General features: G+C 41.3%; 38 protein-coding genes and 1 other annotated feature (1 of these 39 only partly in view). Of the genes, 22 read left to right on the forward strand and 16 right to left on the reverse strand.

The window, feature by feature from the left end:
• Positions 1-14 precede the first annotated feature (14 nt).
• Positions 15-2018, forward strand: a complete 2004-nt coding sequence (locus FC85_RS03660; protein WP_057864208.1) for a right-handed parallel beta-helix repeat-containing protein — start codon at positions 15-17, stop codon at positions 2016-2018.
• Positions 2019-2176: 158 nt separating this feature from the next.
• On the opposite strand, the gene FC85_RS03665 is transcribed toward FC85_RS03660, so the two are convergent.
• From FC85_RS03665 to FC85_RS03690, 6 genes are all read right to left on the reverse strand, one after another.
• Entirely contained in the window at positions 2177-3802 is a 1626-nt protein-coding gene (locus FC85_RS03665; protein ID WP_057864209.1) for a glycoside hydrolase family 43 protein, read from the reverse strand.
• A gap of 58 nt (positions 3803-3860) precedes the next feature.
• Positions 3861-5339 carry an MFS transporter gene (locus tag FC85_RS03670; RefSeq protein WP_057864210.1) on the reverse strand — a complete coding sequence of 493 codons (1479 nt, stop codon included), beginning with the start codon at positions 5337-5339 and terminating at the stop codon, positions 3861-3863.
• Positions 5340-5625: 286 nt separating this feature from the next.
• On the reverse strand, positions 5626-6531 hold the full coding sequence (locus tag FC85_RS03675; RefSeq protein ID WP_057864211.1) for an AraC family transcriptional regulator: 906 nt from the start codon (positions 6529-6531) through the stop codon (positions 5626-5628).
• Positions 6532-7150: 619 nt separating this feature from the next.
• Positions 7151-9370, reverse strand: a complete 2220-nt coding sequence (locus FC85_RS03680) for a glycoside hydrolase family 3 C-terminal domain-containing protein (protein WP_057864212.1) — start codon at positions 9368-9370, stop codon at positions 7151-7153.
• 23 nt (positions 9371-9393) lie between these two features.
• On the reverse strand, positions 9394-10572 hold the full coding sequence (locus FC85_RS03685) for an ROK family protein (RefSeq protein ID WP_225427545.1): 1179 nt from the start codon (positions 10570-10572) through the stop codon (positions 9394-9396).
• Positions 10573-10577: 5 nt separating this feature from the next.
• Positions 10578-11990 carry an MFS transporter gene (locus tag FC85_RS03690; protein ID WP_057864213.1) on the reverse strand — a complete coding sequence of 471 codons (1413 nt, stop codon included), beginning with the start codon at positions 11988-11990 and terminating at the stop codon, positions 10578-10580.
• A 259-nt stretch (positions 11991-12249) separates the two neighbouring features.
• Between FC85_RS03690 and yicI the strand changes: the two genes are divergently transcribed.
• The 3 genes from yicI to FC85_RS03705 all read left to right on the forward strand — a co-directional run bounded on the left by yicI (position 12250) and on the right by FC85_RS03705 (position 16612).
• Positions 12250-14532 carry an alpha-xylosidase gene (gene yicI / locus FC85_RS03695; RefSeq protein ID WP_057864214.1) on the forward strand — a complete coding sequence of 761 codons (2283 nt, stop codon included), beginning with the start codon at positions 12250-12252 and terminating at the stop codon, positions 14530-14532.
• 136 nt (positions 14533-14668) lie between these two features.
• Positions 14669-15400 (forward strand): gamma-glutamyl-gamma-aminobutyrate hydrolase family protein, encoded by a 732-nt coding sequence (locus tag FC85_RS03700; protein ID WP_057864215.1) that lies wholly within the window; start codon positions 14669-14671, stop codon positions 15398-15400.
• Positions 15401-15520: 120 nt separating this feature from the next.
• A complete protein-coding gene (locus FC85_RS03705) occupies positions 15521-16612 on the forward strand; it encodes a M42 family metallopeptidase (RefSeq protein WP_057864216.1) in 1092 nt (363 codons plus the stop codon).
• Between the two features lie 248 nt (positions 16613-16860).
• Here FC85_RS03705 and FC85_RS03710 read toward each other — a convergent pair whose 3' ends face one another.
• Together FC85_RS03710 and FC85_RS03715 are read right to left on the reverse strand one after the other, a co-directional pair.
• Complete coding sequence (locus tag FC85_RS03710; protein ID WP_057864217.1) at positions 16861-18654, reverse strand: adenine deaminase C-terminal domain-containing protein; 1794 nt, start codon at positions 18652-18654, stop codon at positions 16861-16863.
• A gap of 19 nt (positions 18655-18673) precedes the next feature.
• Positions 18674-20008 carry an NCS2 family permease gene (locus FC85_RS03715; RefSeq protein ID WP_057864218.1) on the reverse strand — a complete coding sequence of 445 codons (1335 nt, stop codon included), beginning with the start codon at positions 20006-20008 and terminating at the stop codon, positions 18674-18676.
• Between the two features lie 200 nt (positions 20009-20208).
• On the opposite strand from FC85_RS03715, the gene add reads away from it, so the two are divergent.
• Positions 20209-21252 (forward strand): adenosine deaminase, encoded by a 1044-nt coding sequence (add, locus tag FC85_RS03720; RefSeq protein ID WP_057864219.1) that lies wholly within the window; start codon positions 20209-20211, stop codon positions 21250-21252.
• 100 nt (positions 21253-21352) lie between these two features.
• Here the strand turns inward: add and FC85_RS03725 are convergent, their stop codons facing one another.
• Positions 21353-22000 (reverse strand): DUF6198 family protein, encoded by a 648-nt coding sequence (locus FC85_RS03725; RefSeq protein WP_057864251.1) that lies wholly within the window; start codon positions 21998-22000, stop codon positions 21353-21355.
• 59 nt (positions 22001-22059) lie between these two features.
• Positions 22060-24363, reverse strand: a complete 2304-nt coding sequence (locus tag FC85_RS03730; protein ID WP_057864220.1) for a glycoside hydrolase family 31 protein — start codon at positions 24361-24363, stop codon at positions 22060-22062.
• Between the two features lie 333 nt (positions 24364-24696).
• Here FC85_RS03730 and FC85_RS03735 point away from each other — a divergent pair, with 333 nt between their 5' ends.
• Together FC85_RS03735 and FC85_RS03740 are read left to right on the forward strand one after the other, a co-directional pair.
• Entirely contained in the window at positions 24697-26439 is a 1743-nt protein-coding gene (locus tag FC85_RS03735; RefSeq protein WP_057864221.1) for a bifunctional metallophosphatase/5'-nucleotidase, read from the forward strand.
• A gap of 16 nt (positions 26440-26455) precedes the next feature.
• The gene (locus tag FC85_RS03740) at positions 26456-27322 is read left to right on the forward strand and encodes a histidine phosphatase family protein (protein ID WP_057864222.1); all 867 of its coding nucleotides are present in this window, start codon (positions 26456-26458) and stop codon (positions 27320-27322) included.
• 106 nt (positions 27323-27428) lie between these two features.
• Here the strand turns inward: FC85_RS03740 and FC85_RS03745 are convergent, their stop codons facing one another.
• Positions 27429-28580 (reverse strand): glycerate kinase family protein, encoded by a 1152-nt coding sequence (locus FC85_RS03745; RefSeq protein ID WP_057864223.1) that lies wholly within the window; start codon positions 28578-28580, stop codon positions 27429-27431.
• Positions 28581-29178: 598 nt separating this feature from the next.
• Between FC85_RS03745 and FC85_RS03750 the strand changes: the two genes are divergently transcribed.
• The 9 genes from FC85_RS03750 to FC85_RS03790 all read left to right on the forward strand — a co-directional run bounded on the left by FC85_RS03750 (position 29179) and on the right by FC85_RS03790 (position 44221).
• A complete protein-coding gene (locus FC85_RS03750) occupies positions 29179-30402 on the forward strand; it encodes an NAD(P) transhydrogenase subunit alpha (RefSeq protein ID WP_057864224.1) in 1224 nt (407 codons plus the stop codon).
• A gap of 1 nt (position 30403) precedes the next feature.
• Positions 30404-30727 carry an NAD(P) transhydrogenase subunit alpha part 2 gene (locus FC85_RS03755; protein WP_057864225.1) on the forward strand — a complete coding sequence of 108 codons (324 nt, stop codon included), beginning with the start codon at positions 30404-30406 and terminating at the stop codon, positions 30725-30727.
• Entirely contained in the window at positions 30727-32142 is a 1416-nt protein-coding gene (locus FC85_RS03760; protein WP_057864226.1) for an NAD(P)(+) transhydrogenase (Re/Si-specific) subunit beta, read from the forward strand. Before FC85_RS03755 ends, FC85_RS03760 begins: the two co-directional genes overlap by 1 nt.
• A 332-nt stretch (positions 32143-32474) precedes the next feature.
• Positions 32475-34373 (forward strand): bifunctional metallophosphatase/5'-nucleotidase, encoded by a 1899-nt coding sequence (locus tag FC85_RS03765; RefSeq protein WP_057864227.1) that lies wholly within the window; start codon positions 32475-32477, stop codon positions 34371-34373.
• A 253-nt stretch (positions 34374-34626) separates the two neighbouring features.
• The gene (locus FC85_RS03770) at positions 34627-38127 is read left to right on the forward strand and encodes a fibro-slime domain-containing protein (protein WP_057864228.1); all 3501 of its coding nucleotides are present in this window, start codon (positions 34627-34629) and stop codon (positions 38125-38127) included.
• A gap of 287 nt (positions 38128-38414) precedes the next feature.
• Positions 38415-38906 (forward strand): hypothetical protein, encoded by a 492-nt coding sequence (locus FC85_RS03775; RefSeq protein WP_057864229.1) that lies wholly within the window; start codon positions 38415-38417, stop codon positions 38904-38906.
• A gap of 434 nt (positions 38907-39340) precedes the next feature.
• Positions 39341-40993: a peptide ABC transporter substrate-binding protein gene (locus tag FC85_RS03780; protein WP_057864230.1), complete on the forward strand. Its 1653-nt coding sequence runs from the start codon at positions 39341-39343 to the stop codon at positions 40991-40993.
• Between the two features lie 322 nt (positions 40994-41315).
• Positions 41316-41570: a binding site (T-box leader), on the forward strand.
• Between the two features lie 70 nt (positions 41571-41640).
• A complete protein-coding gene (locus tag FC85_RS03785; protein ID WP_057864231.1) occupies positions 41641-42540 on the forward strand; it encodes a proline iminopeptidase-family hydrolase in 900 nt (299 codons plus the stop codon).
• A 52-nt stretch (positions 42541-42592) separates the two neighbouring features.
• Positions 42593-44221, forward strand: coding sequence for a peptide ABC transporter substrate-binding protein (locus FC85_RS03790; protein WP_057864232.1), 1629 nt, complete (start codon positions 42593-42595; stop codon positions 44219-44221).
• A gap of 107 nt (positions 44222-44328) precedes the next feature.
• Here FC85_RS03790 and FC85_RS03795 read toward each other — a convergent pair whose 3' ends face one another.
• Together FC85_RS03795 and FC85_RS03800 are read right to left on the reverse strand one after the other, a co-directional pair.
• Positions 44329-46125, reverse strand: a complete 1797-nt coding sequence (locus tag FC85_RS03795) for an ABC transporter substrate-binding protein (RefSeq protein WP_057864233.1) — start codon at positions 46123-46125, stop codon at positions 44329-44331.
• Between the two features lie 192 nt (positions 46126-46317).
• On the reverse strand, positions 46318-46812 hold the full coding sequence (locus FC85_RS03800) for a hypothetical protein (protein ID WP_057864234.1): 495 nt from the start codon (positions 46810-46812) through the stop codon (positions 46318-46320).
• Between the two features lie 229 nt (positions 46813-47041).
• Between FC85_RS03800 and FC85_RS03805 the strand changes: the two genes are divergently transcribed.
• Positions 47042-47674 (forward strand): carbonic anhydrase family protein, encoded by a 633-nt coding sequence (locus tag FC85_RS03805; protein ID WP_057864235.1) that lies wholly within the window; start codon positions 47042-47044, stop codon positions 47672-47674.
• A gap of 342 nt (positions 47675-48016) precedes the next feature.
• On the forward strand, positions 48017-48484 hold the full coding sequence (locus FC85_RS03810; RefSeq protein ID WP_057864236.1) for a YbaK/EbsC family protein: 468 nt from the start codon (positions 48017-48019) through the stop codon (positions 48482-48484).
• Between the two features lie 338 nt (positions 48485-48822).
• Here the strand turns inward: FC85_RS03810 and FC85_RS03815 are convergent, their stop codons facing one another.
• The 3 genes from FC85_RS03815 to FC85_RS15435 form a co-directional block, all read right to left on the reverse strand.
• Positions 48823-49266, reverse strand: a complete 444-nt coding sequence (locus FC85_RS03815; RefSeq protein WP_057864237.1) for a Panacea domain-containing protein — start codon at positions 49264-49266, stop codon at positions 48823-48825.
• Between the two features lie 156 nt (positions 49267-49422).
• Positions 49423-50265 (reverse strand): DNA/RNA non-specific endonuclease, encoded by an 843-nt coding sequence (locus FC85_RS03820; protein WP_147008459.1) that lies wholly within the window; start codon positions 50263-50265, stop codon positions 49423-49425.
• 97 nt (positions 50266-50362) lie between these two features.
• A complete protein-coding gene (locus FC85_RS15435; RefSeq protein ID WP_186825058.1) occupies positions 50363-50608 on the reverse strand; it encodes a hypothetical protein in 246 nt (81 codons plus the stop codon).
• Between the two features lie 262 nt (positions 50609-50870).
• Here FC85_RS15435 and FC85_RS15955 point away from each other — a divergent pair, with 262 nt between their 5' ends.
• The 4 genes from FC85_RS15955 to FC85_RS15960 form a co-directional block, all read left to right on the forward strand.
• Positions 50871-53048, forward strand: coding sequence for a hypothetical protein (locus FC85_RS15955; protein ID WP_186825057.1), 2178 nt, complete (start codon positions 50871-50873; stop codon positions 53046-53048).
• Positions 53049-53247: 199 nt separating this feature from the next.
• Entirely contained in the window at positions 53248-54669 is a 1422-nt protein-coding gene (locus FC85_RS03830) for an amino acid permease (RefSeq protein WP_057864239.1), read from the forward strand.
• A gap of 1 nt (position 54670) precedes the next feature.
• Positions 54671-55099: a universal stress protein gene (locus tag FC85_RS03835; protein ID WP_057864240.1), complete on the forward strand. Its 429-nt coding sequence runs from the start codon at positions 54671-54673 to the stop codon at positions 55097-55099.
• Positions 55100-55736: 637 nt separating this feature from the next.
• A protein-coding gene (locus FC85_RS15960; RefSeq protein ID WP_186825056.1) for a hypothetical protein crosses the window boundary here: on the forward strand, positions 55737-57671 show its 5' portion. 180 nt of this gene lie beyond the right edge of the window; only the first 1935 of its 2115 coding nucleotides appear in the window; the start codon lies at positions 55737-55739; the stop codon falls past the right edge of the window.

A 57671-nucleotide genomic window follows, 5' to 3' on the forward strand; every position in this document is an offset into this window, starting at 1 on the left:
GAGGAGATGTTATTGTGAAAATTTACGTTGATGGAAATGCAAAATTTGATGGTAATGGCACGAAAGATCGACCCTATAAATTAATTAATGAAGCGGCAAAGGTTGCAATGCCGGGGGATGAAGTCCTCGTTTTTCCAGGTACTTATCATGAGAACGTTAATCCGGTTCATGCTGGGACAAAAGATGCACGAATTGTCTATCGAAGTGTTGAACCACTAAAAGCAGTTATTACTGGAGCTGAGCAAGTTAAAGCATGGGAAAAATATCAAGGCAATGTATGGGTTGCCAGGATTAAAAATGGCGTTTTTGGTTCATATAATCCGTATACAACGTATGTCGTTGGCGATTGGTATTTTGGCCCAGTCAATAAGCATACAGGTGCTGTTTACATGAATGATCTTCAATTCTACGAAACAGTGTCTATCGATGAGTGTCTTAAAGGTGATGTTTATCCAAGATCATGGGATCAGGCAAACTCAGTATATAAATGGTACACCGAACAGGACAAGGACAACAACGAGACCGTTATTTATGCTAACTTCCAAGGCAAAGATCCTAATGAGCAAGACGTTGATATCAATGTTCGCCGCGAAGTGTTCTGGCCACAGGAAACGGGAATTAACTATATTACCGTTAGTGGCTTTAATTTAAATAAAGCCGCAACGACTTGGGCACCACCGGCTGCCTATCAGGATGGCCTTATTGGACCGCATTGGTCGAAAGGGTGGATTATCGAAGATTGTGATATTAGCCATAGTCGTTGCGCGGGAATCTCATTAGGTAAGTATAAAGATCCTGATAATGATCATTACTTTACTTATAAACATGTTAAAAGTCCGACTCAAATGGAACGTGACGCGGTCTGTCGGGGTCAGTATCATGGCTGGTTAAAAGAGAAAATTGGTCATCATATTGTCCGTCGTTGCAACATCCACAACTGTGAACAGGATGGCATTGTTGGTCGCCAAGGCTGTGTGTTTAGTTTAATTGAAGATAATCACATCCATCATATTAATAATATGCAAGAATTAGCTGGTGCAGAAATTGCAGGAATTAAACTGCATGCCCCAATTGATGTGATTATTCGTCGGAACCATTTTGATCACACGACCATGGGGCTTTGGTGTGATTGGGAAGCCCAGGGAACGCGGATTACCCAAAATTTATTTGATCATAATTATGCGCCAGAGGGCACAGCACCACGGTTAGATGGTGCAATGCCGAGCCAAGATATTTGGGTTGAGGTTAGTCATGGCCCAACAACAATTGATAATAATTTATTATTATCTAAATCATCGTTGAAGATTCCAACCGAGGGTCTTGCTGTCATTCACAATTTAATTTTGGGATCATTTACGTACGTAGGAACCGGTACTGATTATCCTGGAAATGGCGCGCCACAACCTCGATTCACGCCATATCATATCCCCCACCGTACTGAAGTAGCCGGATTCATGACTATTTTGCATGGAGACGATCGCTTCTATAACAACATTTTTCTCCAGAACTGGCCGGCTAAAGATCCAGAACCTGAGGATAATGAAGAAGTTGGGACAGCTGTTTTTGATGACTATCCGACTTATGATGAGTGGTATCAGCCGTTTAAACCATTAGAGGGCAAGGCTGCCAAGGAAAATGACATGGAGAATTTGATGGCCGCGCAATTTAGTCATTTACCGGTCTGGTCCAGCGGTAACGTCTACCTTAATGGTGCGAAAGCTTGGAAAAAAGAGACCCATGACTTAGTTAACGATCGCGATCAAATCGATTTTAAATTGGTAAATGAAAATGGAAAATTGTCAATTAAAACCAACTTATATGATTTTATTGGTGACTTTAGCGACAGCATTATCAACACGGATGTTTTAGGCAAAGCCTTTGAGCCAGAGCAGCGCTTTGAAACCCCAGATGGTGATGACATTGAATTCAGTGAAGATTATTTTGGTAACCATCGCGGCGTTTCAACAATTCCCGGACCTTTCGTATCTGGGGAAGATGCGATGACGACCTTGTGGTAAAAGTTGCTTTTAAAACATATTATTTAGTGATTTGCACTGTTCACTTTTCTAGTGAATAATTATCTTAACTTTATAAAAGTATATTCAAAAAGGAGCATCTCACGGTCTATCCGGTGAGATGCTCCTTTTTGAATAACCTATCTTGTTATCTTAAATCATCATTTGTCATTCAATTCCTTATAATCAAAATAATCAAACGTTGCTATTTCATCGTAACCTGAATAATCAACTGCTGCTAGTCCCACAAATGCGCCGGTGAAGAAACCGCCATAAGTTTGGAGAACGTAATCGTCCGAGAGAACGGCTGCATCCAGCGTAACCGGAACTTCAAGCCAAGTTTCACCGTCAAATGAGTATTCATAGCTGTAGGTTTGTTTACGAACCTTGGTCTTAAACCAAACATATTCAACCCCATCAGGAATTTTGATTGCATCATCCTTTAGATACGACGTGTAGTTGCCACGGTTATTTTCAGCGACCTCGATGACCCGGCCTTTATTTTCATCAAGCGTAATGAAGATCCATGACCAATGTTTATCATTGTAGAAGTTCGTTAACCCGGCCATCTGCTGATAACTGAATGGGTCAAATTTGACTTTTGTTTCGGCATCAAAGTTAAAGGCTTGCCAACGACTGGCAATCATTGAAACATCGAAGTTGCTTGCGAGTGAGTAATGACCCACTAATTTTAGTTCGCCGTTACCAAATGATCCCATATGGTCGGTAAATGGCACGCGCAGTGTATTCCAATCGTAGTCAAGGGATGGGTTATCAAATTCATCGTGACGGGAATGGCTTAGTGGCGCATCCGTTTCAATCGCATCTTTTGGTGCCTCAACGGCAACCTGTCCGCCATGACCACCAACGACTCTTGGCCAACCCTGATCGTCCCATTCAACTTTTTGAATGGATGTTTCACGACCAAGCGTACTCCAACCACGGGGATCGTAAGCAGATTCGTTTTTATGATTCCAAGGTCGGGCACTTAATGATGCATAGTACCATTCGCCACCTGGTGTATTGACTAAAGCACCATGACCCTGTTTCTGGATGTAGAAATCCGGGGTGTCAAAATTAGTAATAAATGGATCGCCCGGTTCAGTTTCAAACGAATTAGCATCCAGTGTCTTGGAACGTGCGACCACTTCTTGGTGGGTAAAGACAGTACCACCTTGAGCTGCAAACAAGTAGTAATAACCATTAATTTGATAAAGATGTGGGCCTTCAACCAGCTTAACATCAGTTCCCTGGTAAAGCGTCTTGGCTGTTTTAGGCATTAATTTCATGGTATCGGTATTTAATTCAGTACATGTAATGCCGTCAAATGGGTGATGGTATTCTCGATGATCCCAAGTTTGCTGAACCAGATATTTACGACCGTTGTTATCATGGAAAAGAGAAGCGTCAAAGCCGACGCCATTTAATTTGATTGGGTCACTCCATGGACCAGTGATATCCGTGGCGGTTGTTAAATAATTAGTCATGTCCTTAAAGGCACCTTCTGTTACTTTAACATCAGTGAAGACTAACCAGAATTTGCCGTCAGCGTATGATAAGTCCGGCGCCCAAATCCCACCGGAAGCGGGATTGCCCTTCATATTCAGTAAGGTAGTCGTTGAAAGTGGGGATGGTAATAGTTTCCAATGAACCATGTCTTTTGATTCGTGGAGTCTGACGCCTGGGAACCATTCAAAAGTTGAATTAGCGATATAGTAAGTGTCATCAACTCTGATAATGCTTGGATCAGCGTTAAAACCAGGTAGTGCGGGATTTTGAATTTTCATGAGATTATGTTCCTCCTATATTTAAATGGATTTAGAATCAAAGCACAATGTTACGTATTTATAGTTTGCCTTCAGATTTTCGTTCATCGATTTCAAGGTTAATTCGATCAACATCTTTATCACTCAATGGGTAACGACTCATAATCCACATTGCGACGAATGCCAAAACAATTGGGATCCAGATCATTGACCATTGAATTCCCAGTAAGGCGGATGGGCTTTGTGTGGCTTTGGAACCATCAAACTTGAAGAATGCGTTGACGTATCCAGGAATGATTCCACCAAGTGCTAATCCAATCTTGAAGAATAAGCCCATGATTGCGTTAATAATTCCGGCAACCCGTTTTTTAGACTGATGTTCACCATAAGAAACAACTTCTGGAACCAATGACCACATGTAGCCAGTTGCTGAGGTAATTCCCCATTGCATTAGGAAACGGCCAACGTAACCGAGCAATGGTGAGTCTTTAAATGCTGGCATTTGCCAAACAAATAGCACCAGTTGACCAATCACGAAGAGAATCAAGAAGACATAGAAGAATTGTTTCTTACCAATTTTCTTTCGAATGATTGGCCACAGAAATACCAAGAAAATTCCTGGAATTGAACCAATCAGGTTAATGGAAGCCATCCATTCCGGGTGACCAACGTTGTATTGCATGTAGAACGGCCAAACGGTATTGCCAAAGAACATAAACGTGAACCCGATCAGGAAGAACATGCCAAGGACTTGAAGCGGCTTGTTACGTTTGATTTCGGCAAATAAATCTGAATATTTAACGGAAGCCGTTTCTTCTTTAGTGGGTAAAACCCGTTCTTTAACACCAAAGTAGGTAACCATCAATAAAATAAAGCCGATAATCATGTAAATCGACATGACTAAGAAGTAGGCACCACCGGCATGAGGAGATGTATAGTCACCTAAATTTAGTTTTAGACCAAACAACCCAACGTCCTTCATTTGTTTATCAGGAGAAGCAAGTTGAACAAATAAGGGTAGGAATGTATAAACCATTAAGTTACCAATATTTGCTTCAGTCATTCGAACCGTTGTTAAAGTAGAAACCTCATCGTTATCGCGGGTTAAGGAAGCGTTCAAGGCCCCATATGGAATGTTCACAAATGAGTAAATTAACGCAGTTGCCAAGTATGAAATAAACGCATAGATGACATTTCCCCGAACGGCTTCCATTGGGAAGAAGAGTAAGGCCGCACAGACGGTTAACGGAATTCCGAAGTAAAGTAAGAATGGTCGGTATTTTCCTCGTTTTAAATTACTTTTATCAACGACCGCACCAACCCATGGATCCCAAAAAACATTCACCCAACGAACAACTAAGAAGATTGTTGCTCCAACTGCTGCTGAAATACCAAATACAGTTGTTAAATAAAATAATAGCATTGAGCCAACTGTACCAAAAATCAGGTTTTGAGCCAGATCACCGGCGCCATAGCTGATTCGTTCGCCCCAAGAGAGTTTTGCGAACTCTTTTTCGGCAACGTGTTTGGTACCGGCGTCTTTCACATTATCTGCCATTTTCTGTACCCCTTTTTTATTAGTTTTGCTAACGCTGATTCATCCCCAACGCTAACTACAACTCGTATTGTATCCGCTTACAATACGGCGGATTAACTTCGTTGTTAACTAGTTTTTGTCAAATCGTGATCTTGAACTGACAGAGGATCCAGATAATTTTATTGGTGAACTAACTTTTTAGAACAATCTTTCCCGTTCTTTTGCATAAAAAAAGAGACAAATTCAATTCCACCTGTTTCAACAGATTAAATTGGATTTGTCTCTTTCTGACGTATAGTTTAATTGTTTATTCAAAGTAGCCGCTTTGAGAAACTGATCGGACGGTTCGTTTGTGGCTAATTTGTTTCCGATAAGCACTTGGCGTGGTCCCAGACCATTTCTTGAACTGCTTACTAAAATTGGAAATGGTACTTGAGCCTAGCATGAAGGCAACATCCTCAACGGAATATTCAGCGTATCCGAGTAATAATTTTGCCTTTCTAAACTTTTTTTCCTCGATAAAGTGGAGTGGGGTAACGCCATACACTTTACGAAAAGTGCGATGCCCGTAACCGTTACTGATCGCCATTTGTTTGCAGATTGTATTAAACGAAAGGGGTGTATTTTCAATATTTTCGACGCCCTCTTCGATTAAAGTGGCCATTTTTCGGGCAGCCTTTGCTTCTCGTTCAGTGAAATGCGGATGTTTCGTATTATCAAAATCGACAACTTGCTCAGTTAAGTCATACAAATAGGTGAGGAGGGCAATTTGAATCTTTAAATTAGTTTGTTCCGTGCTCAAACTAACATTCTTACTAAATTTAATAATATCAAGGGCAACCTGCTTCGACAATTTTGCGATCGGTTGTTCTGAAGGAATGACAGTATTGGCAAGATTAGTAATGATCGCTGACTTTAGCTTCAAACTTTCAAAATTAAAATGGAAACAAATGTAAGTGAGCTCTTTATCTTTATTAGCATTGCGATTGGTATGCAAAGACCCGGGTGAGATAATAATGACACTGCCAGGGCCATAGGTCATTGGTGCCAACCCTCTAATTTCTGTGGTTTGCTGTCCTTTTAAGATGCACATTAATTCAAAGGCTTGATGCTTTTGCTCAAAGAAACTCCAACCGCCGGGAACAGTGTGCATGTGACCGCCAAAAACATATAGTCCAGATTCAATAACCGGAATTGAGACAAATTTTTTCATGATATCATGACTTCACTTTCGGATAAATTAGGAATGACAGTTTACTCCTGTATCATATTAGATTAGGATTAGGTAGTCAATGGAAAGGGTTACAAACTTTGTCAAAATGGACATTGAATTTGTCATTTTGTGACCTGTGATGCCGAAAAATGAATTGTTATTTATCAACTTACTTTCCGAATTATAAAAATCATTGCTTGGGGGATTGATTCTTAAAACAATAGACGTAACAAATCACAGTTTGAAATCAAGATATGATTGGTCGATTTTTAGATTGAGATAAATTGAATGGAATTGGGTAAGGTTACGGGCTTTTATGGTAAAGGTAATCATCCAGATATGAAGTGGAAATAACTTTCGGTCATATAGGCAACATAGTCCCACATTTTAGACTTTAGGTATTTTTGTGGATTACCGAACCGAAATGTGGTTTAAAGGACTGATTCCAAAACATAGGACAAGTATCCCGATATTTTAAGGTTAGGAATGTTTGCCGAGCCAAAACGTGCGAAAACCCGCAGCTTCCGGCCATATAAACCCTCCAAGCCAGCATCCCCGAAACAGGGATGCTGGCTTGGAGGGTTTATATTCTGGAGGCTAAACGCGGGTTTTCACACTCTCACGAATTGCTCAACTCCAAAAATCTTTGAATCTGCTCCGGGGTCACGCCCACCGTCGTTGCTGCCCGCAACGGCATGTTTAGAAACATCTTGGCGGTTGCCGGATCACTTGTCATCACCTTATCGAATATTTCGCCGATTCCTGATTCATCCAAAGCGGATTTTAATTCAGGGTGATCAACCAAGACATTAATATAAGTGTTCATATTAACAATCAGTGGTTGGACAGGGGTCCAATCCAGCGAAATATCTTGATGGAGTCGGATATTCTGACTACTGGAGCCAATCAAAATTTCATATGAACCATTATCAACCTGCCAATTTTCGGTTGCTGGATTAAACCAACTAAATGCCCGCAATCCAAGTGTGAATGACAGTTGGGCTTCTTCGCCTGGATTAAGCCCAACCTTGCCGAAATCAACCAATTGTTTAGCTGCCATTTCAACGTGACTGGCATGATTGCCAACATAGATCTGGACGGTTTCTTCGCCCTGACGCTGCCCGGTGTTCCTGACCTTTAGGGAAACTAAGACTTGTTTGTCTTCAACACTAACCGTTAAGTTATGATAATCAAAATTAGTATAACTAAGCCCGAAACCAAACGGAAATTGAACCGGCAATTGTTTTTTATCGTAGTAGCGATAGCCCACAAAGCCGCCCTCACGATAATTTTCAATTTTGGGATCGGCATTGAAGGTGAGGTAACTTGGCGTATCTTCTAGTCGTTGTGGAAAACTTTCTGCTAGTTTGCCGGATGGCGTTACTTTGCCACTTAAGATATCCCAAGTCGCTTCGCCAACCGCCTCGCCAGCTAAGTACGTTTCCAGGATTCCAGCAACTTGATGGACCCATGGCATTAACAAAACAGAGCCGTTTTGAAGAATTACTACGGTATTGGGATTGACCTTTGCTACTGCCTCGATCAACTGGTTTTGAGATTGAGGCAGGTTAAGGTTATCTTTGTCAAAGCCTTCAGATTCTTGTTGTTCAGGGTACCCGGCAAATAACAGGACTTTATCAGCCCGCTTGGCAATGGTTACTGCCTGATCAATTAATTGATGATCGACTTCATCTTGGCTGAGTGAATATCCTGCTGCATAGGGTGTTTCGGGTCGGGCTTGGTCAATGGCTTGGAAAGGAGTGACAAGGTGATGTGCATTGACATGTGAGCTGCCACTTCCTTGATAGCGTGGCTTTTTGGCAAGTTCACCAATGACCGCGATTGAATCGACGGCACTAATTGGTAAAATATCATGATCGTTTTTCATAAGAACTATGCTCTTGGCCGCCAACTTTCTCGCAAATTGGTGTTGCGCATCCATATCGTATTTTTGCGGATCCCCTGATTGTTGTTGCCAATGGTCAATCATTGCCAGAACTCGGCTCACGGCTCGATCGAGAGTCGTTTCGGATAATTGTTTTTTCTTGACGGCAGTGACAATTTCGTCAGTTGACAGATCACCCTTGCCGGGCATTTCCAGATCCAGTCCAGCTTTGATTGCGGCCGTGTGATCGGCAACGGCGCCCCAGTCTGACATCACGAGCCCCTTAAATCCCCATTCGTTTCGAAGAATATCGGTGAGTAATCTGTGATTTTGTGAGTTTAGTGTGCCATTAATTTGATTGTAGGAACACATAATTGTTGCGGGATGAGCGTTTTTGACAACCTTTTCAAATGCAGATAAATAGAGTTCTCGTAATGTTCGTTCGTCGATATTGGAAGACATAGTGAACCGTTCGTTTTCCCGATTGTTGGCAGCGAAATGTTTAACACTAACGCCGACACCCTCATTTTGAACACCATTAACGTAGGCAGTGGCTAGTTCGCCCGTTAAATAGGGATCTTCTGAGAAATATTCGAAATTTCGACCAGCTAACGGACTGCGTTTTAAATTAATGCCGGGTCCAAGTAACACGCCGACGCGCTCTGCTTGAGCGGCTTTACCGAGATAATGACCAAGTTGGTTCATCTCCTGCCGGTCAAATGAACAGGCGGTTAACGCTGATGCCGGGAAGCAAACAGCTTCAATACTTTCTTTTAATCCCAAACCGCTCATAGAAGCATCCTGTTTCCGTAAACCTGAGGGACCGTCCGACATCATGAGTGGTGAAAGATTTAATCGGTCAATCGTTGCGGTATACCAAAAGTCTTTGCCAGAAACGAGAGCAGCTTTTTCTTCGAGCGTTAATTGGTTAATCAGTTGTGGATCAATTGCCATAATGAACGACACCTTTCTTGTGATTAGTGATGAAAAATTAAGCGGGTTCCTTCCATATCTAAAACCCGATGGATCGCCATTGAGGCGCCACCAAGTAATGTCGCATATTTAACGTCCTTTGACATGACCAGTGGTGGGACTAGTGGCATAAAGCCTAATTTCATTTGAACGTTTTTGAGAATTTCAGGGAGCTCTTCAATCAATGGTGAATTAAAAAAGATCATTTGTGGATCATAGGCGGCAATTAAGTCGGCAGTGACGATTGCAAGGTGGTAACAGAATTGCTCAATAATTTCAGTTACTTGAGGATCGTTTAAATTAAAATCACGAAGTAATTCATTCAACTGATAATGTTTCTTATTCTTTAATTTAGCGATTTTAGTCAGAATCTTGGTTTGTGACCACTCTGAATCAAAGTTAGGTAACTGAGCAAGCCGTCGTTTTTTCTGACCATTGTCTTGAATCATAATCCGGCCAATTTCACCGGCTTGGCCGTAATTTCCAGTGTATAGGTGGGTATTAATGATAATTCCGGCACCAATTCCTTCATGGATACTGATTGAAACAATATTTTCCAATTCTTGCTTACTAAAGTCCTGTTCAAAAATTGCGGAGAGGTTAGCTTCATTTTCAACTATTACGGGAACGTCGTATTTTTTCTTGAAATGACCAATAAGATCATATTCTTCAAAGTCAATAAACGGTGAAGTAACGACTTCACCGTTATAGACCACACCAAAGATTGCGATTGAGATGGCCCGCAAGCCATTAACCGTATCAAAATTTGGTAGTTGACTAATTTGATCTTCCATCATTGCAACAATGTTTGTGATTGATTGATTATCAATGTTTCGGGTGTTGTATTCCAACGTTCGGCCGTCGAGTTTGGCGGCTAACATTTCCAGTTCATGACCGGAAATACTAAAGTTGACCACGTAGCCATAAGCCGCGTTATACTCAACCAACTCAGGCTTACGACCACTCGTACCGGTTGATTTATCTTCCCCTAAACTTTTGACGAGTTTTCGATCAATGAATGTGCCAACGATGTCTGAGACCGTCATTTTATTTAGGCCTAATAATTTAGAAATATCATTTCTTGAAATCGGGCCGTTATTGATAATTGCCTGGAGGACAGACCGTTCATTGAAATCCCGCATCACGTCTTTATTAATAATCACTTTTTCTCTCTCACTTTTCATTGAAATTAGTCATCTGCATTCTCTTTTGCGTGTTTAGCAGCCAGATCACTTTGCATTTTCTTTTCGATACCATCAACATGATAGAACAATAAGGCGATGGCGGAAAGACCAAATCCAAGTAACGGCACCCAAATATAGTTTAATTCAATACCGTGCAGTGCAGCGGCTGACTGGTTTTGGTTGGCAACATAATGAGTGATTGAAAGAATCCATCCGGTAATGACACCGCCGATTCCCATTCCCAACTTAGCACTGAAGCTTGAGAATGAAGTCACGATTCCTTCAGCTCGAACACCATTTTTCCATTCACCATAATCAACAGCATCGGCTAGCATGACGGCGATCAAGCCAGATACATAACCAGTTCCAAGGTAACCAACAATTGTTGCAAAAATAATCATTGGGACACTTAAGTGGGTTGCACCAACGCTTAACAATAATTGGCCGGCGATTGCCATGACCATGCCCAAAAGCATTGTATTTCGTTTACCAATTAGTTTGGAAGTTAATGGGGTTAACACAACGGCAATCAATGAGACAAATTGTAGGCTTAGAACAAATGAAGCTAAACCAGCGTTATGCATATTGTATTTAAAGAAGTAAACGGTGACTTGAGAACGTGTTTGCATCCCCAACCAATAGATAAAGTTAATGAAGATAATAATTGCCCAAGGCCAGTTCCGTCGAAGCGCTTTTAGCGACTCTTTGATCGGAATTGATTGACGGGAACTCTTAGTCTGAACACGTTCCTTTGTATTTTTAAAGACAATTCCGAAAATAATCACAACGACGATTCCGACAATTAATGCCCAGATAAACCAGCCGTGGGCACTGGTCGTTGAGCCACCACCGAAGAACGCGACCATGCCTAATGTAATTCCGGTAATAATGGCTGCACCGGCAGTTCCCATAAACTGACGAATGGTTGAAAGTGTCACTCGTTCTTGGGGGTTGCTTGTTAATGATGGCAAAATCGAAGTAATTGGAATATTAACAGCTGAATACAAGACATCAACCCCAATATAGGTGACGTAAGCCCAAACCAACTTTCCGGTCAGGCTTAGATTGGGAGTGGTAAAGACCAAAACACAGAAGACTGCAAATGGAATTGAGAACCATAACCAATAAGGCCGGCTCTTTCCCCACTTCGTATGGGTATGATCGATCATAATTCCCCAGAAGGGACCATCAAAAGCGTCAACAATTCGGGCAACCAAGAATAAGGTTCCAACGGCGGCCGCACTGATACCAAATGTATCGGTATAAAAAATCATCAAGTAAGTTCCGACCATTTGAAATGACAGGTTGCACGCGAAGTCACTTAAACTATAGGCAAACCGTTCGTTCCAAGGGACCATATTCTTTAAGATTGTGGCCGGCTTGGCAATTGCTTTTTTCTCTGAAACAGGTTCATGCATAGTGAACACCTCTTAAATAGTTTTTGACGTTAATAAATTCAATTTACAAACAAATTGTATTGTAACCGGTTTCAAATGTCAACAAAAAATTAACGGTTACTTTTATATTATGAATACATTCTATATAAGCCAGCTAAACAGAGAGGACTAAGTTGATCATTAATTTATTGAAAGCGTTGACAATCTTTTGAATCATAGTTACACTATCGGTGACAATTAATAAATTCAACTTTCAAAAACAAAGTAGAGGTGTTTCTTAATGAAATTTACAGATGGATACTGGTTAACCCGGCCACAATATGAAATTGAATCACCAATGGAAGTGTTTGATTACCGAAAAACGGTTGATTCACTGACATTGTATGCACCCTTTAAGAAAATCAAGGATCGTAATGATGAACTAAACTTGGGAATGTCGACCATTAAGCTGACGTCACCGGTTGAAGGCGTCATCGGTGTTAAAATGACTCACTTTGACCAACCGACACACGGACCGTCATTTCAATTAACTGATGAGCATCCCAAGATTGAAATCGAAGCGGATGATCACCAAATTTCCTTTAAATCAGGTGAATTAACTGCTCAAATGCCTTATAAATCTGACTTTGAGATTGATTTCCAACATAATGGTAAAACGATTACAAAATCAATGGAAAAGGCTCAAGGCAGCATTACCGATAAAGTTGCTCACAAACACTACATGCGTGAGCAACTGTCAATGGGAATCGACGAGTTGATCTATGGTCTTGGCGAACGATTTACGTCATTTGTTAAAAATGGTCAATCCGTTGATATTTGGAACCAAGATGGTGGAACGGGTAGTGAACAAGCCTATAAGAATATTCCGTTTTATCTAAGTAGTGAAGGTTACGGTGTGTTTGTCAATCAGCCGGAAAAAGTCTCGTTTGAAATTGCTTCGGAAAATGTTGATCGAACTCAGTTCAGCGTTGAAGGCGAGTCACTTCAGTATTATGTGATTGATGGGCCAACACCCAAGGATGTCCTTAATAAATACACCCGGTTGACCGGCCAAGTTTCATTGCCGCCAGCTTGGTCATTCGGCTTGTGGTTGTCAACATCCTTTACGACGGATTACCGTGAAGAAACAGTCATGAAGTTTATTGATGGCATGCGTGATCGCCATATTCCACTTGATGTCTTTCATTTTGATTGTTTTTGGCAAAAGGGATTTGAGTGGTGTAATTTCCTATGGGATTCAGAACAGTTTCCTGATCCAGAGGGGTTAATTAAAAAAATCCATGACCGCGGCATTAAAGTTTGTGTTTGGCTGAATCCATACATTGCCCAGAAGTCACCTTTATTTGAAGAAGGGCGAGACAAAGGCTATTTTATTAAGCGTGAAGATGGGAATGTTTGGCAATGGGATCTCTGGCAGGCTGGTAATGGTTTCGTTGATTTTACAAATCCAGATGCTGTTAAGTGGTACCAAGGTAAGTTAAAGACGTTACTGGATATGGGTGTTGATTGTTTTAAAACAGATTTTGGTGAGCGGATTCCGGTTGAGGATGCCGTCTTCTTTGATGGATCTGATCCTAAACGTGAGCATAATTATTATACCTATCAATATAATGACGCTGTTTATGATCTTTTGAAGCAGGAAAAAGGAGAAGATCAGGCGGTTGTTTTTGCCAGATCGGCCACAGTCGGTTCCCAGAAGTTCCCCGTCCATTGGGGTGGTGATAACTTATCTCGCTATAAATCAATGGCGGATTCATTGCGGGGTGGTCTGTCGTTCCTACTTTCCGGCTTTGGCTTTTGGAGCCATGATATTAGTGGCTTTGAAGAGCATGCAACTCCGGATCTCTATAAACGTTGGACGCAATTTGGTTTACTATCTTCTCATTCCAGATATCATGGTAGTGTTCAATATAAGGTGCCATGGTTATTTGACGAAGAAGCGGTTGCCAACACCAAGAAGTTTGTGGACCTGAAATTATCGCTCATGCCGTACCTATTTAATGAAGCTGTTAATACTCATGAGACTGGCACACCATTAATGCGGCCAACCTTCTTGGAATATACCCATGATCGCAACACTTATTTCTTGGAACATGAATATATGTTTGGTAGTCGATTATTGGTTGCCCCAATTTTTAACGCGGAAGGAAACGTTAAATACTACTTACCAGCTGGGAAGTGGACGAATATTTTGACTGAGAAAGTCTACGATGTTTCTAAAGGCGGTCAATGGTTATCTGAACAGTATGACAACTTAACGTTGCCGCTGCTGGCTCGTGAAAACAGCATTATTTTGCGAAAACCAGGTGCTGAACATGCTGAATACGACTACACAGATCGTCCGGATATTCATTTGTATGAAATTGAGGGTGGCGCAGCAATTTCAACCCGAGTCGTTGATGAAAAAGGAAACGCGGCGGGTGCCGTGAAAGTGGTCCGCAATGGTAACCAGTTGACGGTTACGGCCACCGGCTTGAAAGGGACGCCCAAGATTCTGGTTCATGAGAATGGCGAGGTTAAGACTTTTGAGTTGCAAGGGGATCAGGTGACGATTCAAATTTAAAATTCAGTAATAAATAGAGGCTGCCAAAGTTACTCTTGAGAAATTCAAGATTAGCGTTGGCAGCCTTTTTACAATTGAATTTATCATTAAAAAGTTTATAATTAAATTCTAATCTAATGGGATGGAGAGTGAGAATATGATACCAACAATTGGAATGGTCGCGGATGTGACAATGCGAAAAAATTCATTTGCAGATTACATTACAGATGATGTTTCGGAGGCAATTAAGAAAGCTGGCGGACTGCCAATTATTTTTCCAACCTCGGATTCTAAGTATGCAGAAGATTTTTTAAGCAAATGCGATGGGATGGCGTTTCTGGGAGGACCTGATGTTGATCCAATTTTATATGATGAAGAACCAATTCCCGAACTGGGGTATACATATCGACAGAAAGATGAATTAGAGCTTGAACTGGTGCGCCAAGCATATGCAGCAGGCAAAGCGATCTTTGGAATTTGCCGCGGCATTCAAGTGATCAATGTCGGGCTCGGAGGAACCGTCTATCAAGATTTTCCAAGTCAAAGCGACCGGAAAGTTTTGAAACATTTTCAAGCAGCACCGCTTTCGGTAACGAGCCACCATGTCAATGTCATGGCAGGTAGTCATTTAGAGAAAATAATGGGTGATTACCCCATGGTCAATTCACATCATCACGAAGCCGTTAAGGATCTTGGCAATGATTTGAAAGTGACCGCAAGAGCTGCCGATGACTGTGTTGAAGCAATTGAGAGTATGAATTCGGATCAGTTGCTTGCCGTTCAGTGGCACCCGGAATGTTTATACACGAAGTATCCTGAACACGATGCGTTGTTTACTGACTTTGTTAACCGAGTAAAAAAACGGATGCAAAATGTCGATGCTGTTTAAAATGAAAACTATTACAAATAGATTTGAATATTTATTTAGCTGAAATAAAAGTTAATTGAGTTTTAACGTTGAGCGAATTTGTATCATTCTTTCAAATGAGCAAAAAGGAAGTGGTTTGTTGTGGATAAAACCCAACGATTGCAATTAATTGAGACGCTCTCAAATGCGAACGGTGCACCCGGGTATGAAGATGAAGTCACCAATCTGGCACTGAAATGGGGCGGCCATTTTGCCAATGCCAAACGTGATCCAATGGGAAACGTTTATTTGTCTCATCGTGGCAACGACGATAAAAAGCCAACACTGATGGTGGATGCCCATTTGGACGCGGTTGGATTTGTTGTCCAAGCAGTCGATGATAATGGGATGATCAAATTCGTTCCTAACGGTGGTTGGGTACCAAGTAATGTTGCTGCCCAAAAAATGCGGGTTCGGGATAAGAACGGTGATTATATTCCGGCGTTAGTCGTTTCTAAACCTCCTCACTTTATGATGGCCGCGGAGAAGAAGCAGCCGATTAGTATTGATCACATGCGGCTGGATGTAGGTTCAACGTCCAGAGAAGAAACGCTCAATGACTTTGGTATTCAGACCGGAGCGCCAATTGTTCCGGATACGACTTGGAGCTATAACCCCAAACATGATTTCATGATGGGCAAAGCGTTTGATAATCGAATGGGAACGGCAGCGGCCATTACCAGTTTAGCTGAACTAGCCGATACAGAATTGCCCGTTAATTTGGTGGTCGCATTGTCAACTCAAGAAGAAATTGGTTGTCGTGGTGCGCGGGTGACTTCAAGAAACGTTCATCCCGATATTGGAATTTGTTTAGAGGGTTGTCCAGCTGATGATACCTTCACACCGGCTTGGCTGAGTCAAACCAAATTTAGAGGTGGCCCAATGCTACGTGATCAAGATACCAGCTTTATTGCGAGTCATGATTTCCAGGCATTTGTTGCTCAAACAGCTGACGAATTGAAGATGCCATATACCAGAGCGGTTCGAACGGGTGGTGGCGTTGATGCGTCAGAAATGCTATTGGAAACAGGCGCCCCAACCGTTTGTATTGGGATTCCGGTTCGTTATGAGCATACCAATTATGCGCTGTGTGCTTATCCAGATTTTGAGAAGACGGTTCAATTAGTGACGAATCTGATTCCTAAATTAACCGTTGATCAGTTGAAAAAGTGGTATGTGGCAGTATCAAAATAAATGGTGTTGGAATAGCGGCTAGTTCTTGGAATTTACTTAAAAGGAAGGCCGTTCTAATCTTTAATTTGATAGCCTTTAAAAAAGCGATATGGTCATAAGCTAAATTGAAGTCTGATAAGCCTGATTAAAAAAAGATCCCGTGAAACCAGTATTTGTAGGTTATTCATTATCTACAAATACTGGTTTCACGGGATCTTTTTGATGGTTGATTATTTTGGTAGAGATCTTGGGATAAACGAGGGGTGTACCTAAACAGTTTGGCCGGCTTCACTTAATTTTAAAATCGGATCAAATAATTCCAGTTTAATACAATCAACGTTTCCCATATCGGTGATTGCTAAATCCGGAATTGCAGTGATTGGCAAAAATGACAGATAGAATAAAGGATCAGGTAATTTACTGCCGAGTTCACGAGTTGCTTGTTTCAGGTCACGTTCTCTTTGTGCTAATTTATCAGGTACAAGGTCAGTTGCAATTCCGCCAATTGGTAATTCAAGAAGATCAATGACTTTACCATCGACAACAACAATCTGACCACCACCATGTTCGATTAGCTGATTGGCTGCGATCGCCATATCATTAGTATTAGTGCCCAAAACAACCAGGTTATTGTCATCCGGAGAAGCTGATGTTGCGACAGCCCCTTGTTTGAGGGACCATCCCGAGACAAATCCTAATGATTGATTACCATTTTTGCCGTAGCGTTCAATCACGGATACGAGGGCAACATCTTTGTTGGGATCGGGTTGCACAATGCCATCCTTAACATCTAGGATAACGTCCCGTCGTTTTCGAACAAATGGGCCGACACTTTTAATTGTTTCAACATTGGCTTGCCCATTTTTTAAATCAACATGGTAGTCAAAATCTTGTGGTTGTAACCTCTGATGTTTTAGTCGGCCCTGTAGTTTGGAACTACGTTTTGGAGCGGCTAAATTAACCACCATTTGATTATCTTGGGCAACAAGCTGCCCTTTACTGATAACTGACTGAATATTAAAAGTGCCTGGCTGGTCAACTAATAAAATATCAGCATCTTTTCCTGGTGCAATCATCCCAATGTGATCATCAATTCGATAGGCTTCGGCGCTATTAATAGTTGCCATCTGAATTGCTGTCATGGGTGCGATACCAGCATTGATTGCCAAGCGAACCATATGATCAACGTGACCATGATCCAAAATATCGGTTGCGTTGACATCATCTGTACAGAAACTGGTATTTCGGGCAATTCCTGGGGCGACTTCCGTAATTGCCCGAATGTTTTCTTTCAAAAACTTTGTAACGGTTGATTCACGGATGATGACATGCAACCCTTTACGAGCCTTTTCGACGAATTCTTCGTGGCTATAGCTTTCATGATCCAATCGAACGCCGCTCATTAAGAACTGATTAAGTGCTTTGCCACGGGCCATTGGGGAACAACCAAAAATCGGTTGATGATATTTCTGAGCTAATGTGAGCGTTTTTAAAGTATCCTCATCACGAGTCTGAACGGCTTCACGAACGGTTTCCCAGACCCCAAAACAATTTTCCTGTTGTAAGAGTCCGGCTTGATCGTCCGAGTCAATGTCATAAGCAATGGTTGATTTAGGAAATGTATAAGGAGTTTTGTATGGGGCACCCCAAAATACTTTTAATGGCAGCTGATTGATTTCTGCAAAGATTTCTTCCAGGCCGTCTAAACCAATTGATGAAATATATTCATCAAGACCGGAGATGATACTGGTTGTTCCATGGGGAAGAACTGCTTGAGAAAAACTAGTCATACTCATTTTTGAGCATTCAACGTGAATGTGACCATCAATTAAGCCGGGAACCAAATACTGATTAGTTGCATCAATGTGTTTGGTGTTCGGACCAATGTAGTTTGTGATATCTTGGTCGACTGCAACAATTCGTCCCTGATAGATTGCGACATTGGTTGGATAATATTCACCTGTCATAACATTGACTAAGGTGCCGTGTTCGATAACGGTGTCAGCAGGAATCTCGGCTGCACCAGCTTTAATATAGTTACCTAATTCGTTTGTAGATAGCAAAATTTTTCCTCCATTACTTTTACAGAATGTTTAAAACATACAGCAACAGCACAAATACAAAGAACAGCGCGATCATAATCGGGTTGATTTCCTTGCGTCGGCCAGCAGCGATCATTGTGATCGGATAGATGAGAAAGCCAAATGCAATCCCGTATGAAATATTGTAGGTGAGTGGCATCCCGACAACTGTCAAAAAGACAGGTAGGGCAATTTCAAAGTGGCCCCAGTCAACCTGTTTTAACGATTGGGCCATTAACACGCCGACAATAATTAATGCTGGGGCAGTTACCTGCGAGGTGACCACTGTTAATAGTGGTGAGAAGAATAAGCTAAGTGTGAAGAAGCCGGCAGTGACCAAGGCGGTCAATCCAGTCCGGCCGCCAAGGGCAATTCCGGCTGAAGATTCAACGTAGGCGGCAGTTGGGGTGGTTCCCATGACTGAACCGGCGAGCATGGAAAAGGAGTCAGCCATCAGTGCCCGGCCGATTCGGGGCATCTTGTTATTCTTAATGAAACCAGCTTGTTGGGCCAGGCCAATTAACGTACCGGCCGTGTCAAAGAAGGCCACTAATAAGAAGATTAAAATAACAGCCCATAGCTTTGGTGAATTAAGCTGAGGTAAATGGGTAATGCCGACAGCAAAGGTTGGGCCAAGACTTGGCACTGACGAAATTAAATGGGTTGGTAAATGAATGAGACCTGTAAATAGGCCTAACAGCGTCGTTGCGATCATCCCAATAAAGATTGAACCCGGAATTTTTTTAGCCATTAGAATTGCGATGACAAAGAGGCCAAAGATACTTAGCCAAGTCGTCGGCACAGTTAGTGAACCGATTTGGACCAGTGATGGTTTACTACCAACGATTAAGCCGCTTTCCTGTAGGCCGACAAAGGCAATAAAAATGCCAATTCCCGCGGCCATTGCGAGCTTTAGATCATTAGGAATGGCATTAATTACAATCTCTCGGATTTTAAAAATTGAAATAATGGTAAAAATAACTGATGCAATCACAATTCCTGCCATTGCTGTTTGCCAAGAGATGCCCATTCCTAATACAACCGAATATGTAAAGAAGGCATTGTCTCCAAGCCCCGGTGCAATTGCAATGGGGTAGTTGGCTAAAAAGGCCATTAATAGGCAGCCGATAATAGCGGATAATGCAGTAGCCGTAAAAACAGCGCCTTTATCCATTCCAGCGGCCCCTAAGATACTTGGATTAACAAATAAAATATAAGCCATTGAAACAAAGGTGGTTGTTCCAGCCACTGTTTCGGTTCGGGCATTGGTATTTAGTTCACTTAAATGGAATCGTCGATCTAGCCATCCGTGACGTTCCTTTGTAGCAGTTTCCATACTTTAATCCACCATCCTAATATAAAGTTCGTGTTTATCTAGAATTATGGCATAGATAATTGATAAAAGCAACGCCTAATCGTTAAGCAATGAAATGATATATTTAAGGAAATAACTATTTACGAGGTTGAAATTACGTGTTATTCTAACAATATAATAAAATTAAAAGCGAATGTTCGTATTTTAGGAGGAAGATCACTTTGACAGATGTAACCCGAGAATTTCTTCAACAATTACCAAAAGCCGAACTACATATTCATCTTGAAGGAACTTTGGAACCAGATCTTAAATTAAAGCTGGCCCAAAAAAATCACATTAATATTGGTCAGAATACAATTGAGGAAGTCAAGAAAAGTTATCAGTTTGATGATTTGGCTTCGTTTTTGGCAGTTTATTATCCAGCACTGGCTGTGTTACAAACTGAACAGGATTTTTATGATTTGGCCTATGCCTACCTATTGAAAGCAAAAGATAATCATGTTCGTCACGTTGAATTATTCTTTGATCCACAGGCGCATACCAGTCGTGGGATCAGCTTTGAAACGGTTATTAATGGATTTTATCGGGCAACTCAGGATGCCAAGAGTTTCGGTGTTGATGCGCAATTAATTATGTGCTTTTTGCGGGACTTTTCTAAAGAATCTGCCCGGCAAACGTTGTTGGAAGCCAAGAAACATCGTGATAAGATTCTTGGAATCGGGTTGGATTCTGACGAGCATCATAATCCACAAATGAAATTTGCGACTCATTTTGAAAACGCCGTGTCTCAGGGATATCATATTACGATGCATTGTGATATTGACCAGGTTGACTCAATTGATCATATTAAGCAGGCCTTGGAAGTCATTGGGGTTGAGCGACTGGATCACGGGACTAATATTGTTGAAAATCCCGATCTGGTTGACTTTGTTAATCAAAAACAGATTGGTATGACCACTTGTCCGAAGTCGAACAGTTTCGTCAGTGCTGATATGAAGGGTAAAGAAATTACCGATTTGTTGGCCAAAGGAATTGAAGTTAGCGTCAATTCCGATGATCCGGCATACTTTGGTGGCTATATTTCCGAAAATTATTGGGCCCTTGCTGAAGCATATGATCTATCAGTCGACCAAGTTGTTCAAATTGCCAAAAATTCATTTAACAGCTCGTGGATCAGTGATCAACAAAAGCGGAATTATGTTCAAGAAATTGATGATTTTGTTGCTAACTATGATTTTGAGAAAACAACAGACTTAGTTCAATAGTCATTTGATTTATAAAAGGAGCTTCTAGTAGACATTTTTGTCTACTAGAAGCTCCTTTGTTAGATGTTGGATCATAATCACTGCTTGGGATGAGTTACGGTTAATGCGCCATCGAGCCTCGTTTTTTCGTTCGAAAATTATGTTTTAAGCGCGGCCACACGTACTTATCTGCTGTTTGAATAATTAATCCATTGCAGATAATTGAAAAGAAGGTGCCAATATTAACCGCAAATAAGTTTTGGGTGACTGCGAATGAAATCATCATCGCCACAATTGGTGGGATAAAATCAATTAACTGGGCAGCCACTGCACTTTTACGAAGGTAAAAGAATCGCAAAATGTTGGTTGTATCGTCATTGGGATGCATTAAAATGTTGGCTCGCTGATATAACGAAATGGCTGTGCAGAAGAAGATAATTCCTAAACAGGACAAAATGGCACGAACGATAATTGGTAGATTACCGATACCGGCTGAATCAAATAAATTTACGAAGAGATTGACGAAGTAACTAAAGAAACAAACATAACCGATTTCGCCAACAAATCGCGGCCAATCCCAACGTTTAATCAAAATTTGATTAGTGACCGTATTCAAAAAGCCGATGATGAATAAAATGGCACCAACGTTGATGTTAAACCAACGGCTATAATTGACGGCTGATGCAGTCCAAACGGCACTTCCCATGTTGGCCGAAATCGTTAGCGCGTTACCGAACGCATTTAGAATTAAACCGGAAATTAATCCAATCAAGCGTTGTTTAAATGTATTTTTGATGACCAAGTCCCTCTCTCTCCAAACTAATCGTGTTAAAGATACCGGCTGGTTCGTGGCTCGTAGGTCAAAGTCACGGTCTTTTCAGGTAGGACAACTTTAATTTTCCGATAGACGCTTTTGAAACCTTGGTGCAGAAGTTTAACACTGACCTGATTGCGATTAACAGAGATGGCGTAGCGATTGAACTCACCTTTTTGGTAGTTGAAGTCCATACCATTATCCTGGTAATGATCATAGTGCCCCTCATCACCCCAAACATGGAAGGTCATTTCGTCATCGGGGTCTTCTGAAATGTGGTCGACTTGTTGGCCCCATGGTAGGATTGCGTTTTTCTGGACGAACAAAGGCAACTTATCTAGTGGTGCGTTGACAACGATATCTTTGCCGCCGGTATATTCACGGTGATTCCAGAAGTCAATCCATTGACCAGCAGGTAAATAGACCAGTCGCTTGGTTTGTGACTTTTCAACAATTGGTGCTACTAACAGACTGTTGCCAACCATGAACTCATTATCAATATCTGTCACGCGTGGATCATCATCGTAATTGAGAACCAGTGGGCGCATGATCGGCAAGCCGGTTTTGGTTTCTTGGGCAAACAGATCGTACATATAAGGAATTAAGTGATAGCGCAGTTGTAAATAACGTCGATAAATGGAGAGGGTGGGTTCGCCAAAACTCCAAGGTTCTTGGTGACGGGTACCCATGGCACTATGATTCCGTAATAACGGACTAAAGATCGCTGCTTCAATCCAGCGAGTTAATAATTCAGGCGTTGTGTCGGAACCAAAGCCACCGATATCGGTTCCGGCAAAGGCAAACCCACTCAAACCAAGATTGCATAGTTGGGGAATCATCATTTGAATGTGAGCCCAAAGACTGCGGTTATCGCCTGTCCAGACCGTTGAATATTTCTGAGTGCCGGCGTAGGCAGCTCTTGTAATGATATATGGTCGTTTGCCTTGATGGGTTTTAAGTCCTTCATAAGTCGCTTTTGCCATATTATGACCATAAACATTATGCATTTTCTGGTGGGCTGATTTAAGCTCTTGATCACTAAAGACAATATTGTCAGGGATGTCACCATCAAATGAAGCCGGTTCATTCATATCGTTCCAAATGCCGGCAACCCCAATATCGGTTAAAAATTTGGTGTTTTGAGCCCACCAATTACGAACTTCGGGACGACCAAAGTCAGGGAAAGCGGAATCACCTGGCCAAACTTTGTTGATATAGACTTGACCATCGGGTGTCTTTACAAAATAGCCTTTTTTAACACCTTCTGAATAAACTGAATAGTCAGGGTCCTTTTTAACCCCGGGGTCAATAATGGTCACAATTTTTATCCCACGTTGTTTCAGATTTTGAAGAAAGGCCTTGGGATCATTTTGGTAAGCCTCATTATTCCAAGTAAAGACCCGGTAGCCACGCATGTAATCAATATCAAAATGAATGGCGTCGCAGGGGAGTTTGGATTTCTTTAGATGATCGGCAATGGTTTCAACTTCCTGTTGGCTGATGCTGTATCCCCAGCGTGATTGCTGATAACCCAGCGTCCATTTTTGTGGTAACGGCACCCGACCGGTCAAGTAGGTGTAATTAGTGACGACATCCTTGAAGGTTTGACCCCCAAGGATGTAGTAATCCAAGTTGCCGGCAACGGCAGAGTAAAAATAATAGTTGGAATTTTCCTTGCCCATGTCAAAGTGACTGCGATAAGGGTTATCAAAGAATAGCCCATACGGATAGCCATTTTTTAAACCGTACATGACCGGAATGGATTTATATAGTTTAGTGAAATTTTCCATTTGAGGTGCGGGATTATCGGTGTTCCAATTGTCATACTCATAGCCGCGTTTATCCAAGTAGCCGGTTTTATCACCCAAGCCGTAGAGATGTTCGTTAGCCGCTAATGATTTAACGACTTCGTAATAACCGTTGTCATCCCCGTTAACGGATTGTGAAACGGTGTGGCCCTCCGCTTCAACCAACTGTTTATGAGCTTCATCGATTCCTCGGTCTAGCGGTGATCGGCTGCCCCGATAGTCGGTGATTAGCTGATGGTCTGCCTGGTCGTAAACATCGATATGCTGATCGGCATCGATTTTTAGAAGCAATGAATCAGTTTTTAATTCATAGTGATTATCATTCTTATTTAAGGTGAAAGTTGTTGGTTGTTGTTTATTGCCCTCGACGGCGTAAGACTGACCCTTATCACCACGGAATTCGAAAACGCGGATAATTTCGGGGGTTAGAACTGAAATTTGAAGATGACGATTTGGATAATTAAATGTCATTGTTTGATTAGCTTGCGTGACTGACGGTAATGTTTCCATATCAAGACTTCCCTTTAAGTTTAATTCAATATTGATTTTCAAACGTAGGTATACATCTATCGTAACAGTTTCAGGGAGGTAATTGATTAATGAACTTTTAAGTTGTTCATAAAAATTGGTGGGTGAACGTTCAAAAACAAATCATTGCATTTTAACATCGCCGTTGATAACGGGACGTCTTCAAAAACAAGAAAATTTTCTTAGCCCATTTATCATACATGCCCTAACCGATTAAACGATTTACTTTCTGTTAAATTAGGCTTGTGGTTTGCATTTCTCAATGGTAAACTTTCTATGTAAGCGCTTTACTATATTGATAATGGGGGGCAATTTATGTTCAAGGGGCGGTTTTTCAAGGGAGCAGTTTTGCTGGGATTGTTTTTAGCATCGTTTTTGGCATTTAAGCAGGAAGTGCTTGCAAAGTCAAATTCAAATCAAGAAATACCCGTTCAACTATTAGGTGTCAATGATCTCCATGGTGGTTTGCAGACGAACGGTAAATTTGTGATGGATCAGGTAACTGTGAATAATGCTGGTGGCCTCGCCAGACTTGGTGGTTACCTGGATCAAGAGGAACAAAATTTTAAAATCCTTCATCCCGGTGGCGTGACGCTAAGGGTTCAAAGCGGTGATATGGTTGGTGCGAGTCCTGCCAATTCAGCATTACTAGATGATGGCCCAACGCTTGCAGCATTACACGCGATGCGGATTAAGGTGGGAGTTCTTGGTAATCATGAGTTTGACCATGGCATTGATCAATATTTGCGTGAAGTTGATGGCGTGACTCCGTCAACTGATTATTTGAATAATCCTTTACAGATTCAAGCTATTCAGCAATATCCATTTGTTAATACGGGAATGAAGATGCTAATTGCAAATGTTCTGGATAAACGAACTCATCAAATTCCTGTAGGCTATCGTCCTTATACCATTCAAAAAGTCACGGATCCCAAAACCAACCAATCTGTTCGAGTGGGATACATTGGTATATTAAATACGAATTTACCTGGAATTGCTAAAAAATATCAATTTTTAGACGAGGCTCAAACGATCGCCAAGTATGACAATTTGTTACGGGGGAAAGGAGTTAAAGCCATCGTTGTTTTGGGACATACAGGTGCAGTCACTCAAGATGGCCAAACAACCGGGGATGCTGTTAACGATTTAAAAAAGTTAAAACAGATTGATCCAAATAATAGTGTCGATATTTTCTTTGCCGGTCATAGTCATCAGTATGCGGATGGTTGGGTAGACGGGATTCCTGTTTTACAGGCAGGATTTCAAGGTAAGGGATTTTCTGAAGTAACGGGCAGCCTTAACTTTCAAACGCAAGATTTTGATCATCGGACGTTGAATGCAACCGTGAAGCCAGTTTACTCAGCTGCAAATGATCCGGCATCGTTTAAAAAGAGTCTGGCCTTTTATGAAATCACTAATATTATCAACGATGCTAATCAAAGAGTGGCACCAATTATTAATACAAAAGTTGGTTCAATTGCTGGTGGTCAAACAATCAGTAATGAACTTTCGAATAATAAGGAATCACAAGCAGCCTATGTTGTTGTCGATGCGCAGAGAAAGATTGCCAACCAACAGGGTCATTCAACCGATATTGCCATTACGAGCAACGACTCAATCAGAAGTGATATGACAGCTCAGGGGGATGGCAGTGTCACACTGGGGACGTTATATAATATGCAGCCGTATGGCAACAGTCAGCCAATTGTAGAATTGACCGGCCAAGATATCATTGAGTTGTTAAATGAACAGTATACAAAGTCGCAATTATATTTCTTGCAACTTTCTGGGCTGACCTATCATTTTAAAGCAGCAAGTGAAGGCGGGCAATTGGCAACCGTTTCAAATGTTCAGGTTGATGGTAAGCCAATTGATCAGAATGCGAAATATCACGTTCTGACAAATGATTATTTATCAACTGGCGGCGATGGCTACCTTGCATTTACAAAAGGAAAGATTGTTGATAACGCTGGCCAGGATATTGACTTATTAACTGCATATTTGCAAGCAAATAGTCCAATCCAAGTACCACAATTAAACCGAAAAATTCAGGATTAATAAGGGGAAGATAAAGATGAAGTTTTCAACAAAATTAATGACAGTATTATGCGCAATGGGATTAGTGGGTGCAATCAGTGTGGTGACACCGATGGCTAACTCAGAGGCTGCGTCAGTAAAAAAAGCGACAAAGAAGGTCACTAAAACAGTTAGGAAGACCGCACCAGTAACCATTTATTTAACTCGTCACGGGGAAACAACCGGAAATGTCATGGGGCGCGTCCAAGGATGGAGTGACTTTCCGTTAACTGAAAACGGCATTAAAGTTGCTGATCAGCTAGGTTATGGATTAAAGGGCATTAAATTTAAGTATGCGTATGCCGGCAATTTAACCCGTCAAGAAGTTACTGCTAAACATGCACTGAAGTATTCAGGAAATTCAAAAGTCAAAGTAAATATTTCCCAATTCTTGCGTGAAGGTGGTTACGGAAGCTTTGAGGGTGATAGTATTGCCGCCGATAACAATAAAATTGCGGCGGTTTATGGTTACCAAAGTGGTGATGACTTCATGAAGAGTACCGGCAAAGATTATTGGAACATGTTGCAGAACGCTTATTATCGACTTGATCAACAAAATTCACAACAAACAAAATTAGTTGCCGGCGACCGTGCAGAAAGTGCGACGATGGTTCAGGATCGGATGACTAAAGAGCTAAATACAATTGCCAAAAGAACGACGAACAATGGTGGGGGTAACGTATTGGTTGTGAGTTCAGGTATGTCAATCAATGAATACTTGTCGACCATGGCAGCTAATTATACAGGTGCTGCAATTCCCAACGCCGCCGTTACTAAGCTGGTCTATCAAAATGGGAAGCTATCGGTAACTGGTCCCATTGCCTCCTTGGATTATGTTAATAAAGGTGCATCTTTAATGAAATAAAATAGGAAGTTGATTGTTGTGTTTAGAAATGATCATCAATAGATACTAAAACAGCAGGAGTTGGGAAGGCATTTAATCCCCAACTTCTGCTGCTTTTGTTAGATCATTATTCTTTTTTGGTGGTTCTTTTAATCAACCGACCAATATTTTCGGCTGTTTGAGCAACATCATGAGTTGCAGAATGCAATGCTTCGGCCAATGTTTTGACGCCGGCAACACTGGTGAAGATGGCGTCAATTGTTTTCTTCGAATACAATTCTTCGATGCGGTCACCAATACTGCCAGCGATTGCAATCACCGGCGCGTCTGGGGCAACTTCTTTTGTTGCCAAGGCAACGCCATATGGGGTCTTGCCAAATTTGGTTTGGAAGTCAATGCCACCCTCACCGGTAAAGACAAAATCAGATCCCTTGGCTTTTCGTTTTAAATCGCTATATTCAACGACAATGTCGACACCCTTTTTCATGGTTGAATTAGTAAAGGCCAATAAACCGGCACCGAGCCCGCCGGCAGCTCCGGCGCCAGGATAGTCCGCTAATGATTTACCGGTTTGCTTTTGGATCACGTCAGCATAATGACGTAAATTTTGGTCCAGTGTTTGCACCATTTCTGGTGTTGCACCCTTTTGGGGACCAAAAACAGCTGACGCACCATTTTTTCCGACCAGTGGATTGGTGACGTCTGAGGCAATTAGGATGGTTAAATGGTTAATTCGTGGATCAACCTCACTTGTGTCAATTTCAGCGAGTCGATCCAAGGCACCACCGCCAAATTTAACTTCCTGATGGTTCTGGTTGCGCAGTCGAACACCAATTGCTTGTGCCATTCCAGCACCACCATCGTTAGTTGCACTGCCACCGATCCCCAAAATGAGTTTGGAAATGCCATGGTCCAGTGCTTTCAGGATTAATTCACCCGTTCCATAGGTGGTCGTAATGAGCCGATTGCGGGTTTTCCGATTAATAAATTGAATGCCACTGGCTTGGGCCATTTCAATTACGCCGGTCTTACCATCACCTAAAAGGCCAAATTGAGCCTGAACAGGGGTACCAAGTGGACCGGTAACCGTTTCGGTGATTAGTTTGCCAGCTGTTGCATCGACAAGTGATTGAACCGTCCCTTCGCCGCCATCAGCCATTGGAATCAATGCATAATCAGCCTGTGGATATACACGGCTGAGACCGACTTTGATTGCTTCGGCAGCTTCTTTTGCTGTTAAGCCGCCTTTGAAAGAATCAGGCGCAATGACAAATTTCATGATTTGAGTCTCCTTAGACACCCCTGTAGTGATTGCGCTTTAGTTAACGCGCTTTATTTACAGTGGGGTAATCATTATCGTGTGGGGATAAACAACAGTGAATAATCATCTTGCTACTAAATTTCATTTTTACATATTATTAATTATGACACGTAAATGGCCACGTTTATATAGTGAAGCTGTCAAAAAAATCTGATTTTTCCTCATTACTAAAGATGAAGAAGGTGACTACGGAGTAATATTATCATTTAAAAGTTTGCCTTTCGATGAAGTGAGCTAATCTATTTATGATTATTAAATCCTTTTGTGAAAAAACAATGTAATTGCTGGAAGAAAAATTTCAACAATGAGTGACGACTTTTCTGTAGAAGAGACGTTAAAAACGGCTAAAATTGTTAGATGTTGCTTAAAGTTAATTATTTTGTCACCAGTGAATCGCTTGATTTAGGCTGGTTTCACCCGTTAATGATTAAAATGATGCCATTTTTATCAAAAACCATAAATTCTTATTTATTTTTCGTTGCCCCACGACCAAATAAAGCATAGAATGGTATTGAGCAGGATTTCACAAATACGTTGACATAAGGGGGTAATTTGAATGTCAATTGTGCTATCAACGCTTAAAGAGGCTGATCACGAAAACCGGGTTGCACTTAGCCCAGCAGTTGTCAGTCGAATGGTTAAAGATGGTTATCAAGTATTGGTGGAGAAGTCTAGTGGGGAAGCTGCCTACTTTTCTGATCAAGCATATACTGATGCTGGTGCCAAAGTTGTTGACAGAGATACGGCCATTAGCGACGCAAATGTAATCGCTGTCATCGACCGACCGGATGATGCGACGCTTGCTAAGCTGAAGTCTGGCCAAGTTTTGATTGGATTGCTGAGTTCACTTATCGATCCGGATAAGATGGAGCAGTTAGCAAAACAAAAGGTAACGGCTTTATCATTTGAGTTGTTGCCACGAACAATTTCACGAGCTCAAAGCATGGATGTTTTGAGTTCACAAGCATCTGTTGCCGGATACAAAGCAGCCTTGGTTGCCGCTGATGATTTCACACGGTATATGCCGATGATGATCACCGCTGCCGGAACTGCCAAACCTGCAAAGGTATTAGTATTAGGTACTGGTGTTGCTGGGCTTCAAGCAATTGGAACGGCAAAACGTCTCGGTGCTGAAGTCTCCGGCTACGATGTCCGACCAGCTTCAAAAGGCGAGGTTGAATCATTAGGTGCCAAGTTCCTAACCAGCTCAGTTAGTGCTGCTGGCGCCGGTGGTTATGCACGTCAATTGTCAGCTGAAGAACAGCAAAAGCAACAAGAGGAACTTGCGGGATTCATTAAGCAAAACGATATTATTATTACAACTGCCCAAGTTCCTGGGAGAAAGCCACCATTGTTGGTTCCTGAAACATCTGTTAAGGAAGCCTCCGCGGGGACAATCTTCGTTGATTTGGCCGCAAGTGATCTTGGCGGTAACGTTGCCGGATCCAAGCCAAGTGAAATTATCACCACTGATAACGGTGCCCGAATTATCGGTGCTCAAGATATGGCGAGTCAATTACCAACCGCTGCTTCGGAAATGTATGCCAAAAACGTCCAAACAGTCATTAAGTCAATCGTTAAGGATGATGCATTAAACATTGATACTGACGATGATGTCCTTAGTGAATTAGTTGCGACCCATGATGGTGAAATCATTTCTGATCGACTGCGCAAAGCGCTCAATCTGCCAGTGAAACCTAAGGCAGATGAATCGACTGATACTAAGGAAGACTCTTCGGATGATACTAAAGATCAATCGGACAAAAAGGAGGGTGCTTAAAATGAATGAGGAACTATACGCTAACTTAGCAATTTTCGTGTTAAGTCTGTTAGTTGGTTTTGAAGTTATGAGTAAAATTCCAGCAACCTTGCAAACACCAATGATGTCTGGTGCCAATGCCATTCATGGGGTTGTTGTCGTTGGTGCATTTGTCATTGCCGCTGAAGCTGATAATATGTACTTCTATATTTTAGCGTTCTTGGCTGCTTTCTTTGCGGCAGTCAACGTTGCTGGTGGTTATACGGTTACCGACCGGATGTTGGGGATGTTTGATCGTCCGACTGGCGGATCCAAGAAAGATGATAAAAGTGGAGGCGAGAAATAATGAGTTTACTTGAAACTTGCGCTTCATTAATTTATTTAATTTCTGCTGTCTGCTACGTCATTGGTGTTCACATGATGCGTTCACCAAAGACCGCTAAAAATGGTAACTTGTTATCTGGTTTAGGTATGATTATGGCCGTTGTCATGATTTTGATTGAAATCATTGCTGACGGTAAAATCAGTTTCCCAGGCTGGATCGCGTTAGCAGCCGGATTGATTTTAGGAATTGGTTATGGGGTTATTAAAGCCCGTAAAGTTCCAATGACTGATGTCCCACAATTGGTTTCACTATTTAACGCCGTTGGTGGTGGTGCTGCTGCTACGATTGGTATCTTTGATTATACCCGGTTGGCTGCCGGTTCCGGATTGGCTTTAGCCTTTTCAATCCCAGTCTTCCTAGATGTTGTCATTGGTGGAACGACTTTCTCAGGGTCACTCATTGCGACTGGAAAATTGTCGGGTCACGTTCCCGGTAAACCAATTATTTTCCCTGGTAGTAAGCTGTTAAACGGTTTGGTTGTGATTGCTATTATTGTTGCTGCTGTGATGATGATTGGTTTTCCAACTAATATCTGGTACATTGTTTTAGGATTAGTTGCTAGTTTGATCTTTGGTTTATTGATGACATTGCCAATTGGTGGTGCTGATATGCCGGTTGTCGTTTCACTTTTGAACGCGTTTACTGGTTTGGCAGTTTCCTTCGCCGGCTTTGTTATTAATAACCAAATCTTGATTATCGCCGGTGCTTTAGTTGGTGCTGCTGGGACAATTTTGACCCTGCAAATGGCCGAAGCAATGAACCGTTCAGTTGCCAATATTATTGCTGGTGGTTTTGGTGGCGGCGACGAGGCTTCTTCTGGTGCCGCTACTGATGTCCCAGCTAATATTACCGAAACAAGCGCTGACGATGTGGGTCTGCAATTAGCATATGCCCATAATGTCATGATTGTTCCAGGTTATGGATTAGCTGCTGCTCAGGCGCAACACGAAGTTGCCGAGTTGGCTAAATTATTGACCGACCATGACATCAATGTTGATTATGCCATTCACCCGGTTGCCGGCCGGATGCCTGGTCATATGAACGTTTTGTTAGCCGATGTTAATGTGCCTTACGATCAGATGAAACAATTGGATGAAGCTAATTCAATGTTTGAGAATACCGATGTTTCATTGGTTATCGGTGCTAATGATGTTACCAACCCACTTGCTCGTGAGTCTGGTAATGCGATTTCCGGAATGCCGATTTTGGATGTTGACAAATCGAAATCCATCGTTGTGATCAAACGTTCAATGAGTACGGGTTATGCTGGTGTTCAAAACCCATTGTTTAGTGATGATAAGACAAATATGTTCTTCTCAGATGCTAAAAAGGGATTGCAGGATATTATCGCATCAACTAAGACGTATTTGAGTTAGTTGGTTGAAGTTTACTTTAGAATGAAGAAGAGCTAATTATCTGCCTGTATGGGGTGGATAGTTAGCTCTTTTTATTTCGACTTGACAGTAAGCGTTTTCATTGATATCTTTAAGATGTTTAAAATAGTTAAAAGGTTTTAATCAGAGATGTATCCAGTGTTATTTATAATTGATGAGGGAAGTTAGCACTAATTGTTGGTCATTATCGGGTCATCTCTGAAAAGTCTGAAACTGTTTTAAATCATTTAAGTTTTGTATGAATAAGAGTGATTGCAATCAGATAAAGCTGTTAGTCGCTTATTGTCATACATGTTACAAAAGGGGAAGATTCTATGAGGACACATCATCATTTATTATCGAAGATTTTGGTATCTGGATTAGTCGTTCCAGCACTTGGTTTAATTGGCGTAGGGGCTAATCAACCTAACACTGTTCAAGCTGCTGGCGTTAATGTTGTTACGAAAACGGACAATTATCGATCGCCCACTCAGCAGCCGGAATACAAGGCGGTACCGAAAAAGTATCGATCTGCCATTCCAGTTCAATTTTTAGGAATCAATGATTTACACGGTGGCTTGTCGACGACCGGTGATGTTCAAATTGGCAGCAAAACATATAAGGATGCCGGAACAGTTGCCAGGATGGCAAGTTATTTAAACATTGCCCAGAATCATTTTAAGAAAGTCAATAAATCCAACAATACATTTCGAGTTGAAGCTGGTGATATGGTTGGTGCCGCACCAGCCAATTCGAGCCTTTTGGCACATGAATCCACCATGCATGTTTTACGCGCGATGAACTTTAAGATTGGAACTCTGGGAAATCATGAGTTTGATCGTGGGTTGGCTGAATTCAATCGGATTTTAACGGGCGCCAAACCCGCAGCGACTGCTGACAAGTTGGTTAAAAATTATCCGCACCAAGCTTCAAAAATTGATTTGATTGATGCCAACGTGATTCGAAAAACAACTAATAAACCGCCGTATGGTTATCAACCCTATACGATCCGAACAGTCAAAGCCCACGGGCAAAAAGCTAAAGTTGGCTTTATCGGAATTGACACAACTGATTTACCGCATTTGACACTGTATAACAATTACAAGGCCTTTAAGCTGCTGGATGAGGCCAAAACAATTGTCAAATATGATAAAGTTTTAAACAAAAAAGGGGTTAAGGCTGTTGTTGTGCTTGCCCATACGGGAGTTGCTTCCGAAAATGGTAAGACAACTGGGGATGTTGTTGATATTTTAAAGAAAGTTAACCAGATTGATCCGAAAAACAACGTTGGTTTGTACGTTGCCGGTCATTCTCATCAGTATGCCAACGCGGTGATTGGTAAGACCCGAGTTGTTCAGGCCGTCTATACAGGCAAAGCTTATGACGATACGCAAGGCTACATTAATCCTAAAACCGGCAAGTTTGTTGGGCTGACATCTCATGTTTACCCAGTCCTATCGAAAAAAGCTGATAAAAAAGTAAAGTCGAATGCCAAGGTAGCAGCGATCGTCAAAGATGCTGATAAACGCGTCGCACCAAAAGTTAATGAAGTTATTGGAAAAGCTGGGACTAATAAGCCAATTACAGGTCGTCTACACAATACCAGTACAATGGAAAATGCTGCTGGTGAATTAGTTGTCGATGGTCAATTATATGAAGCCAAAAAGGCAGGGACAAATCCTGACTTTGCGATGACCAATACTGGTGGTATCCGGGCAGATCTTGACGTGAAGTCAAATGGTGATATCACGTGGGGAGCTGCAACGGCTGTCCAACCATTTGGAAATATCCTCCAAGTGGTAACGATGACTGGTAAGCAAATTGAAGCTGCTTTGAATCAACAATATGATGAAAATCAACATTATTATCTTCAAATTTCTGGATTGAAATATACTTATACCGATACCGGAAATAAAGATCAGCCTTACAAGGTTGTTAAAATGACCAAGGAAAATGGTGAACCAATTAGTTCAACGGGAACCTATCGAGTTGTAATCAACGACTTCCTGCATGGTGGCGGTGATAATTTCTTTGCCTTCAAGAATACACCGATTGTGGGCTCAATTGGTTCTGATACAGATGTCTTTGTTAACTACATTAAGGATATGAAGGCTGCAAACACGTTAATTACAGCACCAAAATTGGATCGAAAAGTTTACCAAAAGGCTGGATCGGCTAAGCAGGCGATTATTGTTGCTTTACCCATTCAAAATGTCTTCACGGTGAATGAATAGCAACTGATTTATCAAAGAAATAAAGATAAAGGTAATTGGGTTTCAAATGAAAATATTGTCAAAAAAAGTTAGGGCAGTTCTTCTGCTTTAACTTTTTTTGTGTCAAAAACCCAGGTTTCTATTTACTTAAAACGAATGTGTAATCATAATGCTAAATTTCTTGCGGTTTTCTTCATACATAATTCATAAGTACTTGCTAATATTTCACCTATAGATAGAACTTATACATGCAATTATAACGGAGGTCCTAATTATGAAGAGCATTAAACATAGAATTTTATTGACTACTGGATTATTGGTTGGTATTACTGCAACCGGTATTAAGGTAAATGCTAACGATGATTTAACGCCAGTCAATCAATCTTCGGAAAGTTCAACAACGACAACTGCTAATTCAACTGTTACGACAGAAGCTGTTTCAACAACAGCCACTCCGGCAACCGCTGATAAACAAGTAAGCTGGCAGACACCACAAGCAGTTGACAGTTCAACGGGTACCAGCCAAACGAACAGTGGTTATGGCGATCAGAACGCAACTGCGAGTGGCACACAAACAACAGGTTCGACAGGGCAAGCATCAACTGTTAATTCGACCCAGCCATCGAGTAGCCAGAATTCTCAAACAGTTCAGGAATCTACTGATCAATCGACATCAAGTCAAGCATCACAAACGCAAACGACAGCGACTCAGTCTCAAACCTCATCATCAAGTAATATGAGTAATGATCAAACAGAAACGACCAATAACCAACAAGCAACATCCCAACAAGTACAGACGCCAACCAGCACTGCAACAACTCATGAAACAAATCAGGCTAGTTCGATTACCCACAATCAATCAACAAGTCAAAGTACAACGCGGACTGCCAGTAATACGCCAAATAATGGGCAAACGAATGTTGGACAGGGTCAATCAGCGAGCCCACAGAAAGCCACAGTTCAAGTGGCAAAAAAATCAAATGCCGAGTCAGCCAGTCAATCAAAAGACAATTCTAAGCGTGTGACCGCGACAAAAGCAACTCATCAAGCTAAGAGTAAGGCTAATGATAATCAGCGGGCAACGCAGAAAACGTATATTTATTACGAAGAGGTTAATCCTAATAATCCGAATGAGTATGGCCGGATTATTTACTCAGAAGTCAAAGACGGCCAAACTAAATATTATGGGTATAACACACAAGAGAAGAAGTATAGCTTGATTACCGATGCATCGATGCTTGATGAAATAAAAGGGGCATTTGATGATCATAAAGTAAAGAAATATCACATGGAGGATCTTGAGGAACTTCAGGAGGCCTTACAAGTTGATCCAGATGTTGAGAATGTTGGTGAATACCGGATTATTAAATCTACCGTTAATCCAGGTAATGACATCAAATCAATTTATGAAGTGGTTCGCAATTATTATGAACTAGGTAAGGGGACGGACGATCGATATGTGATTAATATCGGGAACGACTATTATGAATATAATGGAGAAACTGGTGAATTTAATATCGAAAATCCAGTAACCGATGACGTTAAGAAAGCCAAAGAGGCTCAAGTCGTTAAACACCAATATGCCGATCCTGAAACTTTGGCGGAAATTAAGAAGGCTCTTGAACTGAATCCTGACCTGTCTACCTATAAGAATTATGATGTTAAGACTGTCACGGAACTACCGGAAGGCATCACACCAGGTCTATATTTTGTCATTCATGATGGACATATAAATGAATATTCGAAGCCAAACCAGTCAGCAGATGGTGCAACCGTTGTACCAGTCTATTTCGATGGATACGACTATCATAAGTTTGATAGTGGTAAGTTTGAAATGTTAAATGAAGCAGAGCTCGAAGAACTTAGTGCTGCTCGAGGAAAAAAGGTCGTAGAGAAACAACTTTTAACTAATGGATCAGACTATACTGAAGCACTTAAAAAGGCTGTAGAGAATGGACACAATTATGTAACTGTTAATGGTCAAACTTACATGATATATAGTGTTGCTGATCAAAAAGATGTCCCAGAAGGAACGCCGTCCTATACAATGTTGATTCCACATGCATTGCCAAAAACGGATTTGAAAGAGGGAGAAAAACTGACGGCTCTTGAAACTGTCAATCCTGGGGCTAAAATAACTGTTACGGATTATTGGCTAACGACTGCTGATGGAGATGAGGAACCCGAGAACATTGGTATGCAAGGAATCAATAATGGTAAAGTACTGAAATTTGGTAGTGGTCAAAGTGGTCCCGGGGGGATTAACACTGGGGCACCGACAATCAAGAAAGGGATTGTGAAGGACACGCTTGGACTAGATGGCTATCCGGTTCTCAGCGCGAACGATGAGTCACTAAACTACCTTTTTGACGGGAAACCTGGGGACTTTAAAAAGGTTCATAGTAATAATGCTGAATTGAAAATGTTTATTAGCGATGGTAAAGGAGGGTATCATTTTGATAGTGGCTATAACCATGCATTAATGGATGACGAGGGTAATATGATTGTTTATAACTTACCAAATCAACCAATAGACGAGCAGGGGAAGAGACCAGGAAGCCAATTTTTCCCATTTGACGATAAAGACATATTCTTTAATGCTAATGGCACTGCGAAAGATTACAACCCTAGAACAACAAGTGGATCGGGAACTCCAGGAGGCATTAATCACTATTTTGGTGTCAAAATGGCACTTACGTATATCCATCCAGAAGGTGGTCAGATTTCAGATGACACAAATACTAAGACTGATATGATATTCAGCTTCACTGGTGATGATGATTTTTGGCTATTTATTGATGGAAAATTAGTAATTGATATTGGTGGTATTCATGATGCAAAGTCTGGGTCAATTAACTTTGCAACTGGTAAAGCGGTGACACAAGATGGAATTCCTAATACAGTGGATCTTAAAGAGGTATTGGGTGAAAATTGGAATGCAACTGATTCCCAGCACGAAATGACAATTTTTTATCTGGAACGTGGAAAAGGTTTGTCTCATTTCAAAATGGACTATAATCTTAAGATTCCATCTCATAGTTATGCTGAACGGGAAGCATATGCTGTCAAAAAGGTTCCAATTGTAACTGGATATGTGTATGGTGATCATGAAAATTATGCAACAACCGACACCCCACAATGGACATATGGGGTCAACGAGAAATATGGTGTTCGGCTTACACCGGATGGACCTGGACCCAACCCAGATCCTGACCCTAAGCCTGATCCCGATCCAACACCGGATCCAGACCCAATCATTCCGACACCTAATCCTGATCCAACACCAGATCCGGATCCAATCATTCCGACACCGGATCCTATTCCAACTCCTGACCCGGAACTAGATCCAATCCTACCGGGAAAGCCGGATAAAGAAACGGCCTCTAAACCAGATATGGGTTCATCGGGATCTCAAACGGGTAAGAAGCGTTCAGGCAAGTCAACCTCTTCAGCAGTTGGCAAAGCCGGTGTCATGGGATTACCGGGACGCGCCAATCAATCAGGTACTTCGACAGGTTCTTCCGGAAAGGCAGTCGATGGGACCTTGTATCTTGCAAAAAATGCAACTCGACCAACTTCTGATTCACAATTTAAATATGATTTAACTAATGACGGCAAGAAAGCTCGGGTTGGCGAGGATGCAACTAGTATTCAAACAGCATCGGTATTACCACAAACCGGCGATAGCCACAATTCAATCTTGAGTATCATCGGAATGGCATTGTTAACAATGCTAGGAGCAGGATTGTGGAAACGGACACGAAAAAAGAGTTAATGATTATTGAAAGACCGTTAAGGAAACAGACTAAATAAACTCAAGGCTATAAGCAAGAAGCTAGAACGTACGTGCGTATCTACTCCTTGCTTTTTGTTATGTCATTACCGGATGTCATAATCAATCAGTAAGAAACGATTGTCAGAAACTAAACGTGTGCGGTATTATTTATTAATAGAAGGGGGAAATTTATTTAAGGAGAATATGAATGCAATTGTTATCAACGTCAAGAAGATACCTGAGAATTTCCCAAAAGAGCGCCTTAGCTGATCGGAGGGCACCCGGTCATGGCTAACAAACTAATCAAATCAAACCTAATTGGTCGTCGTGATTCGTCTGGAAGTGGAGGTGGACCTTTGGATCCTGAAAAATACGCAACTAAACAGGAGCTTCATGATTCAGAAACCAGGCTTTCTAATCAAATCGCGTTACTTGAGGCTCATTTAGATACGAAGTTTGAAAAGACAAACGCTGATTTGAATCAAAAAATGGATAATATGGACGCTAAATTTAATCACAGATTTGATCTTATGGATGCAAAATTTGATCAAAGGATGAATCAAATGGACGCGAAGTTTGATCAAAAGATGGCTCATATGGATGCTGAATTCAATAAAAAGTTTGATCAAAATGATATTCGGTTCGAAAAAGTAAATACGCACTTTGCAAATATTGAAGCTGAAATTCAGATGGCCCGAAATTCAATGATTAGGTGGTATTTGGGCTCATCAATTGCGTTGGTCGGACTAGTCATTGCAGCAATTCATTATTTGATGTAATCATGAAATTAAGTATGGTTTGACTCAAAGATCGAGGCAAAAATATCTTGCCTTGAAGGACTGAGTCTAAGCATGCAGGGGAGAGTGCTCCGGTCATATAGGTTCCTTAGCTGATCGTTTCAAAATCAGGAATGCTGCGGCAACCTAGTCAAAACGTGCAAAGGAGCCGCAACTCCCGGCCATATAAGCCACTTGATCCCATATTCCCAAACCTGGAATATGGGAACGAGTGGCTTATATTCTGGGAGTTAACCGCGTCTCTTTGCACTCTCCACAAATTTCAATCAACTTAATTGAACCCGTCGCGATATTATGGGAAAATGATTGTCGGACTTAATCCTAAGCAATTATTAGCGTAATCAAAAGGGTTAGCATCACCTGATTATTCAAGCAAATGATGTGATTAAGAAATTATTTAGAAGGGTGATTTTTAAATGTTCAATAAGCAGGGAAAATTTGGCCGCTCGTTTAAACGAGTGACGGCACTATTACTCGTAACAGCCGTGACATTAGTTTTGGCTGCCTGTGGTAAATCATCAAATTCCGGGAAAACACAGCAAGTGCTGAAATTAAGTACACCATCTGAATTGGCAACACTGGACAATTCTAAAGCTTCGGAATCTGTTAGCTTAACGCAACTCTATCATACTGGTGAGGGGCTCTATCGGTTGGGAAAAAACTCGAAGATTGAGAATGCGCTGGCAACTAGTACCAAGGTTTCTAAAGATGGTCTGCAATATACGTTTAAATTACGAACCAACGATAAATGGAGCAATGGCAAACCGGTTACTGCTAAAGACTTTGTCTATTCCTGGCGACGGACGGCGGATCCAAAGACAGCTTCCGAATATTCATATTTATTTGAAGGCATCAAGAATTTTGACGCAATTCAAAAGAAACAGCTTTCACCAGATAAATTAGGAGTAAAAGCAATTGGCAACAACAAGCTGGTTGTGACACTCAGCAAGCCGGTTCCATATTTTAAACTCTTGGTTGCTTTCCCAGTCTTTTTCCCAGAACAAGCATCAGTTGTTAATAAGTATGGTAGTGACTATGGCACTTCCAGCAGCAAAACAAGTTATAATGGGCCGTTTAAACTTGTTGGTTGGAACGGGACCAACGAAACGTGGAAATTGGTTAAGAATCCGAATTATTGGGATAAGAAAAATGTTCATCTCAAACAAATTGATCTGAATGTCGTTAAAAGCCCAGCAACTGGTTTGAACTTGTATCAGCAAGGTAAACTGGATGCCGTTACGCTGAGTGGCACTCAAGTTGCCAACTACCGCAAAAATAAAGATTTCAAGAATTTCGTCGGTGGGTCAATGATTTACCTGCAGCTTAATCAAAAACGGGTTAAGGCATTACGAAATCTAAAGGTCCGCCAAGCCTTATCGCAAATTGTCGATAAGCAGGCGTTGGCAACCAAAGTCTTAAGGGATGGCTCAACTAAACCGTTGGGATTTGTCTCACAAAACCTATTCCGAAATCCGAAGACTAAGGCTGACTTTGCAAAAGACGCTTATGTTAAATCCGGGGTTGCTTATGATCCAACAAATGCTAAAAAACTCTGGCAGCAGGGGATGAAAGCCGTTGGTCAGAACAAATTGCATTTGACAATTCTGAGTGATGATACTGATCAGACAAGATCGGCCGCGGAATACTTACAAAGTCAGTTTGAAAAGTTACCCGGCTTAAGCATCAGTATTCAAACGGTACCGAAACTGACCCGGATGTCACGATCTGAGAAGGGAAACTTTGACGTTGTTATCTCAACGTGGGGAGCTGATTTTGCCGATCCAATTAACTTCCTGAGCTTAATGACAAAAGGTAATTCGTCCAATAACGGTGGTTTTGTGAATACAAAGTACGATCAGTTAATTGCAAAATCTGGTTCAACGGATGCCAACGACCCACAAAAACGATACAACGATATGGTAAGTGCTGAAAAAGTATTAATGCAGCAGCAGGGCCTTATTCCGCTGTATCAACCGGCAACAGCTCAATTGTGGAAATCAGATGTCAAAGGATATGTTTGGAACCCAGCTGGAATGAGCCAGGGGTGGAAGGATATTTCGATTAAGTGAGTGCGAGTGCAAAGAGACGCGGTTAGCTCCCAGAATATAAGCCACTAAAGCCCAGATTCCCGGTTTTGGAATCTGGGCTTTAGTGGCTTATATGGCCGGGAGCTGCGTCTGCTTTGCACGTTATAACTAAGAAGCCGACAACATTTCTTAAAAATTTGTGCTTGGAAGTTTTACCCGGTAGTCCAGATAATATCAGCATGTTGTAGATAATCAATTAAGATTTGGAACTCATCCGAATCAATTTATATTTTCGACATCACACCTTGACATCGATCAATTAGAGGTATAAATTAGATAACATTAAATATTGATGAGTAAATGACAAAACACTTTGAAAGGAAAAGTAGATTTGCCTATTTTTTAAAGAGAGCTTTCGGCTGGTGTGAGAAGGTAGAAATAGTGAATCGAAAATCATCCTTGAGTGGCAGGGACGACCCATTTAGTCCCTGATGGCAGCCAGCCATTATGATGGACGTGTATCGAAAGGGAATGTGACTCATTCTTTCTTTCCGTACATTGAGGTTTAGTCGATTTTGATTAGACAATTAATAGGTGGTACCGCGGAGACGCCCTATGTAAGTGACAGAACTTGCATAGGGCGTCTTTTTTGCTTATCAAGTTATTAACATTAAAAAAGGAGTGGTTTTATGCAGCAGGGAAGTAAAATTTTAACATTGAATAATGGATTTCATTTGTTTACCAGAACAGTTGGGGAGGGTGACGTTAAGCTTCTATGTGTTCATGGTGGCCCTGGGAGTAATCACGAAGAATTTGAAAATTTTGGCGAAAAATTGGCTAAGTATCACGTTCAAGTCTCGATGTATGATCAACTGGGCTCGTTTTATTCCGATCAACCTGATTTTAGTGATCCGGCAAACCAAAAATATTTAACGTTGGACTATTACTTGAGTGAATTAGAGGAAGTTCGGCAAAAACTTGGATTAGAGAACTTTTACTTGTTGGGACATTCTTGGGGTGGCCTACTTGCTCAAGAATATGCGTTGAAATATGGTCAGCATCTAAAAGGCGTGATTATCATGAGCATGATTGATAATATCGCTGAATATACTGTTCATATCAATCAATTACGTGACCAAACATTTTCTCCATTTGAGGTGGCTTATATGAAGACGGTCGAACACGATGAGCGCTTTGATGATCCTAAGTATCAGGAATTGGTTGCAAAATTATATAAGCTTTATGTTAATCGTCATCCTGAAAGAATGCCACGTCACTTAGTCGAGACAATGGCTACACCGGTTTACAATCATTTCCAAGGAAATAACGAGTTCGTGATGGTCGGGACGTTAAATGGCTGGGACCGTCGAGCCGATATTCATAATATTACGAATCCAACGTTATTGACGTTTGGTGATCACGACACAATGCCACTGGCGACTGCTAAACGGATGAATGAGGAGATCCCATCGTCGCGGTTGGTGTTAACACCGGATGGCGGTCATTGTCATAGTGTTGATAACCCGAAAGCATTTTTTAAAACATTAGGCGGATTTATTGAAGACGTTGAAACGGGAAACTTCAAGTGAGGGGCAAATGAGACTAAGTTATTTTAAATAAAATCGTTGGAGGCTTGTTAGTATGAAAAAACAATTGGTAACAGCAGCAGTTTGTTTATCCGCGTTGCTTTTGGCAGCGTGTGGTAGTAAAAGTAGTTCTAAATCAGTTGGTTCCACAAAATCAATTTCATTGATGCAAAACGCGGAACTATTATCGTTGGATACATCCAATCACGCCGACCTGACGCAATGGAACGTCTTGGAAAATAGTATGGAGGGCTTGTACCGGGCGAATCGTCACAACAATCCATCCCCCGCAATGGCAACTTCAGTAGTTAAACCTACCGATCATGGTAAAACATATACGTTCCACCTACGCAAAAACGCCAAGTGGAGTAATGGCGATGCCCTTGTTGCCCAAGACTTTGTCGGTGCTTGGCGGCGGTCAGTATCACCAACCGCAAGATCAGGATACAATTACATATTCTCCGGCATTAAAAATGCGGATGCCATTACAGCCGGAAAAAAATCACCCAAAATGTTGGGGGTTAAGGCAGTCAACAAACATACGCTTCAGGTTCAACTCGACCATCCAATGCCGTATTTTAATAAAATGATGGTGCTGCCAGCGTTCTTCCCTCAGAATCAAAAGGCAGTTCAAAAGTTCGGTAAAGCCTATGGAACCAAGTCTCAAGATATGGACTATAACGGCGCTTTCCAAGTGACTGGTTGGAATGGGACAAACGATAATTGGACGTTAAAGCGGAACCACTATTATTACGATCCCTCGGCAATTAAGCTTCAACAAATCAAGATGAGTGTTGTGAAGGATCCAAATACTGCTCATAACTTGTTTACTCAAGGGAAGTTGGACGATGCCACCATATCTGGTGTGACTGCTAAGGGACTGCAAAAGAATAAAGATCTGGTCCATGTTCGAAAGGCCGGGACGTATTATGTCCGTCTAAATTTGAGAAATGGTCGGCCGTTAAATAATCAAAAGATGCGTCAAGCATTAAGTTTAGTCGTTGATCGCCAGAAACTCACCAAAGATGTTTTGTCGGATGGTTCCAAGCCAGCTTATACCTACACATCAAAAGATTTGACCAAAGATCCGACAACTGGTAAAGACTTTGCGACCGAGACAACCCCTAAGCTGAAATATAATGTTGCTAAGGCCAAACAACTTTGGCAGCAGGGAATGAAGGAAGCTCATTTAAGCGGCACCGTAAAATTGCAGCTTAACGGTGATGATCAAACAGTGACTAAGAATGTCGCCCAATTACTGCAGTCCGAAATCCAGCAATCCTTACCAAAGGTGAAAGTAGCAATTAATTCACTTCCTGCCAAAGGGTTTCAGGATCGTGAAGCAGCCGGTAAGTTCGATATGGAGCAGACATTGTGGTTGGCTGACTTTGCTGATCCAATCAGCTTTATGGGGATTCTCGAAAGTACCAATCCCCAAGACTATGGCAAATATAAAGATGCCCAGTTTGACAAATTGTTCAAACAAGCTGGCGGTGCCAATGCAAATAATCCGAAAAAATACTGGGCAGATTTACGAGCAGCCCAAGAGCGCTTAAATCAGACCATGCCTGTATTGCCACTCTATCAAATGGTTGAAAGTCATTTGGTCAATCCGCATTTGAAAGGTGTTTTACATCATCCAGTCGGCGAAGATGATTATACACGGGCTTATTTAACAAAATAGTGTGATAACTTTTATTAAATTTTGCGCAAAAAAGAACCTTGTTAATCAATACTTTAGCGAGCAATTGGTTAATAAGGTTCTTTTATTGTGGCTTAAAACAAAAGTGATTATTTTTGATCAGCCGACGTCAGTTGAAGATTTTGCCAGAACTGAGGGATCATATAGTTATTATAGGCGGCTTGTTTAAAGTTCTTCACCCGATGATTAACCGGGGTGTAGTTTAAGATAAAGCTTTGAGGCGTATAAGCAGCTTCGTCATTCATATAGCGTTGCCATTTCTTGAACTGCTGAACTCGGTACTTCTGATTCCAAGCTTTGTTATTATTTAAGCTATTTAGCAATTGGGTATTTTTCTTGGAAACAAAGTGACCCATATTATAGGAAGCATCTTTACTATAAAATTGAGTTGGGGTTGGTTCACTCGTCAATGACCAGCCACCACTGAAGACGTCAATCTTGTTCTGCTTGGGTTGTGATAAGACAGAATAGAAACTATTCATTTCCATTGGTCGACCATTGGTAAACTTGACGTTTAGTCCCAATTTTCGCCACTGCTGAACCTGATATTGATCAATTGATTCAGCGGCTGTGGATGCCTGCATGACGCCATACGAAATGGTGAGCTTTTTGCCATTAGGTTGCACGTACCATTTTCCTTTTTTCTTATACCCGGCGCTCTTTAACAGCTGCTTAGCTTTTTTCATGTTATAAGGAAAACCGGGATTCTTCGTGTCGGCGTAGGCTTTGAAAATTGGCGGAATTAGCGTGTTGGCCCGCCACTGAACACCATTGAGCATCTTTTGATTGACTTTATCAAGATCCAACGCGTACATCATGGCCTTCCGTAAGTTTTTATTGCCCATCTTACTGTGTTTATACATGACATTTTGATTGGTTTTTGTGTCAAAGTAACCGAGATTAAAGCCAAAGTACCCGTAGCTTAGACTTGGTGCACCAACCAGTGAATAGCCACTAACCTTTTTAACAGATTTGTATTGACTGGCAGGCAGGCCGCCTAAGGCAAAGTCATATTTTTTGGCCTTAAAGGCTGCCGCAGCATTGGTAGTTGAAACGACTTGAATATTAACGTGTTTTACTTTTGGTTGCTTGCCCCAATAATATTGATTAGGGATCCAGTTGGTCGATTCACCATCTACTTGATGATAAAGTTTGTAAGGACCGACAAAGACGGGATGCTTACGAATTGCAGGCGAAGAAGATAATTTAGAAATTTTAACGTTTTTGATGTGTGCATATGGAACGACGGTGCCCCAAATAAACGTATTTCCTGAGTACTGCATGGCAGGTGATAACCGTTTAAAATGCAGCACCACTTGTTTACCATTTTGCCCATTAGGATAGGTAATCCCGGAAATTGTTTTCGCTTTACCCGTGTGATAGGCTGCTAATCCTTTAAGATTAGTAGAATCAGAGGAATATTGTTGGGCAGAGGTGTTTTTATTGGCAATAATTTCATAAGCATATTCCACGTCTTTGGCAGTGACCTGATTGCCGTTTGACCAACGAGCGTTCTTTCGAATTGTGATCGTGGCCGTTTTGGCTGATCGATCCAATTTTAAATTGGCCAGGCCACCATTGACGATCTTAAAGTTCTTATTACTCTTAAACAGTGCATCACCACCACCTGGTGAATAAACGTCGGAGTCCTCAACGTTATCTTGTAAAACTGCTAACGTAATTCCCTCAAATGGTGCGTCAGTCACCTCGGCGGCATCCACAGTACTGTCGTTACCGGACTTGGTTGCTTTACCGGTGGCACTGTAGGTTGTCGGCATTGAAATTGACTTTGGTGCAGCGGTATTTTTGCTGCTGGAGCAGGCTGCCAGAGTTAGAGCAGAAATCCCGATGGCACATAACGCTGACCACTTCTTCACTTTTAACATAAATGATCCCTCCAAGTAAATCTGATCCCCAACTAAGATTAGTTTAGGATGAGATTATGATTAGCAAATCTCCCATAAATTGTTTCTAGTTTAGTCTTAGACGAGATAATTTGCAATGATTGAATGGATATTTATGCATTAATGGGTAAATAAAAAAGGAAGCAAGGTGGCGATACTTCTACCTTGTCCTCCCTAATCAAAATCGGTTTTGTCATCCCCGTCACTGAATTCTTTAACATCTGCTACAGTTTGTCGATGCAATTCCCGTTCAAGTGATGATTGATTCAAGGAATCATAAACTGGCCAAGTCCCCACTAAATCAATGTTGGCCAGCTCAATTTTATTTTTTACTACAAATTTAGTTTGAATTGTATGCTTTACGTTTTTAACTATCAAATTTAGCTGTCTCAGACTCTCGAAACGATCAGATGGTTCATTAAATGACCTATCAATAGTTAAATAATCATTTTCATAAATCTGATGTTTGACTTTGTTGAATCTTTCTTGATAGTCACGGACAAACTGAAATTTACCATTTTCTGATATTAAATAGTACGGACTTCTTACGACAAAACGAACTTGAAAAACAGGTGGATTATCAAACACGTCAACGGGAAGTCCGTACTCTGCAAGACTCAAATTATCTTCAGAAATGCTGAAACGTTCCGTTACTATTCTGATTTCCATATTTATGCCTCCATTGACCTGTTTCTAAATGGTACTTTAATTATTCTACTAAGGCTATTCTACCTAACATTTTATCGTTTTACAAAAGCATATCTCAAATTTTTGGGGTTTTAGATGACTTATAGAATGAATTTGGGAAAGGTGAGTTCCTACGTTAAATTCATTATTGGGTATCTTACTGATTTAGTGGTAATCTAATTCTAAAATAAGTTTTGAAGGGATGATTTAAATGCTCGATTATCAGCAGCAGTCAACTTGGTCAAATGGGTTTGGCCAGCAGCAATCGCCAATTAACATTGAAACGCCCCAGGCAGCCCAACAGGATCAACCATTATCGTTAACGACTGACAGTGATTATCAGCTCACCGAGGAGTTGGATGATCAAACAACGATCAAATTACTGGGAACAGGACAAGCAACCATTTTTAAGCGGTCGTTTGACTTTCAGCAGGTTCATTTTCATGCAGGGGCAGAACATTTAGTGGATGGTAATCAGAAGCCCTTTGAGATTCATTTAGTTCATCAAAATGCGATTGGTCAGTTGGTTGTGGTCGCTTTATTGGTTTCATTGGGTGATCAGGATGCTGCCTTTCAACAGATTATCGACCAGTTTCAGCAGGGCGCGTCAACACCGGTAAAAATCGAAATTGATCAGTGGCTGCCCAAATTAGCGGAAGGCTATCATTACCTTGGTTCACTAACAACGCCACCATTGACCGAAGGGGTTGAATGGTTGGTGATTACTAATCCCAATGTCACAATTAGTCAGGATCAGTTAAAGCGGTTTCAACAATTGTTTAAGCCAAATAATCGAGTGACTCAGCCGGTAAATGGGCGGTTAGTTGAAAAATATTTGTTGTAAGCTGTTTTTCCTCTTGACACGAATGGAATTTGGCCGTAAGATTTTGACAATTAAAAAGTTATTAGATGTTGATGAGAAGAGAGCTGACGATGGGCTACCCAAAGAGAACGCTGCTTGCTGAGATGGCGTGGTAGACAGTTGGTGAGAATGAGCTCGGAGTCGTGTCGTCGCTGGATAATCAGTTGATGGCCGGTTTGGAAACCGATATTTTCCCGAATACATGTGATATGTATTTGAGGTAGCTGATTTTCGCTATAAAAATGGGTGGTACCACGGCAAAGCTCGTCCCTGGACAAAGTTAATTTGTTCAGGGATTTTTTTGTGGATTCGGAGGCGATCAATTTGAGTACAGTCCAAATGAAAAATCTGTTACATCACTATGGATTAAGTGACAGGTATTTTAAGTTGTCAGAAACGGGTGCAACGGTTGAAGAGGCAGCAGAAACAATTCATGTGTCACCAGACGCGATTGCAAAATCACTGGTTTTAACTGTTAACCAACAACCGATTGTCGTTGTGTTGAGTGGGACGGCAAGATTAGGCAATCATCAATTTAAAGAGGAATTTGAAGTCCGACCGAGATTACTTGCGCCGGATAAGGTGAAGGAAGTAACGGGCTTTCCAGTTGGTGGTGTGAATCCAATCGGACTGGATAATGCGTTACCGGTATATTTAGATAATTCATTGCGGGATATCCCGTGGCTCTACCCGGCGGCGGGAGATCCGTTTCACGCCCTAAAGCTAAGTTTGGATGAGTTGATTGAGCTGAGTAGGCCGGTAAGGTGGGTAAAGGTAAGCAGAGTGGGCTAGCAAGCGTTTAGATTCCAGAATATAAGCCCTTAAATCCCCTATTCCTGATTTGGGAATAGGGGATTTAAGGGCTTATATGGCCGGAATCTGCTTGCTAGGCCACGTTTTAGCTAGGTAGCTAAAAAATAATCTCAAAGTTGAACTATCGGGTTATTTGCTTACATGGCCGGGAACTGCTTGCTAGACCACGTTTCGGCTAGGTAGCCAGTAAGTGTCTCGAACTTCCTAATTTTGAAATATGGGGTTATATAGCCGCAATTTATTTTTCTCAACCTGCAAACTAAAGATAATTTGTAGTCAAAATTAAAAAATAATGCCCGACATCAATGAATTCAACTCTAGTTGTCAAAAATTTTCCGATAATAATCCTTCATATCCTGATCGGCAAGTACCTGTTTACTGGCTTTGTAATAGGATAATCCCTTGCGAGTATTCTGCCATGGCATTTCAGATTTACTGAGTGATTCTAATTGGTGATCTCGTTTGTCGCCGTAAGTTGCCCAGACTTGTTCCAGCAGGCCTTCAATTTGTGGCTTGAAGGTTGGCCGGTCACCTTGTGGATTAATCGGATTCCAGCCGGCATTTTTATATTTGTGATAAAGCTTGGGTGATGCGGGACCATCTTTCCAAGCTTCAAATTTAGTATCGTTAAAAATGGGTTTGTCTAAAATAACCAAGCTCCAGGCGTAAGCGTAATAACACATTTTTTGAAGCTTTTTGGCGGTCATGGGTTCCTTGGCGAGAAACCAATTTGCAACGTCTAAAATACTGATAAATGACATAAGCCACATCCTGACATAATAAAAATTAGTGTTACGTTATCTTGTATGACCATTGTACTTCAAGTTGAAACACTATGGGATGATAAAAACGCAAAACAAACGACCCTCAAAGTTAGATTGTTGGCTAACCTCGGGAGTCGTTTATCTTTGTGGCGACTAATTAATCACCCGACTAGTTCCGGTTCGGTAATTCAACTTCACGCCGGGTTGAACATTTCGAATGTAGACATTGAAATGAATCCGGTTGCTGCCGACTGATTTGCCTTGCATGTGGACACCACTGGCTAATAAGTTATGAGCTTTGAAAACCGGTTTGACCTGATAACGCAGATAGTGTTTTCGACTGCTGCGTAAATAATAGGCAACAGTATTTTCGTAGCGCTCCATGCCAGGTGTATTCAGCGAACGGGTCCCGGTAATTAAGTTTCGTAAATTATTGTTTTGGCCGGTCAACTGATACCCAATTAGATGGCAGCGGTTAAACAACCAGGTGCCATGGGCCTTCTTATTATGCCAGCCGGTTGGGTCAACATAAAGCGGTTCCCGTTGCCTGGTTGGCATTAACCGTTTATTGAGTAACGCATTGGCGGTGGTTGCCCGGTTTAGAAAGTCGAGCTGACCATATCTTTGCCAAGCACCGTGTTTTCGAGTCAACGTTGTTTTTGAAAATTTAGGCCGGTTGTGGTTGACGATAATCACCTGCTTACCAACATTGTATCGTTGATTATGAATGCGGCTGGTTTTCCTACGAACGGTATTGGCACGTTTTCGGATCGTTTTTCGAACGGTTTGGCGGTTAACTGATCTGTAATCGGTTTTGGCCAACGTTAACCCACGCCGTTTAGCAGTTGATAATTTAACGCGATAGACCTTTTTGGCGTTATTTAAACCACGATTATGCCGATGGTAAAAATAATGTTTGCCGGTCTTCGTTACATAAACGTAGGTCGCCGCACTCGGCGTTTTAATTGGTGCTGAATAGCTGATTCCGCCAATCATTAAAATGGTTAGCAGAAATGTATAAATAAATTTCTTGATGTTATTTCACCCTCAAAATAATGATGATTGCAAAATTAAAAGAAAGATGGTGTCAGTCTTATTTTTCCAAATGGCATAAGCGGTAGTGATGCGCTCTAGCCCAGTGGACAGTTACATGGCGGAGACGGCCAGCATTTGATAGTCCTCGGCAATTTCTACTATAGTGGTAACGTTTGCCGTGGTTGGGTGCAATCCAGACATACCCGGTTCGGGCAGATGCGGATTGTGGTGGCAATGTTGCGTATGCGCCACCCATAGTAAAGGTAGCGACAAGGACCAACGATACTTTCTTTAACTTGTTCATGATGAAATTCCCCCTAAAATAAGTGTTTGAATCTCCCTTGACTGGTTACAAATGAAAATTGGCGATTCGATAGTGTTGTGATAATGATCACAATTAAATTTTAGCACTTATTTTCGTTAAAAAACATAGTGAAATACGTATTATGACACTGATTAATGCCACTCATTAGTTAATTAAATAGGCCTTTTTAATTAACTTTTGTAATGGAAGCGTTATAATTATGGTGTTCCGTGAGTATAAATATATTAGGGGAGGGGTTTATATGAAGTTTGATCTTAAGAGGTCATTGTTTCTTTCAATGGCTGCTTTAGGATTTGTCGCTGTTGCTGGTACATATACTGCAACAAATGCCAGCGCAAAGACTTACGCAAAAGTAACATCAAACCGTAAGATGTCGACAGATCCGACAACTAGGAATATTACCTTTAATGGTAGTAATGCGCTTTATACCAAAGCTGGCACACTTCGAGGAGCTAGAATAGTTGCTCGTAAGGGAACTTTGAGTGCTTTAGCTAATTCGAAATCATCATCGGATAATTTCCGTGTCTATCGGATAGCGACGACAAACAGAAAATCTGTTTACTACAAGATCGTTTCGTTTGACCGTCAATATCGCGGCTGGATTTACGGTGGTAAAACTCAAGGCGCATTTAATGGCGGTATTCAGCAGTTCGCCACGTTCCAGAGTAGTAATTTAACTGATGCCCAAAAGAATTCAACTTATAAGTTTGCGAATACCGGGGTCGCCAATGATGGCAAGACGGTAACATACGTTCAACCAGCTTGGACGCAATATAAAGTTGGTCGGGCAATCATTGATTCATCACCTTATGCCAACGCAACCTTTAAGATTGACCAGGTTGGTACCCGAACTCGTGAGGGCGATCAATGGGTTCACATTATCGCAACTGATAATAGCAACTCACAAGCTAATGGTTGGATTCTCTTCAGTGGATTAACACAAGCTCAAACACCAATTGCTGATTATGCAATCCGAATTAATTTAGTCGATCCAAGCAATAATAACGCGGTTGTTAAGTCATTTGATTGGCAGAAGTCCGGTGCTACTAAGGGAACACCACTTGGCAACCAAAACAATAACAATTGGTCAATTAATTCAAATGATCAACGTTCAATTCAATCATCAATTCGAAACGCACTAAATGGAACCGGCTTTAACTTGGATACATTAACCAGCAGCCAGTTAACCGCTTTAGCCCAAACCAAGTTCGGCGATTCAATTAATTTGAATGTTAATAAGGCAACCAATATTGCTGACAACGCTGTTCGAATCAATATTATGGATGGTAATGGCAACGTTGTGAAATCCCTTGATTGGAATCGAAATGGCGCAACCAAAGGAAACAATGTCGGTTCTCAAATTAATGGTAACTGGACATTGAACAATAATGATCAGCAATCCATTCAAAATCAAATCAACAACACTTTGAGTAATTCAGGCTATTACTTGAACTTGTCGAATGATCAAGCTGCCCAAATTGCTCAAGCAACCTTTGGCGGATCCGTTTACTTGTATGCTAACAGTAATGTGATTGCCAGCCAGGCCCTTCGAATCAATTTGTATAGTCAAAGCGGTCGTTATATTGGCTACACTGACTTTACCCGTTCTGGTGCAACTAATGGTACCAACGTTGGTAACTACAGCAATGGCACATGGAATATTTCCGATGCTGATGCCAATACCATTTTGAATCAAATCAATAACGTGTTGAGCGCAAATGGTTATCAAACCGTCGGTAATACGTTGACAGCTGCTCAACGGGCACAGATTGCTCAAGGTGTCTTTGGTGGTAGTATTAGTTTGACTGGTTATAATAGTCAGACACAGAACAATTACAGCACAATTGTTCCCAATACAAGTTATACAACAAATGGTAATACGTTATATAAAGCTATGCAGCAAACTACTGATTCTTATGCTAATGGGCCGATTATCTTTCCTAATGTACAAGATCCCACCCAGAACTTTAATGTAAGTGCTCAAGCAGTTTATGAAAATACAAATAATGCGCGTACAAATTTAGTTGCATCTCTTAAAGCATCTAAAGATGGAACTTCCTTGATTTCTAATGCTCAGTTAGCTGTTATGAATAGCAAGATACTAAACTCTGTTAAAGATAATTATTACTACAAGAAACCTAATACAAGTTTGAGCTTTACAACTGGGCCCCAGGGAACGCCATTTAGTGGATCTCAATTGACAAACTATATAACGGCTACAGGTTCTGACCTTGCAACACTCAATTCACCAGTATATCCTGTAATTACTCGTGATCCTGATGCTACTAAGATTACTATCGAGTGGCACCATTTTAAATATGATTACGACCAAACAAATCCACAAAATGGTACTAATGGATATCCTGTAAATGCATATTGGACGAATACAGATGTTAAGGGTGAAACTAACACTTATTAGAACGCCTTCACTTTGAAAATATAATTGCACTGTTGTTTTAGAACTCTTTGTTCACGATTATTGTTGAACGAAGAGTTTTTTGTTTATAAAGTAAGTTTACAAATTATGAAAACGCGTGTTATGAAATGTAACATCCACTCTTTACAAAATTAAAATTAGGTTATAAACTAATGGCAATTTAATAAAGAGGGCTAGAGATATGACAGTATTTCGGAAAAAAGACGTTTCAGAATTAATTGCTCATGCCACGCCGCTTAAACGGACACTTCGAACTTGGGACCTGACGTTTCTGGGAATTGGCGCGATTATTGGAACTGGAATCTTTGTGTTAACCGGTAAGGGTGCTTTAACAGCCGGGCCAGGACTGTCATTATCCTTCTTAATTGCTGCAGTTTGTTGCGGCTTTGCTGGTTTATGCTATGCAGAATTTGCGTCCATGGCACCAGTTGCCGGATCCGCGTATACATATTCTTACATCGCATTCGGTGAAATCGTGGCATTTATTATTGGCTGGGATTTGATCTTGGAATATGCACTGGGAGCTGCAACGGTTTCAGTTGGCTGGTCAGGCTACTTTGTCAATTTGTTGGCTAACTTAGGAATTCATCTTCCGGCAGCTATTACCGCGGCAGTTGGCACAACACCGGGTGTAACGAGTTATTTTAATTTACCTGCGTTCTTAATTGTGATTCTAATTACCTGGATTATTTCAATCGGAATTACTCAAACTAAGCGAGTCAATGACACTATGGTTTTGATTAAATTGACTGTCATCATCCTCTTCATTGTTTGCACTGTTTGGTATGTCCACCCGGGCAATTGGCATCCCTTTAACCCATATGGTTGGTACTCGTTTCATAACGGCACAGCTTCAGGAATTATTCCGGCTGCATCGATCGTTTTCTTCTCGTTCATTGGGTTTGATGCCGTCTCATCCAGTGCTGAGGAGACAATTAACCCCAGTAAAACATTACCTCGTGGTATCCTGATGTCACTTCTTATCTCAACGGTCTTGTATATTACGATGACCCTTATCATGACTGGAGTAGTTAAATATAAAGTCTTTGCAAAATATTTAAATGCGCCAATTCTAGCAGTCTTGGCTCAAACAGGTCAAACTTGGTTGTCAATCATTGTTAGTATTGGGGCAATCCTTGGGATGACCACTGTCATTTTGGTTCAATTATATGGTCAGTCACGAATCAGCTATTCCATGTCCCGAGATGGTCTTTTTCCAAAAATGTTTGGCGAAGTGAAGCCGAAGTACCAGACACCATTTAAGGGAACCTGGTTCTTTGGTATCATTACGGCACTTGCGGCGGGGCTGGTTAACTTAAATATCCTTTCAGAATTGGTGAATATCGGAACATTAACCGCTTTTATCCTCGTGTCAGCTGGGGTTCTTTGGATGCGCCACGCTCAACCCGACTTACACCGTGGCTTCCGGGCACCAGGTGTCCCCGTTACTCCAATCGTTGCGATCGCGTTTTGTGTCATGCTGGTTGCCGGTTTGAATTGGGAAACGTGGGTTCGATTTGTTGTTTGGTTGATTATCAGTATGTTCATTTATTTTGGCTATAGTAAACGACATTCTAAACTAGATCGGGAAGGGGAAAAGTAACATGAAATACAAACGAATTTTAGTTGGTGTTGACGGTTCCCCACAAGCTGATCGGGCATTCAACGTTGGTTGTAGTTTAGCGAAGGTATTAGCTGCCAAACTGTATATTGTCTGGGTGGTTAATCGAGATCGTGGCATGGAGTCTTCATTTGGTGTAAATGAAGACTTTTATCGGGATCAGTACGCCCAGGTTAAGGATAAATTGGCACCATATACCAAGAAAGCAGCCGACCAGGGGATTGATGCGGAAACGCAGGCACTAGTCGGTAATGTAAAAGTCCTTTTATCAAAGAGTTTTCCGGCAGAAAATAAAATTGATTTGATTATTTTGGGCCAGACCGGAAGAAATGTGATTGGTAAGCTGTCAATTGGCTCCCATAGTACTTACGTTTTGCAGAACTCGGATGTGGATGTGTTGATAGTAAAGTAAGAGTGGCAAGACAAGCGGTTAGTCTCCAGAATATAAGTCTCTTAAACCAATATCCCTGGGCTTGGGGATGTTGGTTTAAGAGGCTTATATGGCCGGAGACTGCTGGTCTTGCCACATTTCAGCAACGAAGCCAATATTCTTGGATTCCTAATTCGGAAATATTGTATCTGATGTGAAATGAACAAAAACTACTTGTCTGCGCGTTTGGTGATGAAACTAACCAAAAATCGCCTGCAATTTTGAAGTGGATTCAATGTCAGTGTTTCTTAATTTTCCAATCAAAAGATGAACCATAAAGTTAAAAAAATAGAAAAAATAAAAGGCATCCCAGATCACGTATTCATTACTGATTAGGGATGCTTTTTGTGATTTTTATAGACGACTTGGTTCTTAATCACAAGCTCATTTCTTGGAAAGGATATGTCACCTACGTTATACTAAAGACGTAGCAGAAGAAGATACATTGCACGAAACGTGGGCGATGGTAACGTTCTTTTAAATAATTGATCGACCATATTTCGGACTAGGAGAACGTGAATAAATCGTCATTTGATGAAGGATTGTCTTTAAACTAAGTTGACTGTTAACTATATTGTGATGGTTTGTTCATACTTATAAATTAGGGGAGGTTTCATTCATGAAGTTTGATCTTAAGAAGTCGCTATTTGTTTCAATGGCTGCTCTTGGATTAATTGCAGCGGCCGGCGTTGCTAATGCGCAACCAGCAAGTGCCAAGACTTATGCTCGAGTGACAATGAACCGAAAGATGTCAACCGATCCAACAACCCGTAACGTTACCTTTACTGGTAATAATGCACTATATACCAAGGCGGGGACCTTGCGAGGCGCTCGAGTTGTTGCCCGAACCGGTACGTTAAACAGTTTAGCCAAATCGGGTTCGTCATCCGATAACTTTAGAGCTTACCGGGTTGCCACAACGAACCGAAATTCTGTTTACTACAAGATTGTTTCTTATGATGGTAATTATCGTGGTTGGATTTATGGTGGTAAAAGTACCGGTACGTTTGGTGGTGGGATTACCCAATTTAACACTTTCCAAACGGGGACCATCACTGATGCGATGAAGAACAGTACGTATAAATTCGCCAATACCGGGGTTGCCAATGATGGTAAGACGGTGACCTATGTTCAACCAGCTTGGACACAGTATAAAGTTGGTCGGGCAATTCTTGATTCATCACCATACACCAATGCAACCTTTAAGATTGACCAAACAGGTACTAGAACCCGTGAAGGCGATCAGTGGGTTCACATTACAGCCGTTGATACGAATAATTCTGCTGCCAATGGTTGGATTTTATTTAGTGGATTAACTCAGGCTCAAACACCGATTGCGGATAACGCCATTCGAATTAATTTGGTTGATCCAAGTAACAATAACAATGTTGTTAAATCATTTGACTGGTCCAAGACGGGAGTTACCAAAGATAGCCTGTTAGGAACGCAATCGAATGGTAACTGGACGATTGCTTCTGGTGATCAGAGTGCCATTCAAAGCAGTATCCGGAACGCCTTAAACGGAACCGGCTTTAACTTGGATACATTAACCAATGCGCAGTTAAGTGCGTTGGCACAGGCTAAATTTGGTGGTTCCATCAACTTAAATGTTAACAAGGCAACGGCAATTGCTGATAATGCCGTTCGAATTAACATTATGGATAGCAACGGTAATGTGATCAAATCATTTGATTATAACAAGTCCGGCGCTACCAAGGGGACACCATTAGGTTCACAAGTTAATGGTAATTGGACTCTCGCAGGTAATGACCAGACTCAAATTCAAAATCAAATTAATAGTACGTTGAATGGAACTGGTTATAACTTGACATTGACATCAGCCCAGATTTCTCAAATTGCCCAAGCAACATTTGGAAATGGTGTTTATATCAGTGCGAATAGTAATGCTCAGATTGCTGATACGGTTGCTCGGATTAACTTTGTAAATCCATCTGGAACCACGGTTGGTCATATTGACTTTACGAAGAGTGGCGCCGCTAAGGGTAATCCAGTTGGTACTTGGAATGGTTCTGCATGGGTTCTTTCCGATACGGATGCCAACTCAATTAACAACTCTGCCAGAAATGTCTTGAATGCATTGGGATACGCATTACCAAATAATGGTAATATGTCAGATGCTCAAAGGGCGATTGTAGCTTCAACGAGATTTGGAACTTCGACTAACTTGAATGTGCTGCCAACCAGTTCGGCGTACAGTACAATTCAACCGCGTGGCTACGATCCTAGCAACTTCCTTGGAAGCAAATGGACATCATCTGCGTTGAGAGTAGCGCCATCTAACCATGTTGCAGTTACACAACCCTTCCCTGGCACGGAAAAGGGAAGTTATAGTGCAACAGATCTTTACAATTTAAGTGATGCTGATAAAACTGCTTTTAATAATATTGTTAAGAACTATTCAGCACAGGATATTAACAGTTTGAATAAAGCGTTCAAGGCCGATGCTCTGGGTGCATACGTGATACCATCTGCTCGACTTAGCTTTACGACTGGTCCTCAGGGAACGTCGTTTACTGCGGCTAGCTTAAACAGT

This window comes from Lentilactobacillus diolivorans DSM 14421 (assembly GCF_001434255.1).
GTDB classification, from domain to species: Bacteria; Bacillota; Bacilli; order Lactobacillales; family Lactobacillaceae; genus Lentilactobacillus; species Lentilactobacillus diolivorans.

Coding starts and splice junctions, on each gene's coding strand:
- FC85_RS03665 (WP_057864209.1), bottom strand. CDS start 3,802: ATGAAAATTCAAAATCCCGCACTACCTGGTTTTAACGCTGATCCAAGC.
- FC85_RS03670 (WP_057864210.1), bottom strand. CDS start 5,339: ATGGCAGATAATGTGAAAGACGCCGGTACCAAACACGTTGCCGAAAAA.
- FC85_RS03675 (WP_057864211.1), bottom strand. CDS start 6,531: ATGAAAAAATTTGTCTCAATTCCGGTTATTGAATCTGGACTATATGTT.
- FC85_RS03680 (WP_057864212.1), bottom strand. CDS start 9,370: ATGGCAATTGATCCACAACTGATTAACCAATTAACGCTCGAAGAAAAA.
- FC85_RS03685 (WP_225427545.1), bottom strand. CDS start 10,572: ATGAAAAGTGAGAGAGAAAAAGTGATTATTAATAAAGACGTGATGCGG.
- FC85_RS03690 (WP_057864213.1), bottom strand. CDS start 11,990: ATGCATGAACCTGTTTCAGAGAAAAAAGCAATTGCCAAGCCGGCCACA.
- yicI (WP_057864214.1), top strand. CDS start 12,250: ATGAAATTTACAGATGGATACTGGTTAACCCGGCCACAATATGAAATT.
- FC85_RS03700 (WP_057864215.1), top strand. CDS start 14,669: ATGATACCAACAATTGGAATGGTCGCGGATGTGACAATGCGAAAAAAT.
- FC85_RS03715 (WP_057864218.1), bottom strand. CDS start 20,008: ATGGAAACTGCTACAAAGGAACGTCACGGATGGCTAGATCGACGATTC.
- FC85_RS03730 (WP_057864220.1), bottom strand. CDS start 24,363: ATGGAAACATTACCGTCAGTCACGCAAGCTAATCAAACAATGACATTT.
- FC85_RS03735 (WP_057864221.1), top strand. CDS start 24,697: ATGTTCAAGGGGCGGTTTTTCAAGGGAGCAGTTTTGCTGGGATTGTTT.
- FC85_RS03740 (WP_057864222.1), top strand. CDS start 26,456: ATGAAGTTTTCAACAAAATTAATGACAGTATTATGCGCAATGGGATTA.
- FC85_RS03745 (WP_057864223.1), bottom strand. CDS start 28,580: ATGAAATTTGTCATTGCGCCTGATTCTTTCAAAGGCGGCTTAACAGCA.
- FC85_RS03750 (WP_057864224.1), top strand. CDS start 29,179: ATGTCAATTGTGCTATCAACGCTTAAAGAGGCTGATCACGAAAACCGG.
- FC85_RS03755 (WP_057864225.1), top strand. CDS start 30,404: ATGAATGAGGAACTATACGCTAACTTAGCAATTTTCGTGTTAAGTCTG.
- FC85_RS03760 (WP_057864226.1), top strand. CDS start 30,727: ATGAGTTTACTTGAAACTTGCGCTTCATTAATTTATTTAATTTCTGCT.
- FC85_RS03765 (WP_057864227.1), top strand. CDS start 32,475: ATGAGGACACATCATCATTTATTATCGAAGATTTTGGTATCTGGATTA.
- FC85_RS03770 (WP_057864228.1), top strand. CDS start 34,627: ATGAAGAGCATTAAACATAGAATTTTATTGACTACTGGATTATTGGTT.
- FC85_RS03775 (WP_057864229.1), top strand. CDS start 38,415: ATGGCTAACAAACTAATCAAATCAAACCTAATTGGTCGTCGTGATTCG.
- FC85_RS03780 (WP_057864230.1), top strand. CDS start 39,341: ATGTTCAATAAGCAGGGAAAATTTGGCCGCTCGTTTAAACGAGTGACG.
- FC85_RS03785 (WP_057864231.1), top strand. CDS start 41,641: ATGCAGCAGGGAAGTAAAATTTTAACATTGAATAATGGATTTCATTTG.
- FC85_RS03790 (WP_057864232.1), top strand. CDS start 42,593: ATGAAAAAACAATTGGTAACAGCAGCAGTTTGTTTATCCGCGTTGCTT.
- FC85_RS03795 (WP_057864233.1), bottom strand. CDS start 46,125: ATGTTAAAAGTGAAGAAGTGGTCAGCGTTATGTGCCATCGGGATTTCT.
- FC85_RS03800 (WP_057864234.1), bottom strand. CDS start 46,812: ATGGAAATCAGAATAGTAACGGAACGTTTCAGCATTTCTGAAGATAAT.
- FC85_RS03805 (WP_057864235.1), top strand. CDS start 47,042: ATGCTCGATTATCAGCAGCAGTCAACTTGGTCAAATGGGTTTGGCCAG.
- FC85_RS03815 (WP_057864237.1), bottom strand. CDS start 49,266: ATGTCATTTATCAGTATTTTAGACGTTGCAAATTGGTTTCTCGCCAAG.
- FC85_RS03820 (WP_147008459.1), bottom strand. CDS start 50,265: ATGATTGGCGGAATCAGCTATTCAGCACCAATTAAAACGCCGAGTGCG.
- FC85_RS15435 (WP_186825058.1), bottom strand. CDS start 50,608: ATGAACAAGTTAAAGAAAGTATCGTTGGTCCTTGTCGCTACCTTTACT.
- FC85_RS15955 (WP_186825057.1), top strand. CDS start 50,871: ATGAAGTTTGATCTTAAGAGGTCATTGTTTCTTTCAATGGCTGCTTTA.
- FC85_RS03830 (WP_057864239.1), top strand. CDS start 53,248: ATGACAGTATTTCGGAAAAAAGACGTTTCAGAATTAATTGCTCATGCC.
- FC85_RS03835 (WP_057864240.1), top strand. CDS start 54,671: ATGAAATACAAACGAATTTTAGTTGGTGTTGACGGTTCCCCACAAGCT.